This window comes from Shewanella oncorhynchi (genome assembly GCF_012584455.1).
Taxonomy (GTDB): domain Bacteria; phylum Pseudomonadota; class Gammaproteobacteria; order Enterobacterales; family Shewanellaceae; genus Shewanella; species Shewanella oncorhynchi.
The window spans coordinates 1-57,671 of sequence record NZ_JABAEB010000014.1 but is presented as its reverse complement, the minus strand read 5'-3'; the positions used below and the strand labels follow the sequence as shown (position 1 = coordinate 57,671).

The window sequence follows — 57,671 nt, the reverse complement described above, 5'->3', positions numbered from 1 at the left end:
CCTTGGCTCTGATATTGCTTGGCCAATTTACCAATAGTGGTGGTTTTACCCACGCCATTAACGCCAACCATTAAGATAACAAATGGGCCATTAGCATTGTCTGGCACTAACGGGATAGCGACAGGATCGAGTGTTTTTTGCAACTCATCCCGCAGCAATTCATATAAAGCTTCGGCATCTTTAAGCTGCTTACGTGAGGCATGCTCTGTCAAATTCTTGATTAATCGCGTAGTGGTTTCAACACCAACGTCGGCGATTAATAATTGCTCTTCGAGTTCTTCAAACAGATCATCATCGATTTTCTTGCCGCGAAATAGGCCGATAAAACCACTGCCGATATTCTCGCTGGTACGCATTAAGCCACGTTTCAGGCGAGCAAAGAGGCCTTCCTTAACGGGTCTCGCCTGAGGCTCAGGTTGTAATTCAGCAACTGCTGTAACAGTTTGCTCAGTTTCAGCTTGTTGCTGAACTAAAGCCTCTGCTTGCTCACGTGCTAGTGCTTCGCCAGCAAGTTGTTCTGCCGCTAAGGCTTCAGCAGCATGCTGTTCGGCGGCCAAACGGGCAAGTTCAGCTTGTTCCGCTGCGAGTAATTCTGCTTCTAGCTGAGCGGCAACTACACGCGCCGCCTCTGCTTGAGCTAATTGCTCTGCGGCGGCTTGCTCAACCGCTAACTGCTGTGCTGCCAATTGTTCTGCGATGCGTTGCTCTGCTTCTAACTGTGCTTCGGCTAACTTCTCTGCAGCATGCTTTTGTGCACTAAGTTGTTCTGCAGCCAAACGTGTCGCTTCAGCTTGCTGATTAGCAAAATGCAACGATTCGATTCGGGCATGCTCAAGGGCGAATTGCTCGGCTTCGGCTTTTGCCTGTGTTTGTTCGGCCGCTAACTGTTCTGCTGCCTGTTTTTCAGCATGAGCTTCGGCCTCGATGACCCCTTGTGTCTCTACTTGTTCCTGCGCGACACGCTGTGCTGCATCACTATCTTGTGTTGGAGTAACAACTGGCGTTTCAGCGACGACCTCATCTTGTGACTTATCTTTACGAAACCAAGAGAAAAAACCTTTCTTTGCCATGTGTGATTCCAGCGCTCTACTTCAGTATTGAATTTTGAATAAGACCCTGATGTTATACCAGATTGCCTCGGCAATTACGCCCAAAAAGTCGGCAATTAGCTAAGCTCAGTTAGCCTTCTCACCTTTTAGTGAGACTTTGATATAAAATAGCGGCCTTTATTAAGGTGGCACAGTCTACCACTTTCTTTCTTCAGGCAAAATCACGGGGGCACTTTGGTTAATCATCGAACGGTCAAAAATAATGTGACCAAGGGTCAAACAGCCAAAAATAAACCCGGCAGTGGACAAGTGCGGATCATCGCAGGCCAATGGCGCTCGCGTCGTCTACCTATCCAAGATCTCGAAGGTTTACGCCCAACGACAGACAGGGTTCGCGAAACACTCTTTAACTGGCTTGCGAATGATTTAGTCAATGCACGTGTACTCGACTGTTTTGGCGGTAGCGGCGCTTTAGCTCTCGAAGCCTTGTCCCGCTATGCCAGTTTCGCCAAAATTATCGAGTTGCAACGAGGCGCAGCCATGCAATTAAAAGAAAATCTACAAACCCTTAAATGCGGTAAGGCCGAAGTGCTCAATGCTGATACGTTAGTGGTACTGCAAAGGGGCTGCGAGCAAGGTTTCGATGTGGTGTTTATCGATCCACCCTTTCGTAAGGGATTGGCAGAAAAGACGATTCAACTGCTAGATACTCAAGGTTGGCTCAATGATGGTGCGCTGATTTATGTCGAAATCGAGTCTGAATTGCCGCAACTTGCTATCCCTTCTCGCTGGCACGCCTTAAAAGAAAAGAATGCAGGGCAAGTGAGCTACCGTTTATATCAATATCACTCAGAAACCACTGTTGAGCCCATCGAAGATGAAAACCATGCCCTTATTGATTAACTTAGGTAAAGTCATCACTCTGATTGCATGGTTGATGATGGCCTACAACTTAGTCATCCCCTTTGAAGGCAATGTGGCGATTACTTTAAATATCCTGTTTGCCATTACCTGCATGATGCATTGCTTCCAAGTCGCGATTTTCCACATGCTGTTTAAGACCTTGCTACCATTAACGCAACAAGATTATCTACAAGTGTTTATCTTCGGAATTTTCAGCCTGTTAGCTTATCGGCAACGGGTGATGGCTCAAGCGAATTAACCGAACACTCAGACACAGACAGCAAAAAGCCCTCAATAGAGGGCTTTTTAATGGCTATCAATTAAGAAACTGAATAGCTAAACCTTATCCTTTTGGATATGGGTGTGCTACGCCTTTATGGCAGTCAACACAGGTCTTTCTCGCGTCTGGTTCTTTCTTGAAGTTATTTGAGTGCATTCTTACAGCCATTTTACTCATAGTTTCTGGCTGATTCTCGTAAATACGAGTGTGGCAATGCTGACAGTTAGCAGAATCGTTCGCACGGAAATAATTCAGCGCTTTATCCGCTTGTTCTTTACGATTTTCATCTAACCAAGCTTGAGTGTTAAAGCCATCAATTGTCATGAAACCATATAAATCTTTAGATACGATGATTTTTTTGATCAAATAATCGACTGGACCATGGGGTAAGTGACAGTCTTGACACTGAACCGTAATCCCTGCTTTGCCGCCGCCATGGGCAGAAGCCAACACTTCATCCTTCAGCGAATGATTGCTATGGCAAGACATACAGAACTCATCTGTACTGGTCGCGTGTAATGTTTGTTGAGTGGTAAAGTATCCCACAACACCCACTACAATACCGACGACCAGTAGCGCCAGGATTGAATATTTCGCGCTAGGTTTAAATAGTGCACGCCAGTTCATCACTCTATCTCCAAAATTGTCAAAATTAGTTTTTATAAGACTAGTTTATGCTCTTTCATTTATTAGAAATTTGATTTTAAGCCGAAATTTGCTGATTAAATTAACCTTAAAAGCGCAAAATGAGACTTAGCTCTAACTATTTGGACGTCATTTGGTAAAAACCGCTAGCTGAACTGTGATGCACTTTAACTAAAGCTAATGCAATCACCCGATAATCGCAAGTTACCGATTTTTTATAGTTAGGCTCCCCCTTGATAATCTAGAACTAGAAATTTATTTTCTAGAAAACAGAAATGTGATCGTGCCAATGTTTATTGCACCTTGAGAGTGAAGCAGAAATAAATGGTAAAACGCAGGTAAGCCGAATAATACTGTTCGAAATGAAACTTTCTACGATCAATTTGAGTCTCTTAGAATACGCAGTCATATTCATGATAAGCCCGTTGAAGACAAAACTGCGAGTCAAAAATTCTATTTGCTAATTTAGATTAATTAGATATTTAAATTGAGGCATTAACTGAAGTGTGAGTTAAATCATTACAGCTAAACATCGCTATGCTAGAATCGAGCCGTTCATCATTTGGAAGACTTATGCATCACACACTCGGTCGTTATTTTTTAGTCATATTCACTCTACTCGCACTCGTCGGGCAAAGTGTCGTGTCTAATGGTCACGCCATGGTGCCACACACTATGGATATGAGTGCGATGAATCATGAGGTTTCCTCCCAAATGCACCACGCTACAATGATGCAGATGGACACGGAGAACAGTTCTGACTCACATTCAATGGCCAACGCGGATTGCTGCAACGATAAAATGCTTCCCGGCGCGAAACAGCATTGCTGTGATGGCACCACATCATGTTCAAATGATTGTGGTCATTGTTTGACGATTTCAGTCGCTGGCACTCTATTCAGCCCACACCTCTGGCCAAGTGTGAGCATGAGCGATACTGCAATGGCCACTCCTATGCCTCATTTCCACTCTATCTCTTTGTCTTCGGCCTTTAAACCACCGATAGCCTAGCCCTACTTTGTGCTTATTGGGCAAATCAACCCTTAAAAAAGCCAAACGACCAAGCTAAAACGACAATGCTGTTAGCCCTAAGCTAACGCCCTATTTAGCCGTTTATTGTGGTGCCTTATCATTAAATCGTGCACCAGAGTCTAGCAAAACGTTGATTACTGAGCCGAATGCCAAATTGTGGCATCCATCCGTCTATCGAAGCGAACCGCTTTGATCCACTGTGCTCACTGACGTTTATGCGCTCGTATTCGGCCGTTAATCCGATGGAGTGAATAATATGAAAACACTAACTAATCTCGCCTTAATCGCATTCTTGCTGACCAGCACAAGCGTGTTTGCGACGGCAGCGCCGCACGCACATCAACACGACAATGCCAATCCACAGGAACAAGCCCATACCCATGTTTGCCCTATGCACCCTGAAGTGACTGGCAGCAAAGAGGATACTTGCCCTCAATGTGGTATGAACTTAGAGCCAAAGGCAGTAGAAGCAAAACCAGCTGAAGGTGCGGCAAAAAACGCCCACAAACACCACTAAGTTAGGCTGGAGATGAGGCATATGAATTCATTTAAAACCGTAAAAAAGCAGACCCCTAAAACAGTACTGATCTTGAGTAGCTTACTCTTAGGTACGCCTTGGTTGAGCCATGCCCAACTGGCGAGCACACAAGAGCCCGTGGCGACCGAAGCTGCAGTAAATTCTGCAACAGTGCCTAAGAATAATCCGTTAAATCAAGTAAAAACCTACACTTGCCCTATGCATCCCGAAGTGCTCAGCCATGAGCCTGGTCGCTGCCCTAAGTGCAATATGTTTTTAGTTGAGAAACAAGATGCCGCGAACCCCGCGGCCGAGCATGCGCAGCATCAAGCCGCAGATCACCAAGCCTCTGAGCATGGGCAAACCTTGGCAGCGAAAGCTTCGAGCCAGGTATTCGATACCCCAACACCTAAGGCCGACAGTTTAGTCAAAGCTCAAAACCACGTGACAACAATCAAGTACGTTTGCCCTATGCATGCTCACATCATCAGCGATGTGCCCGGCACTTGCCCTATCTGCGGCATGAACTTAGAAAAAGTCGAAACGGGTGGCAATACCCAAGAAATCAATATCAATGTTTCCGGCAGTATGCAGCAAGCGCTGGCACTCAAAGTCGCCAAGGTTGAACGCGACACACTGTGGAAATTTGTCGAAACCGTTGGACAAGTGGATTACGATGAAAGCCAAATAACGCATATCCATGCTCGAGTAACGGGTTGGGTTGAAAAACTGATGGTAAAGTCCATGGGAGACACAGTCAAAAAAGGGCAGCTACTCTATGAAATCTATTCACCCGATTTAGTCAATGCTCAGGATGATTATTTACTCGCCTTAGATACCGCCAAAACAGCAGGCAATCAGAGATATCAGGATCTTGTTCGTAGAGCAGGCTTAAGACTGTCATTTTTAGGATTTACCGAGCAACAAATCAAGCAATTAGCCGACTCGCGCCAAACCCAATATCGGGTACCCTTTTATGCACAACAGGATGGTGTAGTCGAAACACTGTCTATCCGCGATGGTATGTATATTGAGCCATCCACCGAAGTGATGTCGTTAGTCGATCTCTCTAAGGTATGGGTCATAGCCGATGTGTTTGAAAATGAACAAAGCTGGATAGTCAAAGGCCAACAGGCTGAAGTGGCTGTGCCCGCCATGAACTTAAGCGGGATAAAAGGCACTATAGATTATATCTATCCGGAACTTGATCCTGTCACGCGTAGCTTGCGAGTGCGTGTTGTGCTCAATAACACCCATGTTTCCCTTAGACCTAAAACCCTCGCCAAGGTCTCGCTTTTTGGCGGCCCCAATAAAGACACGCTAGTAATCCCACAGGAAGCCTTAATCCAAACGGGTAAAGAGAATCGCGTGATAGTCAAACAAGACGACAATAGTTTTGCCGCTAAAGTCGTGACCGTCGGCATGATGAGTCAGGGTAAAGCTGAGATTGTCTCGGGCTTAACCGAGGGCGAGCGCGTGGTGATCTCAGGGCAATTTTTACTCGACTCCGAAGCCAGCCTCAAGGGCAGTTTAATGCGTTTAAGCAGCGGTCATCAGCACTAGGAGCGCATCATGTTAAAGTACATTATCGAAGCCTCCATCAGACAACGACTTATGGTGTTGATCATTGCCATCATGATCACTGTCTGGGGCGTACAAGAGTTGCGTAAAACGCCACTCGATGCCTTGCCCGATCTGTCGGATGTGCAAGTGATTATTAAAACGTCCTATCCTGGGCAAGCGCCTAAATTGGTAGAAGAACAAGTCACTTATCCTTTATCTACCGCCATGTTAGCTGTACCCGGTGCCAAAACGGTACGTGGCTATTCCATGTTCGGCGACTCCTATGTCTATGTGATTTTCGAAGATGGCACAGATATCTACTGGGCGCGCTCACGGGTATTAGAATACTTAAGTCAGATCAGTAGCCGTTTACCCCAAGGCGTACAACCGTCCCTTGGCCCCGATGCCTCAGGTGTGGGTTGGGTGTTTGAATATGCGTTGGTTGATCGCTCCGGCAGTTTAGATTTATCACAGCTCAAAAGCCTGCAGGACTGGTATCTTAAATTAGAGCTACAAAGCGTGGCTGGCGTGTCTGAAGTCGCAACCGTCGGTGGCATGGAGCAGACCTACCAGATCGTACTCGAACCCGACAAAATGGCGATCTATAAACTGGATATCGCCAGCATTAAAGATGCGATAGAAAAATCTAATAGCGAAGCGGGTGGCTCGGTCATCGAAATGGCTGAAGCCGAGTATATGGTGCGCGCCAAAGGGTATCGTCAAACCCTTGAGGATTTCCGTGAAATTCCACTGGGTATTACCAGCCCTTCTGGCACGGGTCTATTACTCAAGGATGTCGCCACCGTGCGCAAAGGCCCGGCCTCACGCCGCGGTATAGCCGAACTCGATGGTGAAGGTGAAGTCGTAGGCGGCATTATTGTGATGCGCTACGGCGAAAATGCTTTATCCACGATTGATGCCGTAAAAGCTAAGCTTGAAGAACTGAAAGCTGGTTTACCCGATGGGGTTGAAATCATCCCCACCTACGACAGATCGCAACTGATTCTAAAATCCGTTGATAACCTGTTCAGCAAAGTTGTCGAAGAAATGCTAGTCGTAGGGCTGGTCTGCCTACTGTTTTTACTGCACGCACGCTCGACTCTCGTCGCCATCATCACCCTGCCGCTTTCAATCCTGATTGCCTTTATCGTAATGAATAAGATGGGGGTTAACGCCAACATTATGAGTCTTGGGGGTATCGCGATTGCCATAGGCGCGGTGGTGGACGGCGCAATTGTGATGATTGAAAACCTGCACAAACATTTGGAGCAGTTTCACACAGAACACAACCGAGAACCCGATACCAAAGAACACTGGCGGATCGTCACCGAAGCCTCGATTGAGGTTGGTCCAGCACTATTTTTCTCTTTAATTATTATTACCTTAAGTTTTGTACCTGTGTTTGCACTCGAAGCCCAGGAAGGCCGTTTATTTGCACCGCTGGCCTATACCAAATCCTTTGCTATGGCCGCTTCCGCATTATTAGCAATCACATTAGTGCCAGTCTTAATGGGCTATTTTATTCGGGGAAAAATTCCGAGTGAGCATAAAAATCCCATCAGTCGCGTGCTGATCGCTTTATATAAGCCCTCGCTTAATCTGGTACTTAGGTTTCCTAAAATCACCCTAGGATTAGCATTGATTGCCTTAGTCAGCGCTTGGTATCCGATGACGCGCATGGGCAGTGAGTTTATGCCCGAGTTAGAAGAAGGCGATTTACTCTACATGCCAACCGCGTTACCAGGACTCAGTGCGGGCAAAGCCGCCGAAGTGTTACAGCAGACGGATCGTTTGATTAAAACCGTCCCCGAAGTCGCTCGCGTATTTGGTAAGGTGGGCCGCGCCGAGACTGCAACCGATCCTGCGCCTTTAACTATGCTCGAAACCACCATCATGCTTAAACCCCATGAAGAATGGCGCGAGGGTATGACCTTAGATGGCATCATCGCCCAATTACAACAAACGGTGAAAGTACCTGGGATGACCAATGCTTGGGTACAACCTATCAAAACCCGTATTGACATGCTCTCGACGGGAATAAAAACCCCCGTCGGCATTAAGATCACTGGTGCCGATGTCAACGAACTGCAAAGCATAGGAGCTAAGATAGAAGCCATTCTCAGCAAAGTGCCACACACAAAATCAGCCTATGCTGAACGCAGTGGTGGCGGGCGTTATATCGATATCACCCCCAAACTGGATGTCGCCGCACGTTACGGTATGTCACTACAAGATATTCAAGATGTCGTGCGTTACGCCATTGGCGGTATGGATATTGGCGAGTCGGTACAAGGGGCTGAGCGCTATCCGATTAACCTGCGTTATTCCCGTGAGCTACGCGATAATATCGAAAAGCTGCGCGAACTCCCTGTGATCACTAAATCGGGAAATTATCTACCACTGCGAAATTTAGCGGATATAGAAATCACCGATGGCGCACCTATGCTCACCAGTGAAAACGGTCGCTTAATCTCTTGGGTGTTTATCGATATTGAAGGTACGTCTATCGGCGAATATATTACGACCGCCAAGCAAGCTTTAAATGCCGAACTCAAGGTACCACCGCGTTACAGCTACAGCTTCGCTGGGCAGTACGAGTATATGCAGCGAGTCGATGCAAAACTTAAACAAGTGATCCCTATGGCATTAGCAGTCATTTTCATTCTGCTGATGATGACATTCGGCTCCACAATGCAAGCAAGCATCATCATGTTGAGCCTACCCTTTGCATTAGTCGGCAGCACTTGGCTCCTGTATTTACTGGATTACAACATCTCAGTCGCGGTCGCCGTGGGTATGATCGCCTTGGCTGGTGTCGCCGCTGAATTTGGGGTGATCATGTTGATCTATCTCAACAACGCCATTAAGCACAGGCAAGAGAAGAATAATTACCACAGCGTCAGTGACTTAAAAGAAGCGTTAATGGAAGGTGCAGTTATGCGGATCCGCCCCAAAGCCATGACAGTAGCGACCATCTTCTTCGGCCTACTCCCCATTATGTGGGGTGCAGGATCGGGTAACGATGTGATGCAGAAAATTGCCGCACCTATGGTCGGCGGCATGGTTACGGCCCCATTACTGTCACTGTTTGTACTACCCGCGCTTTATCTACTGATTTATTCGCGTAAATTAAAGAAAGACGCGGCGTAATTGAGTGTACGGCGCTAGAACACCGATAAAAATCCCCTCAAACCATTAAAGTTTGAGGGGATTTTTTCATTCAATCAGATTAAAAATCTAATTTTGCAACAGTGCCATACACAACTCTGAGTAAAATAAGCCTCTAAGTTTATAGCGCTTATGTGTACCATTGACTCAGTGCCACACAGAATTGACTCAATTCACTGCCGTAGGAAGGATCCCATCACATGACCAAGTCATTTTGTTTAACCATCAGCCGGATATGGCCGCAAGCACTTTCCCTTAAAACCCCATCACGTGCGTTACTTGCCGCATTCGGTTTATGCTCTGCGCTCATCATTACAGCACCCACCTTTGCCGCATCTGCAACTGGTGAATTCGTTGCAGACAAACGCTGTGAGCTATTTCAATCGAAAAATAAGCAGACGAATCCAGACCAATGGCAGAGCAATATTGGTGAGCGCTACCCTGTACTTGAAATCCTCGGCAATAGCGCTAAACCTGATTGGCTAAGAGTGCGCACCAATGCGGTGAAGTCTCCCATGCGTTGGATCAGCGGCGATTGTGGTCAATATCTATCTAATGTTGCTGGCAGTAATTTATCAACACCTGCAACGGCGGCGGAACCGGCACAAACCACCACGGCATCGGACATCAAAGCAAAAAGCCGAGATAGCCTTAAAGAGCATGGTACCCCAGAGAAACGCCAAGGGAATCAATGCCAAATCGGCGGTGAATTCGATGCTAACGTGCTCGCATTAAGCTGGCAAAGCACCTTTTGTGAACTCTATGGCCGCCGTAAAGCCGAATGCCGCGCCCTCAGCCAAACGCCAGAATCGAGCCAATGGCAACACTTCAGCCTGCACGGACTGTGGCCGAATAAACAACAATGCGGCACGCGATATGGCTATTGCAGCACAGTCAAACTGCAACCGAATGATTTCTGTACTTATCCAGAGTTTGAACTGAATCCATCGGTGCGCAAAAATTTAGAAGAAGTCATGCCTAGCGCCCAATATGGCACCTGTTTAGAACGCCACGAATGGTGGAAACACGGCACTTGCCGTAGCCAAGACCCTAACGAGTACTTTTTATTGGCAACCCAGCTGACCCAAGCGGTCAATGCCTCGGCATGGGTACAAAAATTTATTCATGACAACATAGGTAAGAGTGTCAGTAAAAGTGAGTTAAACCAAAGTTTTGATAGCAGCTTCGGTCAAGGCGCTCACACTAAAATGAGTCTTGAATGTGGCAAGGGATTACTGAGTGAAATCCGCATTAACTTACCCGAAGTCATTAAAACTTCTGACTCCTTACCTAGCCTACTCGCCAAAGCTAATAAGGCCTCAAAAGGCTCCTGCCCTGAAACAATCATGATTGATAACGCTAATTAAACAAATAGTTAGACAAATAAAAACGGCGATTTAGCGTCGCCGTTTTTAACCTTAATGACAGTCCTTAATATGGCTGTCACATCTGATTAAGCTTGATCACCGCAAAGGTAGCGCCTTGGGCGTCAGCAATGACAGAAAATCGTCCCACATCAGGGATATCACTAGGCGGAATGCACACTTGCGCACCTAAGGCTTGGGCCTTCTCAGCAAACGCATCGCAATCCGCTACTGCAAAATAAAGCAACCAATGGGGAGAAATATCACCCCATTCGGGCATTATCGTCATCATACCGCCGATGGATTGACCATCAAGCTGCCATTCTGAGTATTCAATGTCAGGCATGTCACTCGGCATGTTGGTCCAAGGGAAGATTTTGCAGTAAAAGGCTTCTTCAGTACGCGGCTCTTTGCAAGCCAGCTCGACCCAGCAAAGGGTATTGAGTTCACCCTGACGGCGAGCACCAATGTGGTTCTTCGCTTGCCATAAGGCAAAACGTGCGCCTTCAGGATCGCTGACCTGCGCCATCACGCCCGCATCACCCACAATATGCGGCCCCATGTGCACTTGGCCGCCCGCCGCTTGAATCGCTGCAATGCTGGCATCGATATCATCGACGGCAAAGTAGATACGCCAGTGGCTGGGGATATGTGCTTCTGACTCAGGGATTTGATACATGGCGCCTAAGTCATCTCCCGCTAAATTAAATAGCGAAAAGTGACCTTCAGGGATGGGCATTTCAACCGCGTTCCAACCAAATAACGCTTGGTAAAATACTGTTGCTCCCTGCCAATCATGGCTTGCAAGTTCAACCCAACATGCATGTCCTTGTGCGTACTGAGTCATTTTCATTATCGGCTCCTTTGTCTTAACAATCATTCGAGTTAAGCCTGAGTTTGTATTTCTGTCCAGTATTCAGGTTAAAAAGATCTGCAAGACAAAACTCAACCACTAAAGACAAAAAAGCCCTCACATAGAGGGCTTAAATCATCACAACAAATTAGGAATATTGCGGCAGTAAATTTGCCATCGCGAGCAGATGACATGCACCTGTGACTATGCCAAATAACACCACAAGAATAATCAGCGGTGTACCGCCTATCACTCTAAAACCTGTGCTATCGGGGAACAACTGCCGCGATTTATAGGCCATCAGCGCCGGGACGATTACCGCCCACACAGTTGCCGCTAATGCCGCAAAGCCAATCGCCACTAAGAAGCCGTCGGGAAACAGTAATCCTAAAATCGTTGGCGGCACAAAGGTCACTAACGCGGTTTTCATTCGGCCAGAGCGTGAATCATCAAAACCAAACAAATCAGCAAGATAATCGAACAGACCTAAGGTCACCCCTAAGAAAGATGAAGCCACGGCTAAGTTAGCAAACAGGGTCAACATACTGTTTAACCAGCTACTCGCCATCACCTCAGACAAAGCGCCCACCAACACCCCCATATTGCCGCCTTGGGCAATAATGTCGATAAACTGGCTGCGGGGAATATTGCCCATAGTCGCCACTAACCAACAGACATAAATCACCAGCGCGATAAAGGTGCCGACGAAAATCGCCTTGATAATGGTGGAGGAATCTTTGCCGTAATACTTCACTAAGCTGGGAACGTTACCATGGTAACCAAAGCTAGCGAGACCAAAGGGCAGCGCCGCCCACAGATAAGGTGAAAAGCTGTTATTACCATCAGGTTCGAGCAACTTAGTCACATCAATTTCGATCAATAAATTGCCGATAGCGAGGAAGAAGGTAATGATCATACCGCCGAGCATAATCGTGGTAATCCGATCCACGGCCTTAGTGCTGATCAACACTATGCTCGCCAATACTATGGCAAACACCAGCCCTGCCACACTTTGCGGTAACTCAATTCCCATGCCCTGCAAGCTATGATTCACAATCGAACCACCGCCGCTGATATAGGCATAGGTCAAAATATACAACACGAAAGCGATAGAAACGCCGTTCACTATCCGCCAAAACTGCCCAAGAGTTTGCTTGCTTAAGGTATCGAAGCTAGCACCGGGTTCGAAATGTAAATTGGTTTCGAGCAACAATAAGCCCGACATCAACATGCAAAACCAAATACCCAATAACATTAAAATCGAATAGCCAAACCACATACCTGCACCGACCACGGGCAGAGAAAACATCCCAGCACCTACGGTCGTGCCAGCAATAATCATGGCACCACCAAGCAAGGACTTACCTGCGGGCTTATGCTTAGCCGCATTCATATGATTTGCCATTAAACTGTGTGCTCCGCGGTGACACTCGCCACTATCGTTTGTCTCACTGACGGACGTAATAAGCTATTGGCCTGATCTCGTATGCGATTGATATTGGACTTATCTTCACTATCCGCCAGATATCCCAATTCTTTGAGCTTCACGCTCAAAGTACCGTAGAGTTTTTTATCGTAGAATTCAGGCGCGGTAATACCATGTAAAGCCCCTAAACGCTGAGCGAGTAAATGGCTCTCAGACTCAAGTTCTGAGCGCTCCATCTTAGGTCTGTTCGCTAACAGATTGAAAATAATAGCGTAGCGTTGCAAAGTTTCACTCACTGAACTGGCTAACAACAATAATTGGCTTGAGTGCTCAGGCACGACAGCTAAAGTATCTGTCTCAACCACTAAACCTTGCCCAATCAGGAAATCCAGCACTTGCTCAACATAGGCTGGTAAGTCTTTAATTCCCATGAAGAGTTCGGCTTTCAGCAGTGGATAAAAATCGGCAACGATTGAAACCACTTGCTGGCGCAGGATCTGTTCATTGTGGGTTAAACAACTCGCAATTAATGACGGTATGATAAATAAGTGAATGATATTGTTACGATAGTAAGTCATAGACACAGCCTGACTCGCTTCGATAGACACTATTTCCCCTAAAGGATCGGCACTAACAACAAACTTGTTCAGCTCTAAACCTTGCTGCACTAAATGCTTACCATCACCTTCGGCAACAGATGTATAAGAAGTGTAAGGCACTTTTTTGAGTAGGGTCAGATACAAATCAAGCTGACGCTCCAGCAGACTACGTTCTAAGGCGTTTTGATCTGTCGCCAGTAAAACTAAGCTGGTCAAAGTCACCGAACTCGCCGCTGCGGCATCATTGATACGCGTCATCACCCGATTAGCCAGCACGTTTACCGCTGGCGTTAACCAACTTGGTTTCTGCTCGGGATCATCGGCCAACTCAGCACGCCAGTTTGGCGCACGCTCATTTAAGAAATTTTGCAGGGTAATAGGCTCGCCAAAATTCACATAACCTTGGCCAAAATTACCTAATTTGCGAATGGCACCGAACACCTGCCACACAGATTCTTTTTTCTTTTTCTTACCGCTTAACTCTTTATGGTAAGTCGCCACTTCCATCACATGGTCATAGCCTAAATACACAGGCACAAGTGTGACAGGACGTTCAATACCGCGCAGTACGCTGTTCATCGTCATGGCGATCATGCCGGTTTTTGGCGCCAATAGACGACCGGTACGTGAACGGCCGCCTTCGGAGAAGTATTCCACCGAATAACCTTTAGCAAACAGCTGGTCTAAATACTCACGAAATACTGCGGTGTATAGCTTGTTGCCATTAAAACTACGGCGGATAAAGAAGGCACCACCGCGACGGAACATAGGTCCCGCGGGCCAGAAGTTGAGGTTGATGCCAGCAGCAATGTGCGGCGGAACCATGCCTTGATAATACAAAATATACGATAACAGCAGGTAATCCATGTGGCTGCGATGGCAAGGCACATAAACAATCTCGTGGCCATCGTGGTGCAGCTGGCGAACTTGCTCGGCGCCTTTAATGTTGATCCCGCTGTAAAGCTTGTTCCACAGCCAAGTTAAGAAACGCTCGGCAATACGCACTAAACTATCTGAGTAATCGGCAGCGATTTCATCGAGATACTCAATAGCCGTCTCGCGCGCTTGGGTCTCAGAAATCTTTTTACTGGCGGCTTCTTCTTGAATCGCTTTGCGCAGCGACTCAGATTTGAGCAACGAATGAAACAGTGCTTGGCGGTTTGGCAGCACAGGCCCTGTCATTACCTTACGTTGACGACGGAAATGCACGCGCGCAACCCGCGCTAACTTATGGGCAATCCCCATGTCGGTGCCATGTTCGTCAGCCATGTAACGCAGGGATACGGCATTCGAAAACTGCACGAAGTTATGTCGACCTAAGAACAGAATCATCAAGCACTTGCGTAGCCAAGTCGGGTTTTCCCGCTCAAATACGGCCGCCTTCATAGTGTCGTCTTCTTTCCCTGGCGTGCGACCCCAATACAAACTCACGGGCACCAGTTGAATATCCAATTCAGGACGTTCCTTATGCACGGCTAACAAACGCATAAAGCATTCGAGGAAAGGCTCATTACCAGCACGTTCGCCAAACAGTGGCTTACGTCCTTGAAGACAGACAACCCGAGGCGCAGTCACACCATTAGCCACTAGAGGCTCATAAGGGCTTGGTAAACCTAACTTAGCCGTTATTTCGCTCAAAGCAGCTATGTCACTAAGGGATTCTGTTTTCATCACATAAACAAGGGGTCTGGAAGCATCCAGATTCAGATCGGCAAATGGATCCTGAGGCACCACAATAGTGTGCACTAAGTGTTTTTGGATCCAACGTAATGATTTCAACCAAAGAGAGTCGTGTTTAGGCATTATTCTTATGCAATTAAGTGCGTTTACTAGCCCGATAGAATACCAGACTATGGGCAATATTCGCTAATTCTCTCCAACATAGCTAAAAAGTGGTTAATACTTGCGCTGCAAATAATACTGTATATACTAACAGTAACTGTATAGAAAAACAGGAAACACCATGAGACCTTTGACGCCACGCCAAGCTGAAATTTTAGAGCTAATTAAACGAAATATTGCCGATACTGGCATGCCACCCACTCGGGCAGAAATCGCAACACGTTTAGGTTTTAAGAGCGCCAATGCAGCTGAAGAACACCTTAAAGCGTTGGCGAAAAAGGGCTGCATTGAGATCATGCCTGGCACATCTCGGGGCATTCGTCTGCCTGCGGAAATCGAAGATTTGACTGAAACAGGTTTACCGCTCATCGGCCAAGTGGCCGCGGGTGAACCTATCCTCGCCCAAGAACATGTTGAACAGTACTACCAAGTCGACCCAAGCATGTTCCATCCCGCCGCCGATTTTTTACTGCGAGTAAAGGGCGACAGCATGAAAAATATCGGCATTCTCGAAGGTGATTTGCTGGCAGTTCATAAAGTAGAACAAGCTAGGAATGGTCAAGTGGTTGTCGCTAGAGTCGATGACGATGTCACTGTTAAACGTTTCGAAAAAAAAGGTAATGTAGTCTATCTACATGCCGAAAATGAAGATTACTCCCCGATTAAAGTGGATTTAGGCTTCCAAAGTTTAACAATTGAAGGACTCGCCGTCGGTGTGATCCGTAATGGAGATTGGCTATGAATAAACTACTTGGCAATGCCCCCCGCCATCCGGGCTTGTGGCTCGATGAAGTCCGTGATGCTGACTATGACTGGCACCATGCGCCCATCGCCTGCATGCCAACTAAGACTCAAGGTCGCCAAGAATTAATTCATCTGAGTGCACAACTCGCTCAGTTAAGCCAACAGGGCCGTTGGTTAGTACTCATCAACCCTCCAAGTATTGGCTACAAGCAAATGCTCGCCAGCGCAGGTGTGCGTATGGATAGAGTTTTGCTGGTACATGCTAAAGATGAAGTCGAAACCCTGTGGGCGATGGAAAAAGCCCTAACAAGTGGTACGTCCAGTGCAGTCATTACTTGGACTCAATCATTGGATGCGCGGGATAATCGACGCCTACAAATCGTGGCTAAAAGTGCCCGAGCTATGGGCATAGTGCTTGAAGACGTAAACAGTCACTTACATGCCGACGTACGCATTGAGCAAGGCAATCTCTTCTGTCAGCAATCTTTTTTTAGCTCTGTACACTAAATATTCATTTAATTTTTTACCTTGAAAGCCGCCTCACCTATGAATGTGAGGCTTTTTTTTGGCAATTTTTCAGATAATTAGATAAATAAGTGATCTTGATCAATATTTAAACAGCAAGTATGGTTGGTTAAGTCGGTGATGATATATCACCTTCCGTGGTCAATGAATCGAGTATTTATTGAACTCGAAGTGCCACTAAAAATAGAGAACAGATTTATTTCAGCAGTATGTGCCAGCGTGGCTAATTACCAGCAGTAACAATACTTGATTAAAAGTAACAGCCGCCAACGCACGTTGAAGTCAAAAAAGCTTTTTTGGGAACTGAAGAGTTTGCATAGAGTTGAGACTTACTGTGTTGCTCTTCTTTGTAGTTGCTATTCGCAATTGGCAGAGGAGAAGTCTTGTGAAGCAATTGTTGTATTGTTTACTCGTGGTGCTTTTCGCACCACCGTTGACCGCCGCGGACATGCGGTTCAACATGACCCCTGGCGTGACCGAGATCAGTGGCAAGGTTTATCACTTGCACATGACCATCTTGTATATCTGCTGCGCAATAGGCCTAGTGGTCTTTGGCGTCATGATTTACGCCATGATCAACCACAGAAAATCCAAAGGCGCTGTCGCGTCCCACTTTCACGAAAGCACTAAAGTTGAAATCGCTTGGACGATTCTGCCATTTATCATTTTGATCTTAATGGCGATTCCAGCGACAAAAACTTTAATCGCAATGGAAGATCCCAGCAACGCCGATCTCACCGTAAAAGTTACGGGGTCCCAATGGAAATGGCATTACAGCTATTTCGATCAAGATATTGATTTTTATAGCATACTGACAACACCCAGAGCACAAATTGAAGGCACCGAAACCAAGGGTGAAAACTATCTATTGGAAGTCGATAAACCGCTCGTTCTACCGATAAACCGCAAAATCCGCTTTCTGATGACTTCAGAGGATGTCATCCATTCCTGGTGGGTACCCGCCTTTGCCATTAAGAAAGATGCCAACCCTGGATTTATCAATGAGGCTTGGACTCGCATCGACAAACCCGGCATTTACCGCGGTCAATGCGCCGAACTTTGCGGAAAAGACCATGGTTTTATGCCTATCGTAGTACAAGCGTTACCTGAAGCCGAGTTTGAGGCTTGGGTAACAGAGCAGAAACAAGCCGCAGGTGCTGCGGCTGAAGCCGCTCAAGCCGCTTTATCACAAACCCTAAGTAAAGAAGAGTTGATGACTCAAGGTGAACAAGTTTACCTCGGGCACTGCGCAGCCTGCCACCAGCCCAATGGCGAAGGGTTGCAAGGCGTATTTCCGCACCTTAAAGGTAGCCCGATTGCAACGGGACCACTCAGCGGTCACCTTGAAATTGTGCTCAACGGTAAAACGGGTACTGCCATGCAAGCGTTTAGTAAGCAATTGACCGCACAAGAAATCGCGGCAGTGACTACCTACGAGCGGAATGCTTGGGGCAATAATACTGGCGATGCAGTGCAAGCCAAAGACGTCAACGAGTACATGAACGGCAATTCTGCACAAACATCCGCCGCGGTACCAAGCAGTACAACCCCGACACCCGCACCTGCAGACGTCTCAGCTGCAATCGATCCCGCAAGCCTCCCCACACTCAGCCATGACGCCCTCATGGCCGAAGGTGAAACTGTCTACGCGACCTTCTGTGCTGCCTGCCATCAAGTGACAGGTGCAGGAATACCACCCGCCTTCCCCGCGCTAGTGGGTAGTGCTATCGCCATTGGACCAGTCGCCAATCACATCGATATTGTGATGCACGGTAAAACAGGAACGGCTATGCAGGCATTTGGCAAACAGCTTAGCCCACAGCAACTTGCAGCAGTCATTACCTATGAACGCAATGCTTGGGGCAACAATACCGGCGATACAGTGCAACCTGCTGATATCGCAAGTCATGGACAGTAGGGGATAATGATGAGCACAACGACTCAAGATCAAACTGCAGCCCATGATGACCATCATCATGGTGCGCCAAAGGGCATCATGCGCTGGCTGCTAACCACCAACCATAAAGACATAGGTACTTTGTATTTATGGTTCAGCTTCATTATGTTCTTAACCGGTGGCGCTATGGCCATGGTGATCCGCGCTGAACTCTTTCAACCTGGATTACAATTGGTCGAGCCCAACTTTTTCAACCAAATGACAACTGTTCATGGGCTGATCATGGTATTCGGTGCGGTAATGCCAGCCTTTACAGGGCTTGCTAACTGGCTGATCCCTATGATGATAGGAGCGCCCGATATGGCGCTGCCACGGATGAATAACTGGAGTTTTTGGATACTCCCCTTCGCCTTCACTATCCTTCTCAGTTCGCTGTTTATGGAAGGTGGCGGACCAAACTTTGGTTGGACCTTCTACGCACCACTATCAACAACTTATAGCCCAGATAGCACGGCGCTCTTTGTATTTTCTATTCACATCATGGGGATAAGTTCGATCATGGGCGCGATCAACGTGATTGTGACCATAGTGAATTTACGCGCGCCAGGCATGACATGGATGAAGTTACCATTATTTGTGTGGACTTGGCTTATCACGGCATTCCTACTGATCGCGGTTATGCCCGTACTCGCGGGCGCAGTGACTATGGTGCTGACCGATAAGTTTTTCGGCACGAGTTTCTTCGATGCGGCTGGCGGCGGCGATCCTGTGATGTTCCAGCATATTTTCTGGTTCTTCGGCCACCCTGAAGTTTACATCATGATCTTGCCGTCCTTTGGCATCATCTCTGCCATAGTGCCCGCCTTCAGTCGTAAACCCTTATTTGGCTATGCATCCATGGTTTATGCTACGGCTAGTATTGCAATTCTGTCATTCCTCGTATGGGCGCACCATATGTTCACCACAGGTATGCCAGTGTTTGCCGAGCTGTTCTTCATGTATTGCACTATGTTGATTGCTGTGCCAACTGGGGTGAAAGTGTTTAACTGGGTTGCCACTATGTGGCGCGGCTCACTCAGTTTCGAAACGCCCATGCTGTTTGCTGTAGCCTTTATCATACTCTTCACTATTGGCGGTTTTTCGGGATTAATGCTCGCCATTACACCCGCCGACTTCCAGTACCACGATACTTATTTTGTTGTGGCACATTTCCATTATGTACTCGTAACTGGTGCGATTTTCTCCATCATGGCAGCGGCCTATTACTGGCTACCTAAGTGGACTGGGCACATGTACAACGAGCGACTGGGACAATGGCATTTCTGGTGTTCAGTGATTTCGGTCAACGTGCTGTTTTTCCCGATGCATTTCCTTGGGCTGGCAGGAATGCCAAGGCGTATCCCTGACTACTCGATTCAATTTGCCGATGTTAATCAAATAGTCTCGATTGGTGGGTTTGCCTTCGGCTTATCGCAATTGATTTTCTTAGTTTTAGTAATTAAGTGCATCCGTGGCGGCGAAAAAGCTCCCGCTAAACCTTGGGAAGGTTCCGAGGGTTTAGAGTGGACATTGCCAAGCCCTGCGCCTTACCACTCCTTCACGACACCACCTGAGGTGAAATGAAATGGCAACCCAACACCAGCAAGATAAACCTAAGTCAAATCGTAAACTTATCAGCATGTTAGTTATCGGCTGTATTGGCATGTTTGGCTTTGGATTCGCGCTGGTGCCGCTCTACGATGTGTTGTGCGAGCAACTCGGTATCAATGGAAAACCCTCCAATACCGCGAGTAGTTATCAAGCAATCACAGTAGATACAAGCCGAATAGTGACTGTGGAATTTATTTCTCAGGTACAAACAGGCATGCCATGGACATTTGCGCCACAAACCAAACGGCTCGAAGTTCACCCTGGCGAGCTAATCCATACGGCATTTTTAGCGCGCAATATGTCCGCTAAAGCAACTATTGGCCAAGCGATACCTTCAGTTTCGCCCGGCCAAGGTGCCGCTTATTTTAATAAAACAGAATGCTTTTGCTTTAATCAACAACCCTTAGCGGCGGACACTAGCGCTGAGCTGCCGCTCATTTTCTATGTGGATCCTCAGTTACCTGAGTCTATCCATACTCTGACCCTCTCTTACACTCTCTACGACATTACCGACAAGCAGTTAGCGTCTGCCATAGAGCAAGGAGCTGCAAAATGACAACGAAACATCAGTCTTACTACGTTCCATCCCAAAGTGTCTGGCCTATTGTAGGTGCCATTGGCTTGTTCTTAATCGCCTCTGGTGCAGGCCTTTTCGTGCAACAGTTGAAATCAGGTGCATCCGGTGGCGGTTATGTGCTGCTGGTTGGGATAGCTGTGATCCTATTCATGCTGGTAGGTTGGTTTAGAACCGTGATCCAAGAGTCGATGGCAGGGCTCTATTCTAGCCAAATGGATCGATCGTTTCGCCAAGGTATGAGCTGGTTTATTTTTTCGGAAGTTATGTTTTTCGGGGCTTTTTTCGGGGCACTATTTTATGCCCGCATGTTCGCAGTGCCTTGGCTCGGTGGCGCATCGAATAATGCCATGACCCACGAAGTACTCTGGCCTCAGTTTGAAGCTATTTGGCCGCTCATTACTACGCCAGATGGCACTAAAACCCAAGCTATGCCATGGACTGGACTGCCATTAATCAACACTATCGTACTGCTAACCTCCTCAGTTACCTTACATTTCGCCCATGTCAGCCTAGAAAAAGGTAAACGTTCTGCCATTACTCTCTGGCTTGGTATCACCATACTCTTGGGTATGGGTTTCCTTGCCTTACAGGCAGAAGAATATATGCATGCCTACCGGGAAATGGGACTCACCCTAACCTCTGGGATTTATGGCAACACCTTCTTCCTGTTAACTGGCTTTCACGGCATGCATGTCACTCTGGGGACTCTCTTTTTATTCGTGTTGTTTTTCAGAGTGTTGAAGGGGCACTTTAGCGCAGATAAACATTTTGCGTTCCAAGCGGGGAGTTGGTATTGGCACTTTGTGGATGTGGTCTGGCTGTGTTTGTTTATTTTCGTTTACGTTCTCTAGTGCTTTAGTAAGGCGTGGGATTGGGGCTAATTAACCCAGTCCCTAAGGCCACCAGCAATAACAAGATAACGAGCACGGAGAAAATCACTCGCCGACCAAGATAACGGCTCATAGGCACTTTTTCATCACCTTTCACCATAATAAACAAGGCGCGACCTAGATTAAAAATGATGAATAGCAACAGCAGAACTAAGACCAACTTAAAAATGAACAGGCTATTCATACAATATCCTCATGTTCTGCTGAATAAATTAACGGTTTTTCTACTGATATTGACTGTGGCTGTATTAACTATATTGGTCAAGTTGGGTTTATGGCAGTTAGCCCGTGGTGAAGATAAAACGACACTTTTAGCCCAAATGGAAGCAAGGCAAGCTTTGCTGCCATTAAGTTTTGAGCAGCTCCAACTCAAGGTCGGCAAAGAAGGCGTAACGGGTTATCGACTGCAAGTACGCGCCACTCCCGCGAGCTCACAAATCTGGCTGCTGGATAATCAAATCTATCAAGGTCAAGTGGGCTATTTAGCCTTTCAACCCCTGCAAGTAGAAGTTGAAAAACCTTGGTTGCTGGTCGAATTAGGCTTTGTTGCCGCGGGTTCCCATCGGGATGAGTTGCCTCACATTACTCCCCTAAGCGGGGCATTAAATATCGAAGGCAGGCTTTATCAAAAGCAAATCAATCCATTGAGCCAAGCTTTAATGGCAGAAAGAGGGACAAGTATTCGCTTTCAAAATTTAAATATACCCGAAATGGCTAAGGTATTAGGGCACCCAGTGTTACCTGTCGTGTTGCAACCAGAGCAATTACCTTCCCTCACATTGCCCCATCCTTGGCAACCTTTCCCACTGTCAGCACAAAAACATTGGGGCTATGCGTTGCAGTGGTTTTCGATGGCAGCCGTATTTGCAGGGCTAATGCTGTGGCAAGGGATTAAATATGTAAAACGCCATAGCGCCCAAACAGTCGCAAACTCAAGGAGCAAATAGGGAAATTCGTACCATACTTCGCAAGACACTAATAAAACTAAATAAATATAAAACAATAATTTAGGGATAATTTGAATGAGAGGAGCAAGCATGAACTCCCAGAACAAATCTAAACACAAAGCATTAGGGCTATTACTGCTGGCGTTTATTGCCCCCGTAGTGATTGCTAAGCTAGTGCTGAGCCTGAATTTATACCATGGCGGTGCCACCAATCATGGCGAGCTGATCAGTCCCGAAACCAGTTATGCCAGCCTTGGGGTTGAAAATTCTAATCCCAAAGAATGGCAACTACTGTATTTATTGCCCGCCAAATGCAACGATGCTTGCCGCGAACGCCTGTATATTTTGCGCCAAAGCCACACAGCGCTAGGGCCAGATCAGGCGCGAGTCGAACCGCTGATACTCACTCATCCCGACAGCGATCTTAACGCCTTAAGCACCTTTAACTTCAATACTCGTCCCGCCAATGCAGGCTTAAGCAAATGGTTAGATGAACAGCAGCTAATCATAGTCGATCCCTTAGGCAGCTTAGTACTGCGCTATCCTCAAGTGCAGGGCAAAGAAGCACATTTAGCTCAAGGCAAGGCGCTGATTGCGGATCTGCGTAAGTTGTTAAAACTGTCGAGGGTGGATTGATGCAGCTAACTTGGATCCTACGCTTAACCTTAGTCTTTACCCTATTGGTGATTTTAATGGGCGCTTACACCCGCCTATCGGATGCAGGACTCGGCTGCCCCGATTGGCCAGGCTGCTACGGCCATATTAAAGTGCCCACCCAAGACCATGAAATCGCCCATGCGCAAACTATATTCCCAGATCACGATATCAATCCAGAGAAAGCTTGGCTGGAAATGATCCACAGATATATCGCAGGCGGACTTGGCTTACTGGTGTTATTCATCTTAATTTTGTGCTTAAAAACACCGGAAGCACCCAAAAAGTTGCCGATCATCATAGTGCTGCTGATCCTTTTTCAAGGAGCGCTAGGCATGTGGACAGTGACCATGAAACTTATGCCAATAATTGTGATGTCGCATCTTATTGGTGGCTTTAGCCTAATCTCGCTGCTGTTACTCCTTTACCTGCGAACCCGACCTCGGCGTATATTTAATAGCGAAACTCATGCTCGACATCTCGCACCGTTAGCATTGGTGAGCCTATTCGTCCTTGTGGGTCAGATCATGCTGGGCGCTTGGACATCATCGAATTACGCGGCGCTCGCCTGCACCTCTTTACCCATCTGTGAGGGAAATTGGGTAGATAACTTAGCAATAGCCGAGGCATTTTCACCGTTCCAAGGCCAACACCCTAGCTTCGAATTTGGGGTGCTCGATTACCCTGCACGAATGACTATCCACGTAGCCCACAGAATTGGCGCTATCGTCACTGCCAGCTTGTTACTCGTGCTCGCCTACCGATTATTTGTGGGCGCTACGGGACTTAAGGCTTTAAGCCTTTTATTAGTGGGACTAGTCATACTACAAGTGAGCTTAGGTATTTCTAACGTAGTGATGCATTTGCCACTCGGTATTGCCGTGTCTCACAACGGTGGTGCGGCACTACTGCTACTGACCTTAGTCACAATCAACTATTTTTTATGGCGCAAAGCATAAGCGAGGGATCCAAGATGGCAAAACCACTCTCAATCACCAGTAGCCTGCCCACTTTCAGCGTAACATGGCGCGCCTATTTTGAAATGACCAAACCTAAAGTGGTTGCACTGATGCTGCTCACAGTCTTAGTCGGCATGTGTCTTGCTGTGCCCCATGCAGTCCCCGTTCAACCTTTAATCGCCGGTATGCTGGGTATTGCTATGATGGCGGGTTCTGCGGCGGCGTTGAATCATCTGATCGATCGCCGTATCGATGGCTTAATGGCACGCACCTACAATCGCCCGCTACCCAAAGGGCGTATTTCGGCCACACGCGCGTTAATTTTCGCCGCTAGCTTAGGTAGTCTTGGCTTTATCGTCTTATATTCCTTAGTCAATCCACTCACAGCTTGGCTGACCTTTGCCAGCCTGATTGGCTATGCCTTGGTTTATACTGCCTATTTGAAACGCGCAACATCACAAAATATTGTGATCGGCGGCCTTGCGGGAGCCATGCCCCCCCTGCTGGGATGGACGGCAGTGACGAACGAATTTCACGGCCATGCGTTATTGCTAGTGATCATCATTTTTACGTGGACGCCGCCACATTTTTGGGCACTGGCCATTCACAGACGCGCCGAATATGCCAAAGTAGATATTCCCATGCTACCAGTCACCCACGGTGTCGAATTTACGAAAACCTGCATCTTGCTCTACACAGTATTGCTGGCGATTGCTTGCCTGTTACCTGTGCTGGTTGGTATGTGTGGGCCAGTGTATTTCGTCAGCTCGAGTTTACTCAGTACGGGATTTATCTATAAAGCATGGCAACTTAAATATCGGGATCATGATGGCTTGGCGATGCAAGTGTTCCGCTTCTCTATCTACCATTTAATGTTGTTATTTATGGCATTACTGCTAGACCACTATTTGTGGAACTAGTGTATGGAACGAGTTTGTCGCGCTAACCTGTATTTATGGAGCGAATAATGCAGAAAAGAATTTTAGTCATCGCCATTTTGTTGTTCGGTCTTGGCGGCCTATTTGCGGTGAAATTTAATCCCCCAAAACCTATCGAGTTAGAGAGCGGTTTTCTGTTTCCACAGGCCTATGAATTAGCGCCCTTTGAATTGGTTGATCAACACAAGCAAGCTTTTACCAATGCCAGTTTGCAGGGAAAATGGAGCTTATTCTTTATCGGTTTTACCTTTTGTCCCGACATTTGCCCTACGACCTTAAATAAACTCGCGGCGGCTTATCCCGATCTAAACAAAATAGCGCCATTGCAGGTGGTGTTTTTATCCGTCGACCCCAAACGGGACACACCGGATAAACTCCTGACCTATGTTAATTTTTTCAATCCAGAATTTAAAGCGGTCACGGGCGAGCAGACACAAATCTTCCCACTCACCCGCAGCTTAGGGCTGACCTATGCCATGGTCGGTGAAGGGGAAAACTACCAAGTCGACCATAGTGCGGGTTATGTGTTGGTGTCGCCGCAGGGAACGCGAGTTGCGGTATTTAAACCTACGGCAGCGTTAGGCAAACCGCCGCAGGTGTTAAATGATGAAATGATTAACGATTTTGAAAAAATAGTGGCGCAATACAAACCTAGCCGCTGATCACTCTTTAACCCAAGAGCCATCGTCCTTTGGTCTTACCCAAGGCTGAGAAAACCAATAGTAGCCATTGCGCGCCTTACTCGGCGCTGTGCAGTTATAACGCGAGCGCCCCGCGGGCAAGGCTAAATCCGCTTGAACACTAAACTCGTTTTCATTGAGCCAAGTCGGCTGTTTTGAGCCTTGACCTTGGATGTAACACATCACTTGCTTAGCAGAGATATCACTCATATCGAGGGTCACTTTAAGCTCAGGACGCCAATGGCCACCCTTTAACTCAGGATCACTTGGGGTTTGTGCAATCACAGGCATATTTAAGCTGTATAACTTTGCCTTAAGGCTTTTTAGGTCAGCATATTGTCCAGCAACGGGGAAACGCGGCAGGGCCGTTAATGGCGAATAGGGCCCGGCGGCACCGGACTGTTGCCCAAAAGCGACAAAGCCGTTCTCAGTTAACATATCCTGCAACGCTTGATTGTACTCACCGTAGGGATACGCCAGCATTTTAAAATTGTGCCCAGTGGCATCTGCAATCGCCTTTTCTGTATCTAAGATATTGGCTTTTATCCGCGCTAACCACTGCGCCTGTGATTCATTTTCTAAGGCGCGGATCAAATGTTCGTGCGCCCAACTGTGATTAGCAATATCGGCGCCTTCCTTGGATAGTGTGATGAGTTCATCCCAAGTCATCATCTCGGTAAACTTTTGTTTAATCGGCTCAATTGCCACAAACAAGGTGTAGGGGAATCCAAATTCCTTTAGGATAGGATGCGCCGTAGTCGCTATACTGCGATAACCATCATCGAAGGTAATTGCGATTGTTTTAGCGGGTAAATCTTGTTTTTGCTTGATCGCTTCAACCACTTTAGAAAGCGGGATCACCTTAAAGCCGTCATCGACGAGAAACTGCATTTGCTCACGAAATTGCGCGGGCGTAACGCTGGTTGCCGCCGGAGTGGTTTCTGACACATGGTGATATTGCAGAATGACCACGGCATGGGCAGAAAACGTCATTAGCCCTATGAGTGCCAACAGCACACGTTTAACCATAATGTGAACACCTCTGAAATTAATGAATACTGCTAAATCAACTTGGCTCGACCTCATGCTCAACGGCGCGAAAAATCGCCAGTTACTGGCGCTCGCCCTGCCGATGATACTCTCCAATATCACTATCCCGCTGTTGGGCTTAGTCGATACGGCTGTTATAGGTCATCTGAGTGAGGCCTATTATTTAGGGGGAGTCGCTGTCGGGTCAACGATTATCACATTAATCATTTGGTTATTGGGATTTTTGCGTATGGCGACGACAGGTTTAGTCGCGCAAGCCTTTGGTGCTGACGATCTTCACGCCCAGCACAAGCTCTTAGTCCAAGGCGCTATGCTAGCGATGTTATTGGGCGCAGGCGTTATCGCACTGCAAGTCCCGATATTGGATTTAGCGTTAGGATTATCCGAAGCGAGTAGCGAAGTCGAGCGCTATTGCCGCGAGTATTTTCAGGTACGAATTTGGTCAACGCCCTTCGCCCTGCTCAATTTAGTGATGTTAGGTTGGCTCTTAGGGCGACAACAACCTAAAGCCGCCATGTGGCAGTTGATTTTAGCCAACCTTGCCAATATTATTCTCGATGTGGTGTTTGTCCTCGGCTTGGGTTGGGGCGTTAAAGGCGCTGCCCTCGCCTCAGTATTTGCCGATATCACCGCTTTCTCAGTCGCACTCACTATGGTGTTACAACAACTCAAGCGCGCACCCGAGTTTCACTTATCTCAGCTATTCCCCCATGTCACCTTAACGGGTTATGGCAAATTACTGAGGCTCAACACAGATATTTTTGTCCGCAGCCTCTGTTTGCAGGCAGCTTTTGCCTTTATGACATTCCATGGTGCAGGTCTAGGTGATAATACCGTTGCGGCCAATGCCGTGTTATTGAATTTACTGCTATTAATCTCCTACGCTCTAGATGGTATAGCCTATTATGCCGAGGCAGAAGTCGGTCGAGCCTATGGGCAAAAACAGGCAGAACAATTAAGGGAAGCTGTGATCTTAGCTTGGTGCTGGTCGGCCATAACGGCACTAGGATTCTGCGCTGTATTTAGTCTTTTTGGCAGTAATATTATCGCGTTATTGACCAGCATTAATGAGGTCAGAGCCACTGCGCAAACCTATCTTATCTGGCTAATATTCTTGCCTTTATGGTCCTTTAGCTCGTATTTATTCGATGGTGTTTACATAGGTGCCGCTAAAGGAAAAGTGATGCGCAATAGCATGATACTCGCCACCTTTGGCGCGTTTTTCCCGACCTGGTATTTACTGCAGCTGCTATTACTACCAGAGCAAGGCAACCATGCCCTCTGGGCCGCGATGAGTGTCTTTATGATCGTCAGAAGCCTAACGCTCGCAGGGCATTATTATTTCAGTCAGGCCTTTTTACATAAATAAATCTGTAAAGACAGTAGTTTACTAATCTCAAAATCATTATTATGTTGATTTTACAATTGTAACGAAGATGTGAATCGATAATGAAAAGGATTTTACCGCTGCTATTGCTGTGGCTATGTAACTATACGGTTGCCAACACTGCGCCACAATTACCCGTTGAAGCCTTTGCAAGCATCCCAGATGTTAGCTCTGTGCAGCTCTCGCCTAATGGCAAAAAAATCGCTTCTGTTGTACGGGTCGATCAAGCCAAACTCAAAGGTACTGTCGTTAGTATCCAAGATATAGAAACAGGCGAAAAAAGCATTCCGCTGCACACAGATAACCAAAAATTTGTCATCCTGTCTCTGCAGTGGGCAAACGATAATATCTTACTGATCAGTGCTAAGTTTCCGGCTAACCGTTACGGGACACCTACAACCGAAACCCGCCTTGTTAAGTATGATTTGACCACGAAAAAGACCTCGAGTGTCCTTCCGCGCAGCGTCTTAGACCGTCTTAATTGGATCCCGCAACATCAGGGACAAATTATCGATCTTATGCCAGATGATCCCGATAATATTTTACTGTCATTAGACGGAATGGGAGAAAACGTAGGCGAAGACAGCGTTCTGAAAGTCAATTTAGCGCAGGGGAAATCCAGTTACACCCAAAATGCTAAAAAGAAGATCATCAGTTGGATTACCGACAGGCAGCACAAAGTCCGAATTTCTATCTACAACGATGATACTGAGTACCGCATTTATGAACAGGCCGAGCAAAAGAGTGATTCACGCTTGCTTTGGACCTTTAAAGCTTTTTCTGAGGACACTGTTTGGCCATTAGGTTTTGATGCAGACCCTAATATCCTCTACGTTCGCGCCTATCACCAAGGTTTCGAAGCCATTTTTAAAGTGAACCTGACCGACCCTAATCTTACAAAAGAGTTGGTTTACGCCAATGAAGCAACTGACGTCGAAGGGGATTTACTCTACTCGCAATTAAAGAAAAAAGTCATTGGTATCAGTGAAGGCGACGGCGAGGAATACACCTTCTGGGAAACAGAATATGTCGGACTACAAAATGGTCTTAAGGCTGTATTACCCGATGCTCACAACTATATTACTCAATTCAGTGCAAATGAACGCCGCTACATAGTGTATTCCACCAGCTCAACCGAGCCTGGCACTTATTATTTCGGCGATAGGGACGAAAAAACGTTATATCCCATCGCGAACAGATACGGCAAGCTCAATAGTGAGCTACTCGCCAACACCCAACATCTAACTTACGAAGCAAGGGATAAGCTCAAAATCGATGCTTACCTAACAGTGCCAAAGGGACTCGAAGCTAAACAGCTACCGACGATTATTTTCCCCCATGGCGGCCCGATCAGTTACGACAGTAACGACTTTGACTATTGGGCACAGTTTTTCGCTAATCGGGGTTATGCAGTATTTCGAATGAATTTCAGGGGGTCGGCAGGTTACGGCTATGAGTTTATGAAGGCTGGCCTAAAAAACTGGGGGCTCGAAATGCAAAACGATGTTGAAGACGGGACTCGTTACCTAATAGCGCAAGGGATTAGCGATCCCAAACGCATTTGTATTGCCGGTGCGAGTTATGGTGGTTACGCGGCCTTAATGGGGGCTGCCATGACTCCCGATCTTTACCGTTGCGCCATCAGTGTAGCTGGTGTGACCGATGTGGCCTACCTAGTAAAATCAAGCCGCAGACATACCAACTATGAAGTGGTTAAAGAGCAAATAGGAGATGATCTCGATGCCCTCTATGAGCGATCACCTATCAGTAAAGCAGATAAAATTAACATCCCAGTATTACTGCTTCATGGCGATAAAGACAGGGTCGTTAAGGTTCAACATAGCCGAGAAATGTATGACGAGCTCAAATCACTAAATAAACCAGTGGAGTATATTGAGTTGGAAAATGGTGATCATTACCTGAGCAATAACGACAACAGACTCGCGACTTTTAAAGCCTTAGATAAGTTCTTAGCTGATAATCTCAACCCTAAGTTATAACTTAACAACTGCACTTAAAGCGAAAGCCAAATATAAAAAACGCGACTCAAGGTCGCGTTTTTCATTCAGCTTAACAAACAAGATTAAGCGTAAGAATGTTCACCGTGTTGGTGATCTGTCACGTCACGTACGCCAGTCAACTCACTTGGGAACATGTCTAACAATTGTTTTTCGATACCATCCTTCAGGGTGATATCAACTTGAGAACAACCATTACATCCACCGCCGAACTGCAGTACGGCTACGCCTTCTTTGGTAATTTCAACCAGCATGATATTACCACCATGGCCAGCTAACTGAGGGTTAATTTCAGATTGGATCACGTATTCGATACGCTCGACTAAAGGTGCATCACCAGACACTTTACGCATTTTTGCGTTAGGTGCTTTGAGCGTGAGTTGTGAACCTAATTGGTCAGTCACAAAATCGATAGTGGCATCTTCAAGGAAAGGTGCACTCTTCTCATCGACCATAGCATTGAAGCCAGTGAACTCGATTTCAATATCATCACTTTCCACTGCATCCGGTGGACAATAAGACACACCACACTCGGCTTGCGAGGTACCAGGACTGATCACAAATACGCGAATATGAGTGCCTTCAGGTTGATCTGCTAACAACTTAACAAAATGGGCTTGAGCCGCATCGGAAATGGTAATCATGAAAACCTGCTCCGTCAGGGGATACCTGAGTGTTTTAGTAAGAATTAGCCGTATGATACTCCGACTCACCTTCGCTTTGTAGTCCTTTGGATAGCAAGTTTATGGATTTTTGCCATAGCGATCACGATTTATTCATCATAAACAAGCTTTAAACGAATGTGTTGTACGCGAGTGAACTGCATCATTTACAAACAAAAGCGACCCAATTGGGTCGCTTTAAGCCAGACATAAAATACAAACTATTTAGCCGCTTCTTGTCCCGCGATACGACCAAAGACAATGATATCAGTGTAAGCATTTCCACCGAGTCGATTGGTTCCATGGGTTAAACCAGTCACTTCACCCGCAGCAAACAAGCCCGGAATCACCTTTCCTTGTTCATCAAGTACACGAGTACGTGTATCAACCGCTAGTCCACCCATAGTATGGTGCACAGAAGGTGTCGCTTTTAAAATCCAATAAGGTCCTTTACTTAAATCGACTAATCCTGAGCGATGATTAAAGGCTTCATCCTTTCCTGTTGCGGCATAACGATTAACGTCTTTAATCGTTGATAACAACTTGTCTTCAGGAATATTAAAGACTTTAGCGGCTTCTTCTAGGGTGTCGACCTTATACATTAGCCCGTCTTTTGTGAATTCCTTCAGTTCACCTTGATGCATTTCAACAGTATGGGCAACATCTTCAATAGCTTGGTTCCAGAGCACATAAGTATAACGGCCTGGTTGGGCTAGAATGGCCTGTGAAATCACATCTCGGCGTTCCAATTCCTCAACAAAGCGCTCACCATTCTGGTTGATTAACACCGCACCAAAGAAGCGAGAGTCTGCAATCAAGGCAATCGCGCCCGAGGTTGGGCTACAAATAGGATATGACTGGATATATCCCATATTTTTAGCTACTGCATGTATTTTTTCTGCCATCACAATACCGTCACCAGTACCACCTGAATGACCAGTGCTGCCATAACGTTCATCTAACTCTGGGTTATATTTTTTACGCATTTCCATGTTAGACGAGAAGCCACCCGTGGCAATCACAACACCGCGTTTTGCATAGTAGGTTACCGTTTTGCCATTATGAATCGCTTCTACACCCACAATTCGGCCCGTTTGATCTTGAATTAACTTTTCAGCCTTAGTATTGGTATGAATTGGTAAGCCTACTTCTTCAGCTTTAATAGAAAACTTGCTGATCACCTCTGCTCCGGTATGACCTTTAGGGATTAGCGCACGTTTCACGCTGTGTCCACCAAACTGAAATAATTGATCTGGGTAAAATTCTACTTTGACGTAATCCCTTAACCACTCAGCAGCATCAACCGCATTATCGACCATGGTCTTAACCATTTCAGGGTCACCTTTGAAATCGCCGCCTTTTAGCGTGTCGCTAATAAACAGCTCTTTGCTATCGGTCACCCCCATATTTTTTTGCACCCAACTACCGGCCACATTCATCTCAGCGCCAGAAATCAAAGAATTACCGCCGATAATAGGCATCTTTTCAATAATCACTGCACTTCGTCCCGCAGTCATAGCCTCTAAACCAGCACTGAAACCTGCACCACCCGAGCCAATAATCACCACATCATAGGTATATTCTGCTGGTGTTAATGCTTCATTTTTTTTAGCTGAAGCGACAGCAACTAACGTAACACCTGCGGCTTCAATACTTTTACCCACGGCTTCTTTAAGCGCTTTAGACGTTACGGTTGCGCCTGCAATACCGTCAACCTCGATAGAGTTATTATCAATAATCGCCTGTTTAACATCTTTAAATACGGCACCAGCAAGGACCTTATTTTCCTTTTGCTTTAGTACATCAATCGCCACAATGTGTCCGTCTTTGAATGTGGTTTCGACCTGCACTTCGCCATGCTTGCCTTGAGCGGTTCCCTGGCTTTTTACTATTTGATGGGTAACTTGACAGCCGACAATAATTGCTGTTGCCGTTGCAGCAATACCAATAATGGATTTTTTATAATGCATTACAATTCCCTTATTATTTTTGATAAAATTTAGAACAGCACCAAATTAAATGAGATTCTACTTATCAAAATTTCAACCTATTTGATAAACTGTTAAAACTGATAACCAACAGATATACCGTATTCAACCCCATCATTATATTGCGAACCCCAGCTATCATAATGAGTGACATATAACTTTGAAAATATTGAATCCGTGAGACTTGTTTGTAATGTTGTAATTATCTGATGGCCATAGCTGTCATATGAAAATAATGCTTGATGCGCTGCATCCCTATCAATTTGTGCTTCATAATTCAAACTTAAACTATGTTTTAACCCTAGCAACTCAAATGGGTACTTTGCATTTAAAACCACGGCATAACCTGACAGATCATTAAACTTCTCTGATGTGGGGGAAAAGCTACCAATGGTATAATTTAAACCGACACCATAGTTTAGTGATAAATTTTGAATTTTTGCATTATGGGTAATACCTAAGTAAAGATTATCTTCAACTAGCGTTTCACTCGCAGAGATAAAGTTCTGAGTCCAGAAGTTGAACTGCGACTCTCCCAGCTTATTTTCAAGTATCAATAATGACTTAATGGTAGTTTTACCATCAAGGTTCTTCTGATTTTCCGCGATTTCAGCAGGGTTTTCGAGCTTAAGATTAGCAAAGTAAGTACCCCAATCAGCAATTCCTAAATGATTCAACTTTACAAAAGGTTGATTAAAAACACCTGGGTTATCATTTTTTGCGTCACTGGTATAAAACTTATAACCTAAATCCACGCTCGTTTTATTCACATCAGCATATACTGAACCACTAAAAATAATTGCACTGACTAAAATAGATGCCACACTTTTTTTACACATAGAGCCCCTCTCAACCATGTATTCTAGGAAGTATTTTAAAATACTTATCGACCAGTAAACTTTATATAATAAAGTTACTACGAATAGCATGATGACTATGTGATCTAAGCCCAACGGCGCTTTTGCATTTTAAAAGTGTGTGGTTTAATGCAGTAAATTTACAGCTCCTATTACTTAACTGTTAGATATTTCCAATCTAGCGACAAATACATTATTTGCAGATGAGCTAGTAAAAGTCCAACCCAGTTGATTCGCGAGACGTTTCACCAGTAAAAGCCCTAAACCAAATCCATTATGACCGTTACTATTGTAAGAATTAGTAATTTCAACACAATGACCTTCTTGAGTAACAGTAATATCGACTCCACCATGCTCAATACTATTCCTTAATAAATTACTTAATATTATTTTTAGCGGATGAAGCTGAACGGGCAAACAAGTATCATCACACAATAATTGAATTTTTTGCTCATAACCATGTACCCGTTGCTGCTCCTCGATAATACAGGCAAGTAGAGGCGATAACGCGACATTTTCATTTTCTAAGCTGGAACACTCTTTATTAGTTAACCATAGTAGGGTTTCAATGAGTGACTTCATTTGATTGGTCGCTTGGGAAGCATACAGCGTTGGCCCTGCAAGCTCGCCTTGTTGTAAAGCGAGGATTTCAAATGAAGACTGGCATATGGCGACTGGCGTACGTAACTCATGACTAGCAAAACGTAAAAAATTGAGTTCTCGCTGCTGAGCCTCCTGAAGTTGTAAAATCGAGTTATCTAGAGCATCAACAATTGCCTTTAATTCAGCATATTCTTGTTCAGGTAAACTCAGTTTCCCTCCTCTTTCCCAATCATGTTGTTTAATCGCATGACTAATTTGATGAACAGGCGTAATCACTTTACTTTGCATATAAAACGCTAAACTTGCACTGGCACAAAAGGTTATCAAAACAAGCAGCAAGATCGCCGTCATATTTTTAGGGGCAAATTGCAAATCATGGGTAACACTAAACTGCAGCCAAACGTATAGCGGCTGGCCAGTTTGGGTGTAGTACACACTTAACGCGTTAACAATGGGACCTTCTGCATGCTCATAGCGAATTGTGCTCGCATCAGTTAAGACTTCATTGTTACTTAACTCACGAATTTGCAGCGGAATATCTAGCCAATGAGGATAGACAGTTAAGTTATCGGTTTTTAGAAGTGGTTGATGAAGTAATGATTGCTGAGTTGACTCCGCCAGCTTCAGTAATGCTTCGGCCGCTTGCCCTGCATTGTGCATTGTGACTTCATGCATAGAAATCATACCTGCACACATCATGCAAAGCGGGATAAAACTATTTACACCTAAGGTTATTAATAGAAAAATAACTCCCCACACTTGATAACTACGCTTGAGGCTAAGTTTAGGCGCTTGCATTGATATCATCTCTAAGGCTTAAACCGACGCCACGAATCGTATGTAATATTTGCCGTTCAAAGGGGCGATCGATCACTCGACGCAAAAGATGAATATGGCTGCGCAAGCTGTCACTATCAGGTACGCTGTCGGGCCAAAGCATTCGCTCAATCTCTTCTCTACTCACCGTTTCTGGACTACGCCTAGCTAATAAAGCCAGGATCTGCCATCCGGTTTTAGACAAAGCCAGCTGTTGCCCTTGCCGATACACCATGTGGTTTGCAAAATCGATTTCTAGGTCGCCAATAGTCAACCTTTGGGGCGCGGGACGACGCTGAGCAACCACCTTCAATCGCGCGACCAGTTCCTCCATTGCAAATGGTTTTACTAAATAATCGTCCGCGCCCACAGCAAAACCACTCAAGCGATCATTCAGACTACTACGTGCAGTTAACATGATTACTGGTGAGGTAATGCACTGTGCTTTCCAGCGTTCACACGCTTCAATCCCATCACCATCCGGCAAATTTAGATCGAGAATAATAGCGTCGAACTGCTGCTGACTAATGAGCATATCCGCTTGTGCCAGATTGAAAGCGTAATCACACTCTATACTACTCAATTCAAGATATTGAATGATGTTGTTAGAAAGAAGTCGATTATCTTCAACCAGTAATATCAACATATTTAGATCAACTCATATTGATGGGCTAAATGGATTAAATTTGCTCTATTTGTAGCACCAAATTTCTTACGCATGGATTCCATATGATATTCAACTCCTCTGACACTTATCGGGAGCTGAGTTGAAATTTCGTCGTTTTGAAGACCGTTTGCGACCATAAGTAGGATATCTCTCGCATTATCTTTAAGCAGAGAGCTTTGTAGAAATGGATTGAACAATTGTTTATTACATTCAAAAAGCTTGTTTTGAGCTTCTTTTAAAGTGTCTGCCAATCCCTCTAACACCACCTCCGAAGCACTAAGATGGCTAAGTAGTATAAACCGGCCTGCCCAATGACGATTAGAGTGGAATGAGATGGGCCAGCTCAAAACACTTTGAATATTATGCTTACTAAACAGTAGGCTGGTCTTATCATTTTTTTCACTCGTGAATCTATACATATAAGATTTTGAAGTATCCAATGAAAAACCAAAATTGAAATCATGGGAGGCTATCTGATTTAAATAATAACGCTGTAATTCAGCCATAACAGGGGAAGAAGCTATGCTGGCGATAGGTTTTCTTAGTGCCGTAGGAGAGAACAGATTGGTATCTTTTGGAAAGTGATAATTTTCATACGCACAATGTGGAACTCCTTGAAACCAGAAACCACAAAAACCATGTAGCTTCAAAGAGTAGTTTATCGCCTGAATAACGTCCTTCAGCGTTGATGCCGTATCTGCATTTGATCGCGCCAGTTTAGCGTCCATAAATACCCTCCAAACGAAATAACATAGGAAGGTATCTCAATACAAAAAATAAACAAAACCCATTGATACAGATACTTACAGCTTGTCGCAAAATTAAAACTTATTCATTTTTACGCAGTATTTTTGACATAATTTTGACATACGCAAAGATATAATGGAGCATATAATGGAGCAATGCTTTTAACCGTTTTTAAATGTCATCCAACAAGCCTGGCGCTTCAGCCCTTGCCAAACACCATACTTGAACATGTACATAACGCGCTTCGAATAAGCGAGCAATTTCAGAGACTGTGGTGCCAGTGGTGACCACATCATCCACCAATGCAACACGCTGGAACGCAAAATCATCCGCTAACATAAAGGCATCATGTAAGTTGCGTCGTCGCTGTGCACCCGAAAGCCCCGCCTGCGGTCGAGTGTCTTGTTGACGCGTTAACCCTTCGCTCACTAACGGCAATTGCAAGAGCTGCGATAACTCATGGGCAATTAACCAAGCCTGATTAAATCCCCGTTGTTGCAAACGTTTTGGATGCAATGGAACTGGCACTATCGCTTGAGGCAGCGAGATTAATCCTTGCTGTTCTAATACCTTAAGTCGTGCCACTAAGGCGCGACACAGCACGGGCAAAGCGGCAAGTTGACCTTGATATTTAATCGCACCAACCCAAGCACCCAAACCTTGATGATAACTACAAGGCGCAATAACTTTACGTGGCTGGCGCTTTTGGCATTCACCGCAATAATCGACTTCTATTTGCATCGACTTACCGCAACCTAAGCAAATAGGCCCATGATATAAGCCAGATTGAAGACAAATGGCGCAAATGCCAGTCTCGGGAAGTGATATGGATTGGTGGCACAGCAGGCAACGGTTAGGTAAACTGCCCGCCAACCACCTTGTACCGAGTTGATAGCCTAAACGCATTATCCGCAAAGCAGATTGCGGCCAAATCCTTTTGACAAAGTGCGGCATACATTCACCTAATCCATTTTTGAGGCACTCAAGTGAGCCAAGTGACATCCACAAACCAAGCAAATTTGCATATTGAAATCAGCGGCCAAGGGCCAGATCTGGTGATGCTTCACGGTTGGGGAGTGAATAGCGCTGTGTTTACGCCATTACATGAGTCACTGTCTCAGTATAGGGTGCACTATGTAGACTTGCCGGGCTTCGGCCATAGCCAAATGGTTGAAGGTGGCCTATCAACCTGGGTCGATACCTTAGTCGCTGCATTGCCTGAACACGCTATTTGGGCCGGCTGGTCACTCGGTGGGCTCGTTGCGACTCAGGCAGCGTTAAGTTATCCACAAAAAATCAAAGGCTTGATTACTATTGCCTCATCCCCTTGCTTTATGGCAAGGGAAGACGAAGCATGGCCGGGCATTCCGCCACAAGTCCTCAATCAATTTAGAGAACAACTCGGCCAAAATTTACCTAAAACTATAGAGAGATTTCTGGCGATTCAAGCCATGGGTAGCGAAACCGCCAAGAAAGATATCAAACAACTACGCGATCTTGTCCTCGCACGTCCTTTACCCAATACCAGAGCCTTAACTCAAGGCCTAAATATGCTGACCGACGTCGACTTAAGGCTGCAACTGATAGAGTTGCAACAACCTTGGCTAAGGATCTGGGGCCGACTCGACGGGCTAGTGCCCAAACGCGTACCACCTAAAATGCCCATCACTGCTCAAAGTGAGGATGTGATGCTAGCCAAAGCCTCCCACGCGCCCTTTATTTCCCATCAGCAGGAGTTTTTGCAGGTATTTATGCCTTGGTTAACGTTACAGACACGTTAACGCTTTATCTTTGAGCGATTAATGGCTAGTATTTAACCATTAATGTGCCAAGGAATTTTCAATGTTAGTTGTCAGTAACTACCCCCAAGTTCCGCTAGCGACCAGTAATGTCGCGACGGACTCGGCTCGGGTCGACAACCAACTGAAACCTGTGGTCATCCCACCACAAGCGGCAACTAAAGGTCACGAAGAACGCGCCTTTAATCCACAGAATGAACGCACTGCGGATCAAGCTCAACAACAGGCGAAAACGCTCGAGCATAATCAGCAACAAGTTCAAGAAAAACAGCAGCAACAGCAATCCTCACAGCAACAGAACCAACAACAGCAAGAGAAAAAAGCGCCCCTTGTAGTGGCCGAGCGTGTTTTACCTAAAACGCTAAAAATTGCTGCAAGAGGCCAAGCGGCGCTGCAACGTAAGGATATACGCTTAAAGGTCAGTCAAGGTGCGGCAAGTTATGCCAGCAGTAACGCCAAAGCGAATACCAGCAGTACGGCAAGGCAATCGCTTCAAGGCGAATCGAGTCAATTTTATCAACAACTTGGGCAACGCATTAGTCAGTTCTATCAACAACAGACTCAGCCAGAGCAAGAATCTATTATGTCGACGTGGATTTAACCTATTCCAATTGTATGAATCCGTTTGCGCACAAAATTAGCAGGAATGATAAACAAAAATGCCGCTAAAAATAGCGGCATTTTCCATTCTGTTTAACGCTTATTTAGGCAAACGATACAGCTCTTGCTGGTAGGCCAAACTGCCCCACAATGCCCAACTTAAGGCTTTCTTCTCTAGCGCGGCAGCAGCGGGTGGATGAGGCGTTAACTGCTCGTTTTTTTCATTATATTCGAAACCCTGTGCCTCTTTCTCTGGTTGCAGAATGACCACATCTTTACCTTCCATCAGCGCAAAGTTTTTATCGTATTGCATCAGAGCACGCCCTGGCCAATCATCGCTGACCTGAGTTAAGTCACGGCCCAGCATAGGGTAAGAGTCAGATATTCCAATCAAGGATAACAAAGTCGGCGGCAAGTCAATTTGACTCACGATACGATGATCGCGTTTTGGCGCAACATTATCCCCAAGAATTAATCCCGGAATACGAAAACGCGATACTGGCACCAGATCCGCACCACCCACTCGACTGTCATGGTCGGCAACCACGATAAAAATCGTATCTTTCCAATAGTCTGCGTTTTTCGCCAATTTGAAAAACTCACCAACCGCATAGTCGGCATATTTAGCCGCATTATTACGAGTTTGCTTAGGTTGTTCATAAAGTTCGATACGATCATCTGGGAATTCAAATGGATCATGGTTGCTCGAACTAAACACTAAACTAAAGAAAGGCTTACCTTCACTATGCAGACGCTCAAACTCACTGTTCGCCTTGCGCATTAAATCTTCGTCTGACGCGCCCCACGAACCCACGAAGGCCGGAGATTTGTAATCTTTCTGATCTATGATGTCACTAAAGCCGTTGCCCAAGAAGAAGCTACGCATATTATCGAAATGGCTCTCACCACCATAAATAAACTGCGTTGTATAACCATGATTTTTAAGTAATTCAGCAATACTGAAAAAGCCAACTTGGCTCTTACCTAGCTTCACCACAGCACGAGCTGGCGTTGGCGTAAAACCTGTTGTCACGGCTTCGATTCCGCGAACAGATCGTGTACCAGTAGCGTACAAGTTATCGAAGTACCAACCTTCTTTAGACAAGGCATCGATATTCGGTGTCAGGGGTAACCCACCTAAACTGCCGACAAAACGTGCGCCTAAGCTCTCTTGCAGTAGGATCACTAAGTTCTTTGGCTTACCAGTATAACTGGCTTGGTTAAAGCTCAGTGATGGGATATCCGTTGAAGTAAAGGCACTTTCAGGGCGACCACTTTCCAGCCTAATCGTTGCAATAACCTCCGCGTTATCTAGCTTGCCATACACTTTAGAAGCATCTTCTTCACTATCCATCTGCTTGATGGCAAACACCAAGGAATAAGCAGAGTTAATCACTAAAGAGTTCACTAATGGATCGTCAGCAAAGGCCACCAGAGCGGGGTTAAGCGGACGATGACCCAAGGTTGAACGGGCACCTAATATCGTAATTGCGATAACGATTAACGCTAATACTGGACGCCAATACCAGCGTGGAAAGCGCAGGTTTCTCGTCAGTTTACCGCTGAGAACCCAACCGCCCCAGAGTGTACCTATGGTTAATAATATTGAGAAAATAAGCTCAAGCTTACGACCCGCCCACAGCATAGAAAGCACTTCTTTCGGGTAGATCAGATATTCCACGTACAAACGATTCGGACGAAAACCGTATTCTTCAATAAATGCGGGGGTCGATGCTTCTAAAAACAGCATGATCCACAAGCCGACAGTTAACCACACCCGTAAAATCGGCTGCCATAGACGGCCAATAAAATGATCACCTGAAAATAATGCAGTCCCTAAGGCAGCAATACCCCATAACCAACACAGAGTTGCAATATCGACGCGAAAACCTTGAATTAATAGATGCGACCAGCCATCCACAGCGGCCACGCGATCCGCTTGCCACAGCCCTAAAGCGATACGGCTCACAGTGACAATGAAAAGCACTAATAACGAAAAGATAAAGATGACGCGAAAAGGCCCATGGGCATTGTTTCGCCCGCGAGGTGATAAACCAGATTGCATGTGTTACCCCAAAACGTGTAAAAAGAGCCACTCTGCTTTGGAGTGTCAATTTGAAAAAATCGGTGAATAAGCTGTGCTATGACAACCGATTTTGCTTAACGTTGCATTAAATGCCGATTTTATATTCCCTAAGACGACATTTATGCAACAATTTTGTGAGTAACAGGTTAAAAAGTCGACTCGGACATGACGTATGCCCGAGTATTAACATTACAGCGTCTACTTTTTCAGCTTAGCGAAGGCATCGGCAAAGGCATTGCCCATGGCCGCGTTTGCTGGCGCTTTAGGTGTTTGCTTTTGCGCAGGACGCGCAGCCGATTTCGCTGACTGCGGTGTTTTACCGTGATTAGTTCTGGCAGGATTGTGCGGTCTTTGCTGCGGCTTGCTTTGGTCAATAGCTTCATCCAAACGCATGCTCAAACCGATGCGACGGCGCTCAACGTCAACTTCCATTACTTTGACTTTCACCACATCTCCCGCTTTCACCACAGTGTGCGGGTCGCTGATGAACTTGTCGGTTAGAGAAGAGATATGCACCAGCCCATCTTGATGTACGCCAATATCGACGAAGGCACCAAAATTAGTCACGTTGGTCACTACGCCTTCGAGTACCATTTCGGGTTTCAGATGCTTAAGTTCTTCAACACCATCTTTAAACTTAGCAGTTTTGAACTCACCGCGGGGATCGCGTCCTGGTTTATCCAGTTCGGCTAAAATATCCGTCACCGTCGGCAGACCAAATTCCGCCGTAATAAACTCTTCTGCCTTGATGCTGCGCAGTAAATCTGAGTTACCCATCAGGCTCGCCAACTCTACTTGCTTAGTCTTAGCGATAGTTTCCACTAGCGAATAAGCCTCTGGATGCACAGACGAGGCATCGAGTGGATTGTCCCCTTCTCGAATACGCAAAAAGCCCGCTGCTTGCTCGTAGGCTTTAGGCCCTAAACGCGGCACTTTCAGCAGCTCTTTACGATTCTTAAACTGACCATTGGCATCGCGATAATCGACCACGTTTTTCGCTAACGTCTTATTTAAACCAGCCACTTGTGACAATAACGGCACTGAGGCCATGTTGAGATCTACACCCACGCCGTTTACACAGTCTTCCACCACAGCTTCCAGCGAACCCGATAATTGGCTTTGACTCACGTCGTGTTGGTATTGACCGACACCGATAGACTTAGGCTCAATCTTCACCAATTCGGCTAATGGATCTTGCAAGCGGCGGGCGATAGACACAGCGCCACGAATCGACACATCAAGATCAGGAAACTCCAACGCCGCCATTTCCGATGCAGAATACACAGACGCACCCGCCTCACTGACCATCACTTTGGTCAAATGTGGATGGGTATCTTTCACTTCGGCAATCAGCTCAGCGGCCAGCTTGTCAGTTTCCCGTGATGCAGTGCCGTTACCAATCGCAATCAGCTCAACCTTATGCATTTTGACTAAGTTAGCCAAAGTACGGATCGACTTGTCCCACAGATTTTGCGGTGCGTGCGGGAAAATAGTCGCATGGCACAACAACTTACCCGTGTTATCGACCACAGCGACTTTAACACCGGTACGTAAACCAGGATCGAGTCCCATGGTGGCTTTCGCGCCCGCAGGAGCGGCCATCAATAAATCACCTAGATTACGGGCGAAAACTTTAATCGCTTCGGCTTCAGCGCGTTCGCGCATTTGCGAAATAAACTCAGTTTCCATCTGCAGGGCAATCTTAATACGCCATGTCGCCGTCACCACGGTTTTCAACCATTGATCAACGCTGCTATCACCTAATTTCAGCCCTAAATGATCACAGATAATCACTTCGCAGTAACTACCTTGGCCCGCTTCAGCGGCTGGGTCAGCATTCATAGATAAGGTTAAGAAACCTTCATTACGCCCACGCAGCATAGCCAGTGCACGGTGTGATGGGATCTTAGCTAACTGTTCTGTATGCTCAAAATAATCGCGGAACTTCGCGCCTTCTTTCTCTTTGCCTGCAATTAAACGGCTTTCTAACACACTGTTTTGGCTTAAATGCTCACGCACTTTACGCAGTAATTCAGCGTCTTCAGCGTAGCGCTCCATCAGAATATAACGCGCGCCCTCGAGCACAGCTTTAACATCGGCAAAACCCGCTTCGCTATTGATATAGCCTGCCGCTGTAGTCTCGACATCTACGCTACGATCAGCCAGTAATGCATCGGCTAATGGCTCAAGCCCAGCCTCGATAGCGATTTGGCCCTTAGTACGACGCTTAGGTTTGAAGGGCAGGTATAAATCTTCGAGGCGTGTCTTACTGTCTGCCTCGTCAATCGCCCATTGTAATTCTGGCGTTAACTTACCCTGAGCTTGGATGCTAGACAGGATCACTTGGCGTCTGTCGTTCAGCTCACGCAGGTAACCTAAACGCGTGTACAAGGTACGCAGTTGTGTATCGTCTAAACCGCCCGTGGCTTCTTTACGGTAGCGGGCAACGAAGGGAACTGTCGCACCATCGTCAAGCAGAGTGATGGTTGCGGCAACTTGTTGCTCACGAACATTCAGTTCTAGAGCGATAATCTGAGCGATGTTATGTGCATTAGTTTGCATAAATAAAGTGTCGTGCCTAACTGTAAAGTAAGTCGTTATTGCGCCAAAGATACCACAGGCGCCCCGTATGTTTCATGCTAAAGCCTAGGTCAAATCAGAGAGTTTGATCTTTCCCGCAATCCCGTGACTACCGCCGCTATTTTAAGAGCGGCAAGTCTGTGGTTAATTCGCCTCGCTGGCGAGAGTAGTTTCAAAAGGGGTATAACGGATCTGATTGATATACCACTCTTTTGGACCCGAGGGTGTTTGCACTAGCACCTCATCATCCACTTGCTTGCCGATTAAGGCACGCGCCATGGGCGAGTCGATGGTGATATAGCCTAATTTTGTATCGAGCTCATCTTTACCGACGATCCGATAACGCACGCGATCACCGGCTTCATTTTCAAGCTCAAACCAAGCGCCAAAAAATATTTTGCCTTCCTGCTGCGGCGAATAATCGACGATTTTTAATTCTTCAAGCCGCTTCACCAAGTAACGAACACGGCTATCTATTTGACGTAAAAGCCTTTTATTGTATGTATATCCGCGTTTTCACTTCGATCTCCCTGCGCCGCGGCCTCTTGGACTTTAAGGGTGATTTGCGGCCGATATTCCTTCCACAAATACTTCAATTCTTTATCTAAAGTTTGCCACCCCTGACGGGTGATCAAATGCGCTTTCATACTCATTACTCAATCGTTGGATTAAACGACCACAATTGATGCGGGATAATATATTGGACTGATGATACTCAGACTGGACGCTAAAGTTAACTCACTAAATCATCTCTGTGCATAATGGCTTTTAAATCACCTCTTTTGCTGATGCCAATTTAGTAACCATTTCAGCTTCGATCGACTATACATTACTGTTTTCTATCAATATCAATCCAATAAATACAATAGCTGTATTGCCCATCATTAAGCTGGCGGTTCTCGTGCTACAGCCTCAAAATCAAGCCATATATGGTTTTCATATTTCAAAGAAGATAACCCTTACTTTAAGACAGAGTGCGACTAACGGGCTCGTCAATGTAGGGGAATGCGTAAGTGCACTGTCACCTCAGTAGAATGAAAACCGAGCTAGATTTTAGACTGGTATTAAACTGCATTTTACGCACAAATAATTCGACGAACTAACAAGCTTAGCGATACATCTTTGCAGAAAAAAACTGGCCGAATTTGCCAATCGTATAGCAGAGGAAATACCTGACATGCCTGTTTTATTTAACGAACGAGTAGAAATTAGGGGCTTTGTTCCCTAAATCGAGTCAGCGAACAAAACTCTCATCATTGTTCAAATATCAAGCTACATAGTGGGTTTCAGGCATACCTAGCCCAGTAAGCTTGTTCAAAGCCCTAATCATCGCGTAAATTTCTCCCACCTGAGCGTTATAACTCCGCATGCTTAACGTGCCTCCTAGCAGTTGTTTTATCCTGTACATGGCGGTTTCTGAGATTGAACGGCGATGATAACCATACCGTTTTTTCCACTGCTTATTTGAGCCATGAAGCTGTTGCCAACTGACGGCTAAGTTTCGTGGATGCCCTTGTTCCCATAGCGTAGCACCTTCCCTAGGTGGAATAAGCACTAAAGCGCGTTTTCGACGAACGGCTTCGTGACAGGCTTTCGTGTCGTAAGCACCATCACCCGAGATATTGCGGATTTTTCGATGGGTTTGCTTAAGTAAATTGGGCATCACTTCAGCGTCTGCTACACCTGATAAACTGAGTTCTGCGGCAATAATTTCATGGCTATGTGTATCTACGGCAATATGCAGTTTACGCCACACTCGGCGCTTTCCATCTGTGCCATGTTTCTTCACTTTCCACTCACCTTCGCCATAGACCTTCAAGCCTGTCGAGTCGATAGCTAAGTGCTCAATGGCGCCGCGAGTCTTGGTTTTAAAAGCAATATTGACCGTTTTCGCGCGTTTACTGATGCAGGTGTAATGCGGGCAAGATAATGGGATGTCACCCAGTTTAAACACCGAATTGATAAAGCCCTGTAAGGCTCTCAGTGGCATAGAGAAAATACGCTTAACCATCAACACAGTGGTAATGGCTAAGTCGCTAAACACTTGAGGGCGACCTTTCTTTGGCTGCTCGACCTTGGCTTTCCACTTAGTAATTGCATCCTCATCGATCCAGAAGGTAAGTGAACCGCGGTTGATTAAGGCTTGGTTGTATTGCTTCCAGTGGGTTGTTTTATAGCGAGGTTTTGACACGGTTGATGGGTAAGTTGATAGGCGATGCCGATCAGATCTGCGGCTACGATTTTAGTTCAACCTATTTAGGACACAAAGCCTGAGGATGCTTGCTAGATATCTTGAGGTGATGGTGCAGAAAATCTAGCAAGAATGCGGCAGACTACCGTCAATATACTGGAAAAAGAACCAAGCAAATTAAGTCTACGCCGCAAGAGACGCCAAGCCGCAATGAATTCAGCGTTTTTGGTAAGATAATAAATGCTTAAAAAACACTCACACTCTTGCCCTGAGTGGATCCCTAGGTTTTTTATTAATAATTCACAATTTTTCACTTTATAAAAGTAAAAAAATAAAGAATATTGTCACTACTGTTTTGGCGCTCGACGAGCTAATCATACGTATGTAAAAGTTATGTGTGATTTGTATAAACAGAAGCGATCTGAACTTCACCAGCGAAACGCTATGGATGCAAATATTGAGTCATTACCATTTTAAATAGACATTTAATTTGAGTGAAACCATTTATGTGGTCATCCTCTTACAGCAGTGTATTTATTCTATGCACTAGAAATATATTAAACGAACGATGAGGTGTATTTTTGAAAGTTAATGATATAGCGTCACTTTTTGAAGGTTTGAATACGGAAAGTAAAAAAACTCAGAGTTCTTTGCGGATTAGAAGAATTCGTAATGTATCTGATAGCTTATTTAATAATAGAGATAGGGCTATGGAATCTCGTGCACCAACGAGTGGCGCAAAACCGCAAATTGATATTGGTGTTAAAGCAACGGCTGAACAGCAGCAAAATAAACAGGCGTTTATGCTGCTATTAAATGCAAAATTAGGTGCAGGCCCCGTTTCTCCTAAAAAAAATGCGCAACCCAAACTTACTCCAAATACAGAAGTTACGGAACTCAAGCAACAGAACTTATCTTACACTGAACATCCAACAACAGTGGTTACAACTAGCACTCAGCTGGTACCACCACCACCACCACCACCACCACCACCACCACCCCAAAAAAGAGTCTGGGACAACATTGATGGGCAACAGCTTGATCTAAAAAATAAAGCACAGGCTCAAGATAAAGCTGCTAACAAAGTCAAAGCTTCTGATTACGCTGCCAATCAAGCACAGAAAACAGGCTCAGTAGATATGATGGCTGAGCTGAAAGCCAAGCTTGAAGCGCGACAACACACCAAATCTCAATAAATAATCTGAGATCGTTTTAACAATCCATAACTGTAATAGCATTAAACTCTGCGTTAGTGAGGTTCAGTTGTGGCTTATTGTCTTTCAATTGATAGGCGATGAGTCCGGCAATCATATTTAGCATAAAACCATGCACGCTGCGGTGTCTAGAGTGTTCTATTTGAGAGATATTTTTTAACTGGTCGTTGATGGTTTCTATGATGAAACGTCTCGACAGCATCGATCTATCCCACAACAACATTGCCTTCGCTTTCATATTCTTACGCACGTTCGTCACCAACTTCACGCCTTTATCCAGCAATTCACTGGACAGCGCTTTACTGATATACCCTTTATCTGCATAGAGTTTATTCATGTCACTGTGCACCATCTCATTCACCGGTTTTGTGTCATGTACATTCGCAGGCGTCACTTTGGCCGCCACGATTCCGCCTTGATGATTCACAATCAAATGCAGCTTAAAGCCATAGAACCACCCCATGGTGCCTTTACCTCTGCACGCCAGTCCCGCCAAGGTTTCATGGCGATGAATACGTAGGTTATGACACACTTTGATGCTGGTTGAATCAACAAATTCGATGCCAGTGGGGTCACTCTTGAGGCTGGCAAAGTAGCTGCAAAGCGGCACTAAAGTAGTGGGTATCACCTCAAGAAAGCGGGTATAGCTGAGTAAATTAGGAAAAGCAGATTTGTAGAAATGAGCCAGATAGCCGATGTAGAAGTTCTTGAAATCACGGTGGTGGGACATCTGAAAAAGTATGATGATGGTCATCACTTCGCTCATCGTCATACGGCCAGCGCGTTGACGCTTGCGTGTACCATCGGTTAACAGCGTTTTTTTCCATTCTGGAATGAAAACAGCGCAAAAATCATCGACATCGCAAAACACTTCCACTAATTTATGCATAGGCCCTCCGGTGTGATGGGGTTTCTCTTGGTCGAAAGATCCGATCACTTGGAGGGCTATTAGTTCAACATTTCTTATCCCGAGTTCAGGTTATTTAGGAAACAAAGCCGCTTGAAGCGACTTAGTTCATATCAGGCAACTAAACTAGATGAAGCTGCTGCTTTCGATTGCTTTATTTCATCTATGAGCCTCTCAATCGCAGTCGCGACCTGAACAGATGCGTTTTCCATAACCACTAAATGCGCGTTCATTTTATCTACATCGCCATAAGCGCCTGCTACAAGTGCTGCACTTCCCATGTCATGTACTTGTTTATGTGGAGCATCAATCGCTTTAAATGATCTGGATTGACCATATAGTTCGGCCCCAGCTTCCTGAAAGTACCATTTCCCTAAACGACATTCAGTATGTTTATTCACAGTCTCGCCAAATTGCTGATTAGCAATTTTTAAATAAATTGCATTTTTCCACACAACATGATCCAGCTTAACTGTGTTTAAAAACGACACTTGAGATGACGTATCAATCACGTCATGCATATGCAGTGCACAACCACTCATTTTATCAATAACTGTACTTATATCTGCAACCGAATGTGTAATGTCATCGGTGGATGTCACGGTGTCACTCACCCGCAGCGCAATCTGCTCTGTCTGGACTTGCATTGAATTAATAAGTTTTTCTATCTCGGTCGATGCAATATGCGCTTTACTTGCTAATTGCCGTACTTCGTCTGCGACAACTGCGAAACCTCGTCCAGCTTCTCCTGCTCGAGCAGCTTCTATTGCAGCATTAAGAGCCAACAGATTTGTCTGGTCCGAGATTTCCTTGATAGAGCCGATCAAACGAAAAATCTGGCCACTGCTATTTTTCAGGTCACCTACACAAGCTCTGCTTTGTTCAGCTGCCGAGCGTACTATAAGCACTTTATCTTCCAGCAATTTTGATGTCTGCGAAGTACTTGATACCAATTCTTTGACTTGATTCAGAGCGACAGCTTCATCACCAAGCGCTTGTGCCCTTTGCGCAATAGAATTGCGAACAGACTCGGTTAACATAGCACCACTGAGCAAGTTAATCATCATTTCACTTTTTTTATCATATGCTTGTAAAGCGGTAGAGAGTTCAAGCTTGAGATCTTCGATAGTATTTTGAAGTTCTTCAATCTGGAACTGACTCTGCTCATTAATTGCTTGCATCTGCGATTTTAATAAATCGATTTCATGAATGTAACGTTTGTTAAACAAAATTAGTTTTATCCTTAAAGTTATAAACTCGCATCCTATTGGTAATAGTGCAGATTATTTATGTTATTCTAGCTAAATGGGTAAACCAACTTCTAACAAATCCTAGCTATTTTTTGACTCGATTTTCATCCTGCTTGCAATTGAAAAATTAAAAATAATGCTTTCCTCAAAATAATATCACAATGGAAGTTTTTCTAATGGCTTGTTATGGCCAGATTTTATATCTACATGTAGTGGTCAACTAAATTTGGTATGAGTAAATATTTTTACCCTGCACATAGGCATGAATTTAATATTGAAGTTAATCCAAACCAAAAGGCACGAAAAATATTATTAACTCTAATGAGTCGCTTCAATTTCAAATCACTTTTAAATTAACGACAATTAAAAATATAAATCATTATTGCGCCTATTTTAGTAGGCGCAATAAAATAACTACATTACAGAGCAACCAAAAACATAACTAAAACATCCAAATACAAAGATGTACTTAGCCTAGTAAAATACAGATTAAAACTGTTATGAAATATAATTATATTTTATAACCACAAAATGCTAACTTACAATTGAAAATCATTGACTAATATTATTTACTTGTTCAATTGAAACATAAAACAGATCATCAACTTTAATCAGTGTCCCTGTTGCTATCAGTTCATTACCACTTTTTAATAATACTTCAGATTGAACAAAGTCGTTTACTGGCTTAATTTGACTGGTTTGTAAATGATTAAGTTCATCCAATGTCATAGTGCAATTTGCAATAACAACATCTATCGCGATGCGCATCATTTAGCCTCCCTGAGAAATAGAAATAATTGAGCGACGGACATCACGGATCTCTTCTTGAGCTGAGGTAATTTCTGTCATCGTATTTTTAAACTTTTGTTGCTCAGTATCTAAATCGACTTGGATGGTGTCACAATATGCTGTCATAGTTGCATTCATGGATTGGAGTTGATCATAAGTTACGTTTTTAGTGCTCCAATCAGTACCCGCGATCTCTCCAACGCCCTGAGGATTGCCAAGTTTAGTTTTAATGATGTCGTCTATTTGACTCAAAAATCCCGCTGCACTGCCTCCATTTAACTTAGTGCTTTTATCATCACCAGGTTTAGTGTTAGGTAATCTATCACTCATAATTAACCCCCATAGGCGGTTAATTTCAGCAATGGCCTCTGACTTTAATGAAATATTGTCGGCTTTAGCTTCAGCACTTTTTGTCTGTTCTGAAATATATTTTGAAAGAATTGTATCAATCAAACTCAACGGGTCTCGATTGCCCGCTGAAAATAAATAGTTTGAAGATGATGCTTTAACCGCTTTAGTTGCGATGGGAAGCTGGCTCAAAGCTAATTCGAACGCCTGAGACTTAGTCTTAGCCTCTGTCTCAGGCGCGGAAATAACGTTGGTCATAGATCTAGCTTGGATGTCTGCCATATGAGTTTTCCTATTATTGTTGAATAAAATAAACGCGTATTTGATTACTGTCTTTAAAAATGACCTTATTACGTGAAATAGACTGAATCACGCCTAGAAGTGGTACATTACTACCAACCCAATACCGATACTTGTCGTCATATAAATACCCTCTTGATGTCGATGAGTAAAAGATTGAATATGGAAAGTTGGCATTATCAATAACTTGAGTGCTATCATTCCTAACTGAAACGGATGGGATAATATCCTGTAGCCCATTAGCTCTTAGCACAATTGCAGCTTTGGCGTTATCATTGACAAACCAAGTATCATTTATCTTATTAAACGACAAACCATATTCACCTAACACAGCCATAACTCGATTATCAGTTTCAAAGGTCTCAACCTGGATTTGATCACGATCGACTTTATTTATTACCTTATAACTAACAGGCTGCTTCGAATCGCTTGAGACTAATTCCACAACAGGTTGTGAGAGAATTTGCAAATTATTTGCTTCAACAATCTCAGCATTTGCTTGCAAAGCCTCAGGCAACAACAAAAAGGAGGCGCTATTGGGCACCTTAAGCTTGCCATTCTTAACGTAACTACCATTGAGTTGAGTTAAGTGTTCTGCAATTTGCGTGTACTGGTTAGCTTGATATACCATCCACATACCTAGACCCAATCCAGCATTAAGCAACAAAGTTAACATAATGAGTGCTTGATATTTTCGTGCTAGATAGCTTAACCATTGTGGTTTACGTTTACCTTCTTGATAAACAAAAAAGGCTATGCCTCTTAAGCAATAGATACGGCCTGACTTCAGTTTTTTTAATCGATCGTTTTTTCTTGATCCTCTAATACAGATGATATTTTTATCATTGCAAAACTCCCAACGAGTACTTACAGGCAAAATTTCTGGAACATAAAGCGTTTCTGCATCTATATCTTTATTTGACCCTGTAATAACTAGTTTTGGTTCGACTGGTAATATTACGCCATGCAGGTGGCCATCAACGAATTCAACTAACCACATGCAAGTTCAACTCTTGTCTCAATGTATTTGCAATACTCACAGTATCACTCAACGCTTTTAATAAACCTTGAGGATGGTCCGGTAAAGGCATATTACGCACATAGAAATAATCATTCGACTTAAACTTAGCAATATATCCACCCGATGTTAATGAAAAATTAGCATTTATCTTTAACGCAGTATCTGCAGGGAAATGCTCAATATCGAGTTCAACCATAATCAAGATAGTGTTAGCAAGACCAACGCGAGCACCATCTTCAATGCGGCAGCTTACATCACCAAAATGACACAATAATGCTTGGTGTTCATCTAGCGATAGGCTTGAAGCTTGCACTAAGTGAGTAAATTCCATTATAAATAAGGTAAATTTTTTATTTTTCATCGTAATTAAACTTCATCTCAATCATAAAGCGGCGCTGAGTAATACGCTGTTCAGCAGTTGGTAAACCATTTTCAACACTACCGCGTAAAAAAATGGGCGTATTTCTCATACCTTCAGTTTGTAAAAAGTATTTCACGCTTTTAGCGCGCGCATCAGCTAGACGTCGATTACTCTCATAAGCTCCTGATGAATCAGCAATGCCATAAACCAATATGCTTTCTATTGGCTTTCCACGCAGATCTTCAATCATGCGAACCAACATATTTCTACCATCTGGTGTCAGAGCTGATTCATTCACCATAAATAGCTCATTAAATACTAAACGTACGTGTTTAGACTGAGTACGACAAATATCGAATATATTATCTAATGCGCATGATGATTTATCGTCTACTATCCAATATTTCCCATCGTCCGAACTCCAACGATCACCCGCTATAGATCGACCGGTATCAGCTACAGTTGAACGGTCACTGCCAGAAAATTTATTACCATTCACTACATTAATAAGATTTGAATAGAGCCAATAGTCACCTTGACAACTGCTTACCTCGCTTAACGCATAGGTATGTAAATTAGCGAGATAGAGCCTACTTGGATGAGAAGGCGTAGAAACTTCAATACATGTCGTTTGATGCGGTGAACCATCTACATATTCAGGTATTCTCTTTACCCAATAACGTAGATGATCTACATCATCAATCTCAGAAAACAGTAAATTATAAATATCTTGTTTCCACTCATGATCCCATATTATTGAATCATCTTTCACATTCTGGGCACATGAAGTGAGTCCAACTATCACCCCTATCCAAAGCCAATTTCTAAACATTTTTTGCACTTTCCTGCTTATTTAATTCTAAGAGAATAAAAGCGATATGGCGGTAAAACTCTTTAGGAATATAGTCTTCACCAGTACGCATACTTTTATAGAATGCCCTTGCAAGCCCTATATGTTCCAAAATAGGAATATTAAGCGCCTCTAATCTACGGCGTTCATCCAATGCAAATGATTCAGTTGTAATCTTGAGCACGACAGGGACTTTATCTATCATGCAGTCATAGCAAATAGGCACTAAGATATGCGTAGGATTTGCAATAGCAAAAGTTGGTGTACGCCCTTTAGTCATTGGCGCATCCATGACTTCTCGCATTTGCCGTTTGCGTTCAGACTTCATTTCTGGCGAGCCTTCAGTTTCTTTCATTTCATTTTTCATTTCAGTAAACGTCATACGGTTTTTATGATTAAAGTGATAACTCTCAGCCATAAAATCTACACAACCTAAACTTACGCCATAAACAAAAAATAATAAGGAAACCAAACCCACATACAGCATTAGATTATAAATAAAGTATGACACATTGTTTATTTGTGCCAACCTAGTTAATTCTGCGCCACCAATATCAAAAACATATTTAAGCAAAAACAACAAAAACGTTAACTCTAGCACCTTACGTAATGAACGGGATATTGCCTCAATGCCAAATATATTTTTAGCCCCAGTAACTGGGCTAATCTTTTCCATTTTAAGACCTAATGACTCAGTATTAATAACATTCTTATTTAGCATTACCCAACTAATAGCTGCCATGACGAGCTTAATCATTAGCAGTATGAATATACCCCACGCAATCACACTGTAAATAATGTCTAAGCCTGTCTGTATATCTGCATATAACATTACCTCAAACCAATCATTTGACGAATCAAAAATAAAATAAACTGTACCAATAAATATCACTGCAAATACCACTAACTCCATAGTCGGTTCTGCTAGTTCAGTTTTTGGAAACTGACCTTTTTTTCTTAACTCCCGAAGCTTCTTCTCCGTTGGCGGATATTTTTTGGGTTCAGTTGATTCGTTTGACATAAATTTAGATCAAAACTTGTAGTGGTTCGGAACTCACAACACAACTTGGATCAGCTATATCACCATGGCTACATACTGAAATAGTTGATACCACCTGCTGGAAGAAAGATTTAACCGAATTAATTTCATTATCGTTCACAACTAAAGTCGGCTTACTTCCATATAGTGAGGTCATTCGCAGAACTTCCTGGCGTAATGCTGACTGAAGCTCAATTAGGCTATCTAAATCCTCACTCTCTCCCATGACAAAGGTTTCAATGCACTCGGTTAGTTCAGAACTCAACAGCGCAACATAGATTTTTCCCTCAGAATTCATTAAACGTGAGGTGATTTCATATCTTGCTTGATTTCGAATCCGATTGAGCCAATTTTTAGACTCATTATCGATACGAGACCAATAAATTAATGCCTCAAAGAAAGTCACCCTATCGAGATAAAACTCGCGAGCACGGATCATTTCTTTAATCACATCATGGACACGGTTCAAACCAAGTGCCGAGTCGATTTCGTTTTTAATCACTTCACTTTGGCTTGCAAGTCCTTCAATAATATTGCTGGTGTATTGAAGATTATACTTTTCAACTAAGCATTTCCGTAAAAAATATTGCACAATCGTAGCGATATTTTGGGTGGCAGCATCGCTAACAAAAATTTCGTCCCCAAGTACTTCGATTAGCTCTGCAGACTCATCATGTGAGAAGCTATAAATACGAATACCCGAAATATGAACTTCTATATCAACAGTAAGTTGCTCATCTACTGTGATAATAGGGGCGCCGAGGGCTTGGCCCCAAAGTGCTTTTTCAATCTGTACAAGACTAGTTTCTACTAGGGTGCAATGCTGATGTTCCCTTAGCACAAATGTAAGAGATTCATATAGTCCACTGCCGGCAATGCCTGTATTTACGACAGTTTTTGGCTTGCCTTGCACTCGCCACAGTAAGAACGCTGACAGTGTACATAAGATAAATAACGTCATACACACATAGAACAGACTTGGACTGAGTAGACCGAGTAGTAAAATCAAGGCTCCAATAACTAACAGGCTTTTCCAAAAACGGCTAACCTGCTTTGCCATCTGCCCCATAAATGAACTAGATTCTTCATCCCCTTTAATACGCGTGAGATACACACCGCAAGCGATTGATAACAATAAGCTGGGGATCTGCGAGACAAGACCATCACCTATCGTCAGTACAGAGAATCGGCTAACACTTTCAGATAGCGAGAGATCAAACTGATTAACCCCCACATAAATGCCACCAAACAGGTTAACCAAGCTGATCAAAATACCAGCAATAGCGTCACCTTTGACGAATTTCATTGCCCCATCAAGCGAACCAAATAGCCGATTTTCGGTGCTTAAATCAGAGCGTAACTTTTGTGCTTGTTCACCTGTAATAAGACCGCTTTTTAAATCGCCGTCAATCGTCATTTGTCTACCAGGTAAGGCATCCAGAGAGAATCTGGCCCCCACTTCCGCGACCCTTTCGCCACCTTTGGTAACAACTAAAAATTGCACTATGGTGATAATGATAAAGATGAGTAACCCTGAAATAAGGTTCCCTCCCATCACAAACTCCCCCACGGTTTCAATCACATTACCTACATCTTCATTCGCAATAATGTTTCGGGTCGTTGCGATAGACAATAACAAGCGAAAGGTCGTCAGTAACAATACGACCGTTGGTAAAAATGTCACCATTAGAGGTTGATCATTCTCAAGCATGATAACCAGCAGCAACACTGAACTAATAAAACTAATTAAAATAAACAGATCGATCACCACTCCGGGAAGGGTGAACAAAATAATAGTTGGCAACGCAAATGCGATAATCACACTGCTGGGATTAAACTTGATAGGAAACCGACGAAGACGCTTAATCATACCGTCTCCAAGCTAGTCCGTAGTGCTTCAACAATCGACTGAGTTTCTATGCTAATAATCTTGTCGTCATTCTCTATCGTCAGCACGGCGAATCCATTGACATAGGTATGCTCTACAGACAAATGTCTTGCCTGATCGTCTATTTCAGCATGGAGTAAGTCCACAAGATGTCCGATTAAATACTCATTAAGACTCAGTTCTGTTAAACGCAATTTTACGGTTTCAGCGAGTCGGTTTTTCAATTCATCTTTCAACAAACTAAGACTTTGATACTGTTCTTCAACAATATCGACAAGCTGTTGATTGGCTTCGTCAAACCAACGCTCTTGATTAACCTGAAATTCTTCTTCTATCTCATTATATAAATTATTAGCGTGAAGATTGAGCGCCTGCTCTTTCTCCTCGATCAGTTGCACCACTTGCTCTTCAAGCATTTGCTGGTATTGCTCGACTCTCTCTTCTAAAGCAGATAATAACGCCTTAGCCTCGTTATAAATAAGAAGATCAGACTTCTTTATTACGTTTGAGTGACGCTCTTTCTTAAATGCAATCTGTGGAACTAATCGATGCAATGAATTGATTTCTATATACAAGACATACCTCATTCTGGTTTAGAATTTAAGCTTACTAAATCCTTAAATCTCACTACAAAAGAAAAAAAAAGATTAAACCTGAACTCTTATGATTTAATCTTTTCAATTGATGGAGAGTCTGGAGGTTAGCTATTGATTCAAGGCGCTAAAACCAGATGACTTCGAACAATCGGAGAGGTAACAATCAGTTTTCCACTGGCAGTCCCGAGTAAATATGAGCGTCCAGTCGACACTAGATCCAACCCTGAAATTTGCTGGTAATCAGATTTATTCATTCGATTAACGGGATTTAACTGCGACTTAATCTCGGCCCGATCCCTTAAATTATTTAATTTACCGGCAAAATGATTTTGTCCCCGCATACTGGTAGCCCCTTGAGTCAACAGGACCTTCGAATTCAAACTTTTCAAATACTGACCTAAATCTTGTTTTCGCCACTCTTCAAATTCAGCAGAATCTTTTTTACCTCGTAAAGACTCAGGTATAGGTCGCCAAGATCCCATTAACGTGCCAGCCTCTGGACGATCTAAGAACTTAGGTACCCTATGTTGAATATGTCCCCCCGCTCGACCTACTATGCGCGATTCGATCTTACCTAGGTCAAGTTGTGGTTTAGCAGTACTTTTTTGACTCTCAGCGGCAATAACAGGACCAGCTGTCTCAGTCGACACTGGGGTTAATGTATTAACTAACGTTGCAGCAACACCGACTTCACCATCAGTCACATCCGCCACCGATGGCGAACCGTTGCCCATCACAGGTGGGGTTGTACCGCTGCCATTGCCAGCCGCGGAACCACGAGGATGACCAGTCGCGGTACTCGGCGCTGCATCTGGGGTTGTCCCCAAATTACGCCTAGGTCCTTGGGTGTAATTGCTGCCCGTTTGCGCACCCTGACTCAGATTCACAGGTGTTGAACTACTCACCTCCCATTTACGGCCGGTGTATCCTTGTGCTGCATCCGAATTAGGCACCACTGTCGCAGGCGTGTCGTCCGTAGGCACGCCATCCGTCTGTGCCGTAACTGGCGTGTTTGTGGTGTTCGCCGCGACAGGCAGACGAGCTGGTGTATCTGCGACTGCTGTAGGCGCATCGGTTTGCAGGCCATCATCTGTCGTCGATGGCGAACCATTACCCGTTGCAGGAACAGGACCACGAGGATGAGCTATCGCTGAACTCGGCACTGCATCTGGGGTTGTCCCCTGATTACGTCTAGGTCCTGGGGTGTAATTGCTGCCCGTTTGCGCACCCTGACTCAGATTCACAGGTGTTGAACTACTCACCTCCCATTTACGGCCGGTGTATCCTTGCGCAGCATTCGCCTCAGGCACCACTGTTGCAGGGGTGTCTTCCGTAGGCACGCCATCCGTCTGTGA

At 44.8% G+C, this 57,671-nt stretch carries 50 protein-coding genes and 3 pseudogenes (1 of these 53 running past the window's edge); 23 read left to right on the top strand and 30 right to left on the bottom strand.

The features are described from left to right. Positions 1–1,070, bottom strand: partial view of a signal recognition particle-docking protein FtsY gene (gene ftsY / locus HGO26_RS19120; protein WP_168827241.1) — the 5' portion only. Its footprint begins 541 nt before the window's first position; only the first 1,070 of its 1,611 coding nucleotides appear in the window; the start codon lies at positions 1,068–1,070; the stop codon falls past the left edge of the window. 213 nt (positions 1,071–1,283) lie between these two features. Between ftsY and rsmD the strand changes: the two genes are divergently transcribed. Further along, positions 1,284–1,952: a 16S rRNA (guanine(966)-N(2))-methyltransferase RsmD gene (rsmD, locus tag HGO26_RS19115; RefSeq protein ID WP_168827240.1), complete on the top strand. Its 669-nt coding sequence runs from the start codon at positions 1,284–1,286 to the stop codon at positions 1,950–1,952. Continuing rightward, positions 1,927–2,211: a DUF1145 domain-containing protein gene (locus HGO26_RS19110; protein WP_168827239.1), complete on the top strand. Its 285-nt coding sequence runs from the start codon at positions 1,927–1,929 to the stop codon at positions 2,209–2,211. Before rsmD ends, HGO26_RS19110 begins: the two co-directional genes overlap by 26 nt. A gap of 84 nt (positions 2,212–2,295) precedes the next feature. Here HGO26_RS19110 and HGO26_RS19105 read toward each other — a convergent pair whose 3' ends face one another. Beyond that, entirely contained in the window at positions 2,296–2,859 is a 564-nt protein-coding gene (locus tag HGO26_RS19105) for a NapC/NirT family cytochrome c (protein ID WP_105250630.1), read from the bottom strand. A gap of 591 nt (positions 2,860–3,450) precedes the next feature. Here HGO26_RS19105 and HGO26_RS19100 point away from each other — a divergent pair. From HGO26_RS19100 to HGO26_RS19080, 5 genes are all read left to right on the top strand, one after another. After that, the gene (locus HGO26_RS19100) at positions 3,451–3,888 is read left to right on the top strand and encodes a hypothetical protein (RefSeq protein ID WP_168827238.1); all 438 of its coding nucleotides are present in this window, start codon (positions 3,451–3,453) and stop codon (positions 3,886–3,888) included. A 277-nt stretch (positions 3,889–4,165) separates the two neighbouring features. Further along, positions 4,166–4,426 (top strand): heavy metal-binding domain-containing protein, encoded by a 261-nt coding sequence (locus tag HGO26_RS19095; protein WP_113940264.1) that lies wholly within the window; start codon positions 4,166–4,168, stop codon positions 4,424–4,426. A gap of 21 nt (positions 4,427–4,447) precedes the next feature. Continuing rightward, complete coding sequence (locus tag HGO26_RS19090; protein WP_168827237.1) at positions 4,448–5,989, top strand: efflux RND transporter periplasmic adaptor subunit; 1,542 nt, start codon at positions 4,448–4,450, stop codon at positions 5,987–5,989. Between the two features lie 9 nt (positions 5,990–5,998). Beyond that, positions 5,999–9,139 carry an efflux RND transporter permease subunit gene (locus HGO26_RS19085; RefSeq protein WP_168827236.1) on the top strand — a complete coding sequence of 1,047 codons (3,141 nt, stop codon included), beginning with the start codon at positions 5,999–6,001 and terminating at the stop codon, positions 9,137–9,139. A 218-nt stretch (positions 9,140–9,357) separates the two neighbouring features. Continuing rightward, on the top strand, positions 9,358–10,524 hold the full coding sequence (locus HGO26_RS19080; protein WP_168827234.1) for a ribonuclease T2 family protein: 1,167 nt from the start codon (positions 9,358–9,360) through the stop codon (positions 10,522–10,524). Between the two features lie 76 nt (positions 10,525–10,600). On the opposite strand, the gene HGO26_RS19075 is transcribed toward HGO26_RS19080, so the two are convergent. From HGO26_RS19075 to plsB, 3 genes are all read right to left on the bottom strand, one after another. After that, positions 10,601–11,374, bottom strand: a complete 774-nt coding sequence (locus tag HGO26_RS19075; RefSeq protein ID WP_168827232.1) for a VOC family protein — start codon at positions 11,372–11,374, stop codon at positions 10,601–10,603. A 148-nt stretch (positions 11,375–11,522) separates the two neighbouring features. After that, positions 11,523–12,779 carry a tryptophan permease gene (gene mtr, locus HGO26_RS19070; protein ID WP_105250637.1) on the bottom strand — a complete coding sequence of 419 codons (1,257 nt, stop codon included), beginning with the start codon at positions 12,777–12,779 and terminating at the stop codon, positions 11,523–11,525. Beyond that, positions 12,779–15,202, bottom strand: coding sequence for a glycerol-3-phosphate 1-O-acyltransferase PlsB (plsB, locus tag HGO26_RS19065; protein ID WP_168827231.1), 2,424 nt, complete (start codon positions 15,200–15,202; stop codon positions 12,779–12,781). The genes mtr and plsB overlap by 1 nt, the downstream gene beginning before the upstream one ends. Positions 15,203–15,362: 160 nt before the next feature. On the opposite strand from plsB, the gene lexA reads away from it, so the two are divergent. The 6 genes from lexA to HGO26_RS19035 all read left to right on the top strand — a co-directional run bounded on the left by lexA (position 15,363) and on the right by HGO26_RS19035 (position 21,485). Next, entirely contained in the window at positions 15,363–15,983 is a 621-nt protein-coding gene (gene lexA / locus HGO26_RS19060) for a transcriptional repressor LexA (RefSeq protein ID WP_105250639.1), read from the top strand. Further along, positions 15,980–16,492 (top strand): cell division inhibitor SulA, encoded by a 513-nt coding sequence (locus HGO26_RS19055; RefSeq protein ID WP_168827221.1) that lies wholly within the window; start codon positions 15,980–15,982, stop codon positions 16,490–16,492. Before lexA ends, HGO26_RS19055 begins: the two co-directional genes overlap by 4 nt. A 403-nt stretch (positions 16,493–16,895) precedes the next feature. After that, entirely contained in the window at positions 16,896–18,428 is a 1,533-nt protein-coding gene (gene coxB, locus HGO26_RS19050; RefSeq protein ID WP_168827219.1) for a cytochrome c oxidase subunit II, read from the top strand. Between the two features lie 9 nt (positions 18,429–18,437). Further along, a complete protein-coding gene (gene ctaD / locus HGO26_RS19045) occupies positions 18,438–20,030 on the top strand; it encodes a cytochrome c oxidase subunit I (protein ID WP_105250642.1) in 1,593 nt (530 codons plus the stop codon). Between the two features lies 1 nt (position 20,031). After that, entirely contained in the window at positions 20,032–20,613 is a 582-nt protein-coding gene (locus tag HGO26_RS19040; protein ID WP_105250643.1) for a cytochrome c oxidase assembly protein, read from the top strand. Beyond that, positions 20,610–21,485, top strand: a complete 876-nt coding sequence (locus HGO26_RS19035; protein ID WP_105250644.1) for a cytochrome c oxidase subunit 3 — start codon at positions 20,610–20,612, stop codon at positions 21,483–21,485. The genes HGO26_RS19040 and HGO26_RS19035 overlap by 4 nt, the downstream gene beginning before the upstream one ends. Positions 21,486–21,489: 4 nt before the next feature. Here the strand turns inward: HGO26_RS19035 and HGO26_RS19030 are convergent, their stop codons facing one another. Then, positions 21,490–21,708 (bottom strand): DUF2909 family protein, encoded by a 219-nt coding sequence (locus HGO26_RS19030; protein ID WP_105250645.1) that lies wholly within the window; start codon positions 21,706–21,708, stop codon positions 21,490–21,492. Between HGO26_RS19030 and HGO26_RS19025 the strand changes: the two genes are divergently transcribed. The 5 genes from HGO26_RS19025 to HGO26_RS19005 all read left to right on the top strand — a co-directional run bounded on the left by HGO26_RS19025 (position 21,707) and on the right by HGO26_RS19005 (position 25,684). Continuing rightward, positions 21,707–22,471, top strand: coding sequence for an SURF1 family cytochrome oxidase biogenesis protein (locus tag HGO26_RS19025; RefSeq protein WP_168827285.1), 765 nt, complete (start codon positions 21,707–21,709; stop codon positions 22,469–22,471). The two genes, HGO26_RS19030 and HGO26_RS19025, sit on opposite strands and share 2 nt — an antisense overlap. A 90-nt stretch (positions 22,472–22,561) precedes the next feature. Next, on the top strand, positions 22,562–23,107 hold the full coding sequence (locus HGO26_RS19020) for a death domain-containing protein (protein WP_105250646.1): 546 nt from the start codon (positions 22,562–22,564) through the stop codon (positions 23,105–23,107). After that, a complete protein-coding gene (locus HGO26_RS19015) occupies positions 23,107–24,084 on the top strand; it encodes a COX15/CtaA family protein (protein ID WP_105250647.1) in 978 nt (325 codons plus the stop codon). The genes HGO26_RS19020 and HGO26_RS19015 overlap by 1 nt, the downstream gene beginning before the upstream one ends. A 14-nt stretch (positions 24,085–24,098) precedes the next feature. Then, positions 24,099–25,004, top strand: a complete 906-nt coding sequence (cyoE, locus tag HGO26_RS19010; protein ID WP_168827217.1) for a heme o synthase — start codon at positions 24,099–24,101, stop codon at positions 25,002–25,004. 47 nt (positions 25,005–25,051) lie between these two features. Then, positions 25,052–25,684 (top strand): SCO family protein, encoded by a 633-nt coding sequence (locus tag HGO26_RS19005; protein WP_168827214.1) that lies wholly within the window; start codon positions 25,052–25,054, stop codon positions 25,682–25,684. Here HGO26_RS19005 and HGO26_RS19000 read toward each other — a convergent pair whose 3' ends face one another. Further along, the gene (locus HGO26_RS19000) at positions 25,685–26,731 is read right to left on the bottom strand and encodes a polysaccharide deacetylase family protein (protein WP_168827212.1); all 1,047 of its coding nucleotides are present in this window, start codon (positions 26,729–26,731) and stop codon (positions 25,685–25,687) included. Positions 26,732–26,753: 22 nt separating this feature from the next. On the opposite strand from HGO26_RS19000, the gene HGO26_RS18995 reads away from it, so the two are divergent. Beyond that, positions 26,754–28,121 (top strand): MATE family efflux transporter, encoded by a 1,368-nt coding sequence (locus tag HGO26_RS18995; protein ID WP_168827210.1) that lies wholly within the window; start codon positions 26,754–26,756, stop codon positions 28,119–28,121. 80 nt (positions 28,122–28,201) lie between these two features. After that, the gene (locus tag HGO26_RS18990; protein ID WP_168827208.1) at positions 28,202–30,139 is read left to right on the top strand and encodes an alpha/beta hydrolase family protein; all 1,938 of its coding nucleotides are present in this window, start codon (positions 28,202–28,204) and stop codon (positions 30,137–30,139) included. A gap of 83 nt (positions 30,140–30,222) precedes the next feature. Here the strand turns inward: HGO26_RS18990 and nfuA are convergent, their stop codons facing one another. The 7 genes from nfuA to HGO26_RS18955 form a co-directional block, all read right to left on the bottom strand. Then, on the bottom strand, positions 30,223–30,801 hold the full coding sequence (nfuA, locus tag HGO26_RS18985; protein WP_168827206.1) for a Fe-S biogenesis protein NfuA: 579 nt from the start codon (positions 30,799–30,801) through the stop codon (positions 30,223–30,225). Positions 30,802–31,040: 239 nt separating this feature from the next. Further along, on the bottom strand, positions 31,041–32,789 hold the full coding sequence (urdA, locus tag HGO26_RS18980) for a urocanate reductase (RefSeq protein ID WP_168827204.1): 1,749 nt from the start codon (positions 32,787–32,789) through the stop codon (positions 31,041–31,043). A 92-nt stretch (positions 32,790–32,881) separates the two neighbouring features. Next, complete coding sequence (locus HGO26_RS18975; protein ID WP_168827202.1) at positions 32,882–33,646, bottom strand: nucleoside-specific channel-forming Tsx family protein; 765 nt, start codon at positions 33,644–33,646, stop codon at positions 32,882–32,884. Between the two features lie 174 nt (positions 33,647–33,820). Beyond that, the gene (locus HGO26_RS18970; RefSeq protein WP_168827200.1) at positions 33,821–35,065 is read right to left on the bottom strand and encodes a sensor histidine kinase; all 1,245 of its coding nucleotides are present in this window, start codon (positions 35,063–35,065) and stop codon (positions 33,821–33,823) included. Next, a complete protein-coding gene (locus HGO26_RS18965) occupies positions 35,052–35,729 on the bottom strand; it encodes a response regulator transcription factor (RefSeq protein ID WP_168827198.1) in 678 nt (225 codons plus the stop codon). Before HGO26_RS18965 ends, HGO26_RS18970 begins: the two co-directional genes overlap by 14 nt. A gap of 2 nt (positions 35,730–35,731) precedes the next feature. Then, complete coding sequence (locus HGO26_RS18960; RefSeq protein ID WP_105250657.1) at positions 35,732–36,478, bottom strand: helix-turn-helix transcriptional regulator; 747 nt, start codon at positions 36,476–36,478, stop codon at positions 35,732–35,734. A 190-nt stretch (positions 36,479–36,668) separates the two neighbouring features. Further along, the gene (locus HGO26_RS18955) at positions 36,669–37,451 is read right to left on the bottom strand and encodes a ComFC family protein (protein WP_168827196.1); all 783 of its coding nucleotides are present in this window, start codon (positions 37,449–37,451) and stop codon (positions 36,669–36,671) included. A gap of 32 nt (positions 37,452–37,483) precedes the next feature. Between HGO26_RS18955 and bioH the strand changes: the two genes are divergently transcribed. Together bioH and HGO26_RS18945 are read left to right on the top strand one after the other, a co-directional pair. Beyond that, complete coding sequence (gene bioH, locus HGO26_RS18950; RefSeq protein WP_168827194.1) at positions 37,484–38,278, top strand: pimeloyl-ACP methyl ester esterase BioH; 795 nt, start codon at positions 37,484–37,486, stop codon at positions 38,276–38,278. A gap of 61 nt (positions 38,279–38,339) precedes the next feature. Next, positions 38,340–38,897, top strand: coding sequence for a hypothetical protein (locus HGO26_RS18945; protein WP_168827192.1), 558 nt, complete (start codon positions 38,340–38,342; stop codon positions 38,895–38,897). A 99-nt stretch (positions 38,898–38,996) separates the two neighbouring features. On the opposite strand, the gene HGO26_RS18940 is transcribed toward HGO26_RS18945, so the two are convergent. The 4 genes and pseudogenes from HGO26_RS18940 to HGO26_RS18925 all read right to left on the bottom strand — a co-directional run bounded on the left by HGO26_RS18940 (position 38,997) and on the right by HGO26_RS18925 (position 45,753). Continuing rightward, positions 38,997–40,961, bottom strand: coding sequence for an LTA synthase family protein (locus HGO26_RS18940; protein WP_168827189.1), 1,965 nt, complete (start codon positions 40,959–40,961; stop codon positions 38,997–38,999). A 219-nt stretch (positions 40,962–41,180) separates the two neighbouring features. Further along, entirely contained in the window at positions 41,181–43,544 is a 2,364-nt protein-coding gene (locus HGO26_RS18935; protein ID WP_168827187.1) for a Tex family protein, read from the bottom strand. Between the two features lie 162 nt (positions 43,545–43,706). After that, a pseudogene (gene greB, locus HGO26_RS18930) lies at positions 43,707–44,209 on the bottom strand (transcription elongation factor GreB). Between the two features lie 620 nt (positions 44,210–44,829). Continuing rightward, positions 44,830–45,753, bottom strand: a complete 924-nt coding sequence (locus HGO26_RS18925; protein WP_168827185.1) for an IS5 family transposase — start codon at positions 45,751–45,753, stop codon at positions 44,830–44,832. A gap of 581 nt (positions 45,754–46,334) precedes the next feature. On the opposite strand from HGO26_RS18925, the gene HGO26_RS18920 reads away from it, so the two are divergent. Continuing rightward, entirely contained in the window at positions 46,335–46,949 is a 615-nt protein-coding gene (locus HGO26_RS18920; RefSeq protein ID WP_168827184.1) for a hypothetical protein, read from the top strand. Positions 46,950–46,965: 16 nt separating this feature from the next. Here the strand turns inward: HGO26_RS18920 and HGO26_RS18915 are convergent, their stop codons facing one another. The 12 genes and pseudogenes from HGO26_RS18915 to HGO26_RS18865 all read right to left on the bottom strand — a co-directional run. Further along, entirely contained in the window at positions 46,966–47,856 is an 891-nt protein-coding gene (locus HGO26_RS18915) for an IS982 family transposase (protein WP_168827181.1), read from the bottom strand. A gap of 131 nt (positions 47,857–47,987) precedes the next feature. Then, positions 47,988–48,395, bottom strand: a complete 408-nt coding sequence (locus HGO26_RS22585) for a CZB domain-containing protein (RefSeq protein ID WP_247651591.1) — start codon at positions 48,393–48,395, stop codon at positions 47,988–47,990. A gap of 27 nt (positions 48,396–48,422) precedes the next feature. Continuing rightward, a pseudogene (locus HGO26_RS22580) lies at positions 48,423–48,689 on the bottom strand (methyl-accepting chemotaxis protein); the annotation flags it as partial. Positions 48,690–49,676: 987 nt separating this feature from the next. After that, complete coding sequence (locus tag HGO26_RS18905; RefSeq protein ID WP_247651589.1) at positions 49,677–49,895, bottom strand: FliM/FliN family flagellar motor switch protein; 219 nt, start codon at positions 49,893–49,895, stop codon at positions 49,677–49,679. Further along, the gene (locus HGO26_RS18900) at positions 49,896–50,543 is read right to left on the bottom strand and encodes a hypothetical protein (protein WP_168827160.1); all 648 of its coding nucleotides are present in this window, start codon (positions 50,541–50,543) and stop codon (positions 49,896–49,898) included. A 13-nt stretch (positions 50,544–50,556) separates the two neighbouring features. Continuing rightward, positions 50,557–51,561, bottom strand: coding sequence for a hypothetical protein (locus tag HGO26_RS18895; protein WP_168827158.1), 1,005 nt, complete (start codon positions 51,559–51,561; stop codon positions 50,557–50,559). After that, on the bottom strand, positions 51,548–51,943 hold the full coding sequence (locus tag HGO26_RS18890) for a hypothetical protein (protein ID WP_247651588.1): 396 nt from the start codon (positions 51,941–51,943) through the stop codon (positions 51,548–51,550). Before HGO26_RS18890 ends, HGO26_RS18895 begins: the two co-directional genes overlap by 14 nt. Beyond that, positions 51,933–52,775 carry an OmpA family protein gene (locus HGO26_RS18885; RefSeq protein WP_168827279.1) on the bottom strand — a complete coding sequence of 281 codons (843 nt, stop codon included), beginning with the start codon at positions 52,773–52,775 and terminating at the stop codon, positions 51,933–51,935. The genes HGO26_RS18890 and HGO26_RS18885 overlap by 11 nt, the downstream gene beginning before the upstream one ends. After that, positions 52,768–53,814, bottom strand: a complete 1,047-nt coding sequence (locus tag HGO26_RS18880; protein WP_168827156.1) for an EscU/YscU/HrcU family type III secretion system export apparatus switch protein — start codon at positions 53,812–53,814, stop codon at positions 52,768–52,770. The genes HGO26_RS18885 and HGO26_RS18880 overlap by 8 nt, the downstream gene beginning before the upstream one ends. 4 nt (positions 53,815–53,818) lie before the next feature. Then, on the bottom strand, positions 53,819–55,702 hold the full coding sequence (locus HGO26_RS18875; RefSeq protein WP_168827154.1) for an FHIPEP family type III secretion protein: 1,884 nt from the start codon (positions 55,700–55,702) through the stop codon (positions 53,819–53,821). Further along, positions 55,699–56,295 carry a hypothetical protein gene (locus HGO26_RS18870; protein ID WP_168827152.1) on the bottom strand — a complete coding sequence of 199 codons (597 nt, stop codon included), beginning with the start codon at positions 56,293–56,295 and terminating at the stop codon, positions 55,699–55,701. Before HGO26_RS18870 ends, HGO26_RS18875 begins: the two co-directional genes overlap by 4 nt. 137 nt (positions 56,296–56,432) lie before the next feature. Next, positions 56,433–57,671 (bottom strand): annotated as a pseudogene (locus HGO26_RS18865) (hypothetical protein); the annotation flags it as partial.

What these genes read in the sequence shown, in the direction of transcription:
- HGO26_RS19095 (WP_113940264.1), top strand. Translation starts at nt 4,166, where the DNA reads ATGAAAACACTAACTAATCTCGCCTTAATCGCATTCTTGCTGACCAGC.
- HGO26_RS19000 (WP_168827212.1), bottom strand. Translation starts at nt 26,731, where the DNA reads ATGGTTAAACGTGTGCTGTTGGCACTCATAGGGCTAATGACGTTTTCT.
- HGO26_RS19105 (WP_105250630.1), bottom strand. Translation starts at nt 2,859, where the DNA reads ATGAACTGGCGTGCACTATTTAAACCTAGCGCGAAATATTCAATCCTG.
- HGO26_RS22585 (WP_247651591.1), bottom strand. Translation starts at nt 48,395, where the DNA reads ATGCATGACGTGATTGATACGTCATCTCAAGTGTCGTTTTTAAACACA.
- HGO26_RS18965 (WP_168827198.1), bottom strand. Translation starts at nt 35,729, where the DNA reads ATGTTGATATTACTGGTTGAAGATAATCGACTTCTTTCTAACAACATC.
- HGO26_RS18940 (WP_168827189.1), bottom strand. Translation starts at nt 40,961, where the DNA reads ATGCAATCTGGTTTATCACCTCGCGGGCGAAACAATGCCCATGGGCCT.
- HGO26_RS18935 (WP_168827187.1), bottom strand. Translation starts at nt 43,544, where the DNA reads ATGCAAACTAATGCACATAACATCGCTCAGATTATCGCTCTAGAACTG.
- HGO26_RS18975 (WP_168827202.1), bottom strand. Translation starts at nt 33,646, where the DNA reads ATGTGTAAAAAAAGTGTGGCATCTATTTTAGTCAGTGCAATTATTTTT.
- HGO26_RS19090 (WP_168827237.1), top strand. Translation starts at nt 4,448, where the DNA reads ATGAATTCATTTAAAACCGTAAAAAAGCAGACCCCTAAAACAGTACTG.
- HGO26_RS19085 (WP_168827236.1), top strand. Translation starts at nt 5,999, where the DNA reads ATGTTAAAGTACATTATCGAAGCCTCCATCAGACAACGACTTATGGTG.
- HGO26_RS19110 (WP_168827239.1), top strand. Translation starts at nt 1,927, where the DNA reads ATGAAAACCATGCCCTTATTGATTAACTTAGGTAAAGTCATCACTCTG.
- HGO26_RS19015 (WP_105250647.1), top strand. Translation starts at nt 23,107, where the DNA reads ATGCAGCTAACTTGGATCCTACGCTTAACCTTAGTCTTTACCCTATTG.
- urdA (WP_168827204.1), bottom strand. Translation starts at nt 32,789, where the DNA reads ATGCATTATAAAAAATCCATTATTGGTATTGCTGCAACGGCAACAGCA.
- HGO26_RS18995 (WP_168827210.1), top strand. Translation starts at nt 26,754, where the DNA reads ATGAATACTGCTAAATCAACTTGGCTCGACCTCATGCTCAACGGCGCG.
- HGO26_RS18875 (WP_168827154.1), bottom strand. Translation starts at nt 55,702, where the DNA reads ATGATTAAGCGTCTTCGTCGGTTTCCTATCAAGTTTAATCCCAGCAGT.
- HGO26_RS18915 (WP_168827181.1), bottom strand. Translation starts at nt 47,856, where the DNA reads ATGCATAAATTAGTGGAAGTGTTTTGCGATGTCGATGATTTTTGCGCT.
- HGO26_RS18890 (WP_247651588.1), bottom strand. Translation starts at nt 51,943, where the DNA reads ATGAAAAATAAAAAATTTACCTTATTTATAATGGAATTTACTCACTTA.
- HGO26_RS18960 (WP_105250657.1), bottom strand. Translation starts at nt 36,478, where the DNA reads ATGGACGCTAAACTGGCGCGATCAAATGCAGATACGGCATCAACGCTG.
- HGO26_RS18945 (WP_168827192.1), top strand. Translation starts at nt 38,340, where the DNA reads ATGTTAGTTGTCAGTAACTACCCCCAAGTTCCGCTAGCGACCAGTAAT.
- mtr (WP_105250637.1), bottom strand. Translation starts at nt 12,779, where the DNA reads ATGGCAAATCATATGAATGCGGCTAAGCATAAGCCCGCAGGTAAGTCC.
- HGO26_RS19030 (WP_105250645.1), bottom strand. Translation starts at nt 21,708, where the DNA reads ATGAATAGCCTGTTCATTTTTAAGTTGGTCTTAGTTCTGCTGTTGCTA.
- HGO26_RS18900 (WP_168827160.1), bottom strand. Translation starts at nt 50,543, where the DNA reads ATGGCAGACATCCAAGCTAGATCTATGACCAACGTTATTTCCGCGCCT.
- HGO26_RS19080 (WP_168827234.1), top strand. Translation starts at nt 9,358, where the DNA reads ATGACCAAGTCATTTTGTTTAACCATCAGCCGGATATGGCCGCAAGCA.
- HGO26_RS19035 (WP_105250644.1), top strand. Translation starts at nt 20,610, where the DNA reads ATGACAACGAAACATCAGTCTTACTACGTTCCATCCCAAAGTGTCTGG.
- HGO26_RS18880 (WP_168827156.1), bottom strand. Translation starts at nt 53,814, where the DNA reads ATGTCAAACGAATCAACTGAACCCAAAAAATATCCGCCAACGGAGAAG.
- lexA (WP_105250639.1), top strand. Translation starts at nt 15,363, where the DNA reads ATGAGACCTTTGACGCCACGCCAAGCTGAAATTTTAGAGCTAATTAAA.
- HGO26_RS19100 (WP_168827238.1), top strand. Translation starts at nt 3,451, where the DNA reads ATGCATCACACACTCGGTCGTTATTTTTTAGTCATATTCACTCTACTC.
- ctaD (WP_105250642.1), top strand. Translation starts at nt 18,438, where the DNA reads ATGAGCACAACGACTCAAGATCAAACTGCAGCCCATGATGACCATCAT.
- cyoE (WP_168827217.1), top strand. Translation starts at nt 24,099, where the DNA reads ATGGCAAAACCACTCTCAATCACCAGTAGCCTGCCCACTTTCAGCGTA.
- HGO26_RS18955 (WP_168827196.1), bottom strand. Translation starts at nt 37,451, where the DNA reads ATGCCGCACTTTGTCAAAAGGATTTGGCCGCAATCTGCTTTGCGGATA.
- HGO26_RS18905 (WP_247651589.1), bottom strand. Translation starts at nt 49,895, where the DNA reads ATGATGCGCATCGCGATAGATGTTGTTATTGCAAATTGCACTATGACA.
- HGO26_RS18895 (WP_168827158.1), bottom strand. Translation starts at nt 51,561, where the DNA reads ATGTGGTTAGTTGAATTCGTTGATGGCCACCTGCATGGCGTAATATTA.
- HGO26_RS19040 (WP_105250643.1), top strand. Translation starts at nt 20,032, where the DNA reads ATGGCAACCCAACACCAGCAAGATAAACCTAAGTCAAATCGTAAACTT.
- HGO26_RS19075 (WP_168827232.1), bottom strand. Translation starts at nt 11,374, where the DNA reads ATGAAAATGACTCAGTACGCACAAGGACATGCATGTTGGGTTGAACTT.
- nfuA (WP_168827206.1), bottom strand. Translation starts at nt 30,801, where the DNA reads ATGATTACCATTTCCGATGCGGCTCAAGCCCATTTTGTTAAGTTGTTA.
- plsB (WP_168827231.1), bottom strand. Translation starts at nt 15,202, where the DNA reads ATGCCTAAACACGACTCTCTTTGGTTGAAATCATTACGTTGGATCCAA.
- HGO26_RS18990 (WP_168827208.1), top strand. Translation starts at nt 28,202, where the DNA reads ATGAAAAGGATTTTACCGCTGCTATTGCTGTGGCTATGTAACTATACG.
- HGO26_RS19005 (WP_168827214.1), top strand. Translation starts at nt 25,052, where the DNA reads ATGCAGAAAAGAATTTTAGTCATCGCCATTTTGTTGTTCGGTCTTGGC.
- HGO26_RS18885 (WP_168827279.1), bottom strand. Translation starts at nt 52,775, where the DNA reads ATGTTTAGAAATTGGCTTTGGATAGGGGTGATAGTTGGACTCACTTCA.
- HGO26_RS19055 (WP_168827221.1), top strand. Translation starts at nt 15,980, where the DNA reads ATGAATAAACTACTTGGCAATGCCCCCCGCCATCCGGGCTTGTGGCTC.
- HGO26_RS19020 (WP_105250646.1), top strand. Translation starts at nt 22,562, where the DNA reads ATGAACTCCCAGAACAAATCTAAACACAAAGCATTAGGGCTATTACTG.
- HGO26_RS18970 (WP_168827200.1), bottom strand. Translation starts at nt 35,065, where the DNA reads ATGCAAGCGCCTAAACTTAGCCTCAAGCGTAGTTATCAAGTGTGGGGA.